Source organism: Phyllobacterium sophorae, from assembly GCF_003010965.1.
Taxonomy (GTDB): Bacteria; Pseudomonadota; Alphaproteobacteria; order Rhizobiales; family Rhizobiaceae; genus Phyllobacterium; species Phyllobacterium sophorae.
Genome location: NZ_PGGM01000011.1, coordinates 1 through 57,671 on the forward strand (window position 1 = coordinate 1; position 57,671 = coordinate 57,671).

50 protein-coding genes and 1 pseudogene (1 of these 51 running past the window's edge) are annotated in these 57,671 nt (G+C 54.2%); 27 read left to right on the top strand and 24 right to left on the bottom strand.

Annotation, left to right across the window (positions count from 1 at the left end; translation table 11 throughout):
• Positions 1-449, bottom strand: a 449-nt coding sequence (locus CU103_RS20645) for a helix-turn-helix domain-containing protein (RefSeq protein ID WP_106665928.1), incomplete at its 3' end; no start/stop codon positions are given.
• An 85-nt stretch (positions 450-534) separates the two neighbouring features.
• Between CU103_RS20645 and CU103_RS32840 the strand changes: the two genes are divergently transcribed.
• Complete coding sequence (locus CU103_RS32840) at positions 535-774, top strand: helix-turn-helix domain-containing protein (RefSeq protein ID WP_106666122.1); 240 nt, start codon at positions 535-537, stop codon at positions 772-774.
• A 262-nt stretch (positions 775-1,036) separates the two neighbouring features.
• Here the strand turns inward: CU103_RS32840 and CU103_RS31130 are convergent, their stop codons facing one another.
• Positions 1,037-1,297, bottom strand: coding sequence for a hypothetical protein (locus tag CU103_RS31130; RefSeq protein ID WP_146147827.1), 261 nt, complete (start codon positions 1,295-1,297; stop codon positions 1,037-1,039).
• 83 nt (positions 1,298-1,380) lie between these two features.
• Here CU103_RS31130 and CU103_RS20660 point away from each other — a divergent pair, with 83 nt between their 5' ends.
• Positions 1,381-1,575, top strand: coding sequence for a hypothetical protein (locus tag CU103_RS20660; protein ID WP_106665930.1), 195 nt, complete (start codon positions 1,381-1,383; stop codon positions 1,573-1,575).
• A 284-nt stretch (positions 1,576-1,859) separates the two neighbouring features.
• On the opposite strand, the gene CU103_RS20665 is transcribed toward CU103_RS20660, so the two are convergent.
• On the bottom strand, positions 1,860-2,174 hold the full coding sequence (locus CU103_RS20665) for a hypothetical protein (RefSeq protein ID WP_106665931.1): 315 nt from the start codon (positions 2,172-2,174) through the stop codon (positions 1,860-1,862).
• A gap of 551 nt (positions 2,175-2,725) precedes the next feature.
• Between CU103_RS20665 and CU103_RS20670 the strand changes: the two genes are divergently transcribed.
• Positions 2,726-3,418: a sulfite exporter TauE/SafE family protein gene (locus CU103_RS20670; protein WP_112761142.1), complete on the top strand. Its 693-nt coding sequence runs from the start codon at positions 2,726-2,728 to the stop codon at positions 3,416-3,418.
• 143 nt (positions 3,419-3,561) lie between these two features.
• Here CU103_RS20670 and CU103_RS20675 read toward each other — a convergent pair whose 3' ends face one another.
• The 3 genes from CU103_RS20675 to CU103_RS20685 all read right to left on the bottom strand — a co-directional run bounded on the left by CU103_RS20675 (position 3,562) and on the right by CU103_RS20685 (position 4,883).
• A complete protein-coding gene (locus tag CU103_RS20675; RefSeq protein ID WP_106665933.1) occupies positions 3,562-3,891 on the bottom strand; it encodes a hypothetical protein in 330 nt (109 codons plus the stop codon).
• Positions 3,892-4,043: 152 nt separating this feature from the next.
• The gene (locus CU103_RS20680; protein ID WP_106665934.1) at positions 4,044-4,244 is read right to left on the bottom strand and encodes a hypothetical protein; all 201 of its coding nucleotides are present in this window, start codon (positions 4,242-4,244) and stop codon (positions 4,044-4,046) included.
• A 225-nt stretch (positions 4,245-4,469) separates the two neighbouring features.
• Complete coding sequence (locus tag CU103_RS20685; protein ID WP_106665935.1) at positions 4,470-4,883, bottom strand: hypothetical protein; 414 nt, start codon at positions 4,881-4,883, stop codon at positions 4,470-4,472.
• Positions 4,884-5,576: 693 nt separating this feature from the next.
• On the opposite strand from CU103_RS20685, the gene CU103_RS20690 reads away from it, so the two are divergent.
• Positions 5,577-8,267: a M10 family metallopeptidase C-terminal domain-containing protein gene (locus CU103_RS20690; RefSeq protein WP_106665936.1), complete on the top strand. Its 2,691-nt coding sequence runs from the start codon at positions 5,577-5,579 to the stop codon at positions 8,265-8,267.
• Positions 8,268-8,334: 67 nt separating this feature from the next.
• On the opposite strand, the gene CU103_RS20695 is transcribed toward CU103_RS20690, so the two are convergent.
• The 4 genes from CU103_RS20695 to CU103_RS20710 all read right to left on the bottom strand — a co-directional run bounded on the left by CU103_RS20695 (position 8,335) and on the right by CU103_RS20710 (position 15,179).
• On the bottom strand, positions 8,335-9,669 hold the full coding sequence (locus CU103_RS20695; RefSeq protein ID WP_106665937.1) for an HlyD family type I secretion periplasmic adaptor subunit: 1,335 nt from the start codon (positions 9,667-9,669) through the stop codon (positions 8,335-8,337).
• A 57-nt stretch (positions 9,670-9,726) separates the two neighbouring features.
• Positions 9,727-11,511: a type I secretion system permease/ATPase gene (locus CU103_RS20700; RefSeq protein ID WP_106665938.1), complete on the bottom strand. Its 1,785-nt coding sequence runs from the start codon at positions 11,509-11,511 to the stop codon at positions 9,727-9,729.
• 23 nt (positions 11,512-11,534) lie between these two features.
• A complete protein-coding gene (locus tag CU103_RS20705; protein WP_146147828.1) occupies positions 11,535-13,808 on the bottom strand; it encodes a PQQ-dependent sugar dehydrogenase in 2,274 nt (757 codons plus the stop codon).
• A gap of 354 nt (positions 13,809-14,162) precedes the next feature.
• Positions 14,163-15,179 carry a class I SAM-dependent methyltransferase gene (locus CU103_RS20710; RefSeq protein ID WP_162707315.1) on the bottom strand — a complete coding sequence of 339 codons (1,017 nt, stop codon included), beginning with the start codon at positions 15,177-15,179 and terminating at the stop codon, positions 14,163-14,165.
• 300 nt (positions 15,180-15,479) lie between these two features.
• On the opposite strand from CU103_RS20710, the gene CU103_RS20715 reads away from it, so the two are divergent.
• Genes CU103_RS20715 through CU103_RS20725 form a run of 3 tightly spaced genes read left to right on the top strand, consistent with a single transcriptional unit; the run spans position 15,480 to position 20,948 of the window.
• Positions 15,480-17,957 carry a glycosyltransferase gene (locus tag CU103_RS20715; protein ID WP_170117088.1) on the top strand — a complete coding sequence of 826 codons (2,478 nt, stop codon included), beginning with the start codon at positions 15,480-15,482 and terminating at the stop codon, positions 17,955-17,957.
• A gap of 42 nt (positions 17,958-17,999) precedes the next feature.
• A complete protein-coding gene (locus CU103_RS20720; protein ID WP_106665942.1) occupies positions 18,000-19,829 on the top strand; it encodes a hypothetical protein in 1,830 nt (609 codons plus the stop codon).
• 57 nt (positions 19,830-19,886) lie between these two features.
• Positions 19,887-20,948: a class I SAM-dependent methyltransferase gene (locus CU103_RS20725; RefSeq protein ID WP_106665943.1), complete on the top strand. Its 1,062-nt coding sequence runs from the start codon at positions 19,887-19,889 to the stop codon at positions 20,946-20,948.
• Positions 20,949-21,016: 68 nt separating this feature from the next.
• Here CU103_RS20725 and CU103_RS20730 read toward each other — a convergent pair whose 3' ends face one another.
• Complete coding sequence (locus CU103_RS20730; protein ID WP_162707313.1) at positions 21,017-21,835, bottom strand: class I SAM-dependent methyltransferase; 819 nt, start codon at positions 21,833-21,835, stop codon at positions 21,017-21,019.
• Between the two features lie 187 nt (positions 21,836-22,022).
• Here CU103_RS20730 and CU103_RS20735 point away from each other — a divergent pair, with 187 nt between their 5' ends.
• A complete protein-coding gene (locus CU103_RS20735) occupies positions 22,023-22,760 on the top strand; it encodes a class I SAM-dependent methyltransferase (protein WP_245448918.1) in 738 nt (245 codons plus the stop codon).
• A gap of 24 nt (positions 22,761-22,784) precedes the next feature.
• Here CU103_RS20735 and CU103_RS20740 read toward each other — a convergent pair whose 3' ends face one another.
• The 5 genes from CU103_RS20740 to CU103_RS20760 all read right to left on the bottom strand — a co-directional run bounded on the left by CU103_RS20740 (position 22,785) and on the right by CU103_RS20760 (position 27,785).
• The gene (locus CU103_RS20740; protein WP_106665945.1) at positions 22,785-23,882 is read right to left on the bottom strand and encodes a class I SAM-dependent methyltransferase; all 1,098 of its coding nucleotides are present in this window, start codon (positions 23,880-23,882) and stop codon (positions 22,785-22,787) included.
• 160 nt (positions 23,883-24,042) lie between these two features.
• The gene (locus CU103_RS20745) at positions 24,043-24,951 is read right to left on the bottom strand and encodes a lysylphosphatidylglycerol synthase domain-containing protein (RefSeq protein WP_106665946.1); all 909 of its coding nucleotides are present in this window, start codon (positions 24,949-24,951) and stop codon (positions 24,043-24,045) included.
• Positions 24,952-24,964: 13 nt separating this feature from the next.
• The gene (locus CU103_RS20750; RefSeq protein WP_210203811.1) at positions 24,965-25,591 is read right to left on the bottom strand and encodes a class I SAM-dependent methyltransferase; all 627 of its coding nucleotides are present in this window, start codon (positions 25,589-25,591) and stop codon (positions 24,965-24,967) included.
• A 21-nt stretch (positions 25,592-25,612) separates the two neighbouring features.
• Positions 25,613-26,830 (bottom strand): glycosyltransferase family 2 protein, encoded by a 1,218-nt coding sequence (locus CU103_RS20755; RefSeq protein WP_245448919.1) that lies wholly within the window; start codon positions 26,828-26,830, stop codon positions 25,613-25,615.
• Entirely contained in the window at positions 26,805-27,785 is a 981-nt protein-coding gene (locus tag CU103_RS20760; RefSeq protein WP_106665947.1) for a methyltransferase domain-containing protein, read from the bottom strand. Before CU103_RS20760 ends, CU103_RS20755 begins: the two co-directional genes overlap by 26 nt.
• Positions 27,786-28,036: 251 nt before the next feature.
• Here CU103_RS20760 and CU103_RS20765 point away from each other — a divergent pair, with 251 nt between their 5' ends.
• From CU103_RS20765 to CU103_RS20775, 3 genes are all read left to right on the top strand, one after another.
• Positions 28,037-29,134 (top strand): glycosyltransferase family 2 protein, encoded by a 1,098-nt coding sequence (locus CU103_RS20765; RefSeq protein ID WP_210203812.1) that lies wholly within the window; start codon positions 28,037-28,039, stop codon positions 29,132-29,134.
• 14 nt (positions 29,135-29,148) lie between these two features.
• Positions 29,149-30,369 (top strand): glycosyltransferase family 4 protein, encoded by a 1,221-nt coding sequence (locus CU103_RS20770; protein ID WP_146147831.1) that lies wholly within the window; start codon positions 29,149-29,151, stop codon positions 30,367-30,369.
• A 174-nt stretch (positions 30,370-30,543) separates the two neighbouring features.
• Complete coding sequence (locus CU103_RS20775; protein ID WP_106665949.1) at positions 30,544-31,458, top strand: NAD-dependent epimerase/dehydratase family protein; 915 nt, start codon at positions 30,544-30,546, stop codon at positions 31,456-31,458.
• Between the two features lie 222 nt (positions 31,459-31,680).
• On the opposite strand, the gene CU103_RS20780 is transcribed toward CU103_RS20775, so the two are convergent.
• Both CU103_RS20780 and CU103_RS20785 read right to left on the bottom strand, forming a co-directional pair.
• Positions 31,681-32,430, bottom strand: coding sequence for an ABC transporter ATP-binding protein (locus CU103_RS20780; RefSeq protein ID WP_106666127.1), 750 nt, complete (start codon positions 32,428-32,430; stop codon positions 31,681-31,683).
• Positions 32,431-32,465: 35 nt separating this feature from the next.
• Positions 32,466-33,359, bottom strand: a complete 894-nt coding sequence (locus CU103_RS20785; RefSeq protein ID WP_245448920.1) for an ABC transporter permease — start codon at positions 33,357-33,359, stop codon at positions 32,466-32,468.
• Between the two features lie 351 nt (positions 33,360-33,710).
• Here CU103_RS20785 and rfbA point away from each other — a divergent pair, with 351 nt between their 5' ends.
• The 11 genes from rfbA to CU103_RS20840 all read left to right on the top strand — a co-directional run bounded on the left by rfbA (position 33,711) and on the right by CU103_RS20840 (position 43,720).
• Complete coding sequence (gene rfbA, locus CU103_RS20790) at positions 33,711-34,595, top strand: glucose-1-phosphate thymidylyltransferase RfbA (protein ID WP_106665951.1); 885 nt, start codon at positions 33,711-33,713, stop codon at positions 34,593-34,595.
• Positions 34,588-35,145: a dTDP-4-dehydrorhamnose 3,5-epimerase gene (gene rfbC, locus CU103_RS20795; RefSeq protein WP_106665952.1), complete on the top strand. Its 558-nt coding sequence runs from the start codon at positions 34,588-34,590 to the stop codon at positions 35,143-35,145. The genes rfbA and rfbC overlap by 8 nt, the downstream gene beginning before the upstream one ends.
• 15 nt (positions 35,146-35,160) lie before the next feature.
• Positions 35,161-36,231 (top strand): dTDP-glucose 4,6-dehydratase, encoded by a 1,071-nt coding sequence (gene rfbB / locus CU103_RS20800; protein WP_106665953.1) that lies wholly within the window; start codon positions 35,161-35,163, stop codon positions 36,229-36,231.
• Complete coding sequence (gene rfbD / locus CU103_RS20805) at positions 36,228-37,121, top strand: dTDP-4-dehydrorhamnose reductase (RefSeq protein WP_106665954.1); 894 nt, start codon at positions 36,228-36,230, stop codon at positions 37,119-37,121. Before rfbB ends, rfbD begins: the two co-directional genes overlap by 4 nt.
• Before the next feature lie 214 nt (positions 37,122-37,335).
• Positions 37,336-38,226, top strand: a complete 891-nt coding sequence (locus tag CU103_RS20810; protein WP_106665955.1) for a LysR family transcriptional regulator — start codon at positions 37,336-37,338, stop codon at positions 38,224-38,226.
• 110 nt (positions 38,227-38,336) lie between these two features.
• The gene (locus CU103_RS20815) at positions 38,337-39,140 is read left to right on the top strand and encodes a carbon-nitrogen hydrolase family protein (protein ID WP_106666128.1); all 804 of its coding nucleotides are present in this window, start codon (positions 38,337-38,339) and stop codon (positions 39,138-39,140) included.
• Positions 39,141-39,151: 11 nt separating this feature from the next.
• A complete protein-coding gene (locus CU103_RS20820) occupies positions 39,152-39,823 on the top strand; it encodes an RraA family protein (protein ID WP_106665956.1) in 672 nt (223 codons plus the stop codon).
• 38 nt (positions 39,824-39,861) lie between these two features.
• Positions 39,862-40,899 carry an ABC transporter substrate-binding protein gene (locus tag CU103_RS20825; protein WP_245448921.1) on the top strand — a complete coding sequence of 346 codons (1,038 nt, stop codon included), beginning with the start codon at positions 39,862-39,864 and terminating at the stop codon, positions 40,897-40,899.
• Between the two features lie 30 nt (positions 40,900-40,929).
• Positions 40,930-42,042 (top strand): ABC transporter ATP-binding protein, encoded by a 1,113-nt coding sequence (locus CU103_RS20830; protein WP_106665957.1) that lies wholly within the window; start codon positions 40,930-40,932, stop codon positions 42,040-42,042.
• Positions 42,039-42,920, top strand: a complete 882-nt coding sequence (locus CU103_RS20835) for an ABC transporter permease (protein ID WP_106665958.1) — start codon at positions 42,039-42,041, stop codon at positions 42,918-42,920. Before CU103_RS20830 ends, CU103_RS20835 begins: the two co-directional genes overlap by 4 nt.
• A gap of 5 nt (positions 42,921-42,925) precedes the next feature.
• On the top strand, positions 42,926-43,720 hold the full coding sequence (locus CU103_RS20840; protein ID WP_106665959.1) for an ABC transporter permease: 795 nt from the start codon (positions 42,926-42,928) through the stop codon (positions 43,718-43,720).
• 97 nt (positions 43,721-43,817) lie between these two features.
• Here the strand turns inward: CU103_RS20840 and CU103_RS20845 are convergent.
• Both CU103_RS20845 and CU103_RS20850 read right to left on the bottom strand, forming a co-directional pair.
• Positions 43,818-44,534 (bottom strand): annotated as a pseudogene (locus tag CU103_RS20845) (IS5 family transposase); the annotation flags it as partial.
• Positions 44,535-44,754: 220 nt separating this feature from the next.
• On the bottom strand, positions 44,755-45,624 hold the full coding sequence (locus CU103_RS20850) for a LysR family transcriptional regulator (protein WP_106665960.1): 870 nt from the start codon (positions 45,622-45,624) through the stop codon (positions 44,755-44,757).
• A 96-nt stretch (positions 45,625-45,720) separates the two neighbouring features.
• Here CU103_RS20850 and CU103_RS20855 point away from each other — a divergent pair, with 96 nt between their 5' ends.
• The 3 genes from CU103_RS20855 (at position 45,721) to CU103_RS20865 (ending at position 48,853) form a co-directional block, all read left to right on the top strand.
• Positions 45,721-46,782 (top strand): alkene reductase, encoded by a 1,062-nt coding sequence (locus tag CU103_RS20855; protein ID WP_106665961.1) that lies wholly within the window; start codon positions 45,721-45,723, stop codon positions 46,780-46,782.
• Between the two features lie 103 nt (positions 46,783-46,885).
• Complete coding sequence (locus CU103_RS20860; RefSeq protein WP_245448922.1) at positions 46,886-47,764, top strand: SDR family oxidoreductase; 879 nt, start codon at positions 46,886-46,888, stop codon at positions 47,762-47,764.
• Between the two features lie 111 nt (positions 47,765-47,875).
• Positions 47,876-48,853, top strand: a complete 978-nt coding sequence (locus CU103_RS20865; protein WP_106665963.1) for an NADP-dependent oxidoreductase — start codon at positions 47,876-47,878, stop codon at positions 48,851-48,853.
• A 103-nt stretch (positions 48,854-48,956) separates the two neighbouring features.
• Here CU103_RS20865 and CU103_RS20870 read toward each other — a convergent pair whose 3' ends face one another.
• Complete coding sequence (locus tag CU103_RS20870) at positions 48,957-50,108, bottom strand: LCP family protein (protein WP_245448923.1); 1,152 nt, start codon at positions 50,106-50,108, stop codon at positions 48,957-48,959.
• Between the two features lie 437 nt (positions 50,109-50,545).
• Here CU103_RS20870 and CU103_RS20875 point away from each other — a divergent pair, with 437 nt between their 5' ends.
• Positions 50,546-51,436: an alpha/beta hydrolase gene (locus CU103_RS20875; protein ID WP_106666131.1), complete on the top strand. Its 891-nt coding sequence runs from the start codon at positions 50,546-50,548 to the stop codon at positions 51,434-51,436.
• A gap of 26 nt (positions 51,437-51,462) precedes the next feature.
• On the top strand, positions 51,463-52,215 hold the full coding sequence (locus CU103_RS20880; protein ID WP_106665964.1) for a 4'-phosphopantetheinyl transferase family protein: 753 nt from the start codon (positions 51,463-51,465) through the stop codon (positions 52,213-52,215).
• A 3-nt stretch (positions 52,216-52,218) separates the two neighbouring features.
• Here CU103_RS20880 and CU103_RS20885 read toward each other — a convergent pair whose 3' ends face one another.
• The 3 genes in view from CU103_RS20885 to CU103_RS20895 are tightly spaced (at most 41 nt apart) and all read right to left on the bottom strand, a layout consistent with a single transcriptional unit that may run on beyond the window.
• The gene (locus tag CU103_RS20885; RefSeq protein WP_425350626.1) at positions 52,219-53,565 is read right to left on the bottom strand and encodes a lysine N(6)-hydroxylase/L-ornithine N(5)-oxygenase family protein; all 1,347 of its coding nucleotides are present in this window, start codon (positions 53,563-53,565) and stop codon (positions 52,219-52,221) included.
• A 41-nt stretch (positions 53,566-53,606) separates the two neighbouring features.
• Positions 53,607-57,599: a non-ribosomal peptide synthetase gene (locus CU103_RS20890; RefSeq protein WP_106665965.1), complete on the bottom strand. Its 3,993-nt coding sequence runs from the start codon at positions 57,597-57,599 to the stop codon at positions 53,607-53,609.
• A gap of 36 nt (positions 57,600-57,635) precedes the next feature.
• Positions 57,636-57,671: the end of an MbtH family NRPS accessory protein gene (locus tag CU103_RS20895; RefSeq protein WP_106665966.1), read on the bottom strand. The gene runs 168 nt beyond the window's last position; 36 of the gene's 204 nt are visible here — the last part of the coding sequence; the start codon falls outside the window, past its right edge; it ends in the stop codon at positions 57,636-57,638.

The following is a 57,671-nucleotide window of genomic DNA, read 5'->3' on the forward strand; positions in this document are numbered from 1 at the left end:
TCGCCCAAAGCCGCGATGAGGGCGGATACGCGGCGGCGCGTGCGAGGATGCAGCCGCATCACCCCTTCAATCAGCCGGCGCCCCTCACTGCTTGCCAGGAATGTGATCCGCTCGTCGACGGGGAGAGCCGCCAGCTCGCCCTTCTGCGTCGCATTTCCCGGCAGACCTTGGAAAAAGCGGCCGACGGGCACGCCGAGGAATGTCGCGATTTCAAAGAGCATGGATGCACTGATGCGGTTTTTGCCGTTCTCATATTTTTGCAATTGCTGGGGGCTTACCCCGACAGCGCGGGCCAGCTCGGCCTGGGTTACATCGGATTGAAGGCGGACGGCGGTAACCTGACGCCCGACATAAAGGTCAGCAGCATGGGGCCACTCGCCCGCGCCCGCTTGCAGGTGTAGCGGGCGGGGTTGCCATTCGGTCCGCGGGACTTTTCGGAAATTAGACATTATAATACGCATTTTATATTCTATCGTATATATTTCAAGCTCTTTAGGGCGTGGAAACTCGGGAAAACTCATGCTTTTTCAGGGCATGGCGACCGACCCTCACGCTTTGCGCAAGCTCGTGGCTCTCAACATTCGTATACGGCGAGTGGAGTTAGATATTACGCAAGAGGAGCTGGCACATCGTGCGGAACTGTCTCAAGCGTATCTGAGCGGAATTGAACGAAATAAACGCAGCCTATCTATCGATACAATTCAAAGGATAGCTGATGCGCTCGGTATTCCAGCGCATGACCTACTCAGGCCCCGTTCAAACCAGGCTTTGTAAATTGCGATCTGTGATTGCACCTTCAACGACGACTTCTCCCAGGATGGCGTCGCCTGAAGCAGGTGCTTGGTTCAACAAGCAATCTTAACACCGTTAGTAAAACGCCTCATTCGTCCAAAGTAGGCAAGAAAACGCTGCGCGCCAGGTACGAAGAGAGCCTGTTGGCCCTTCAGCTTTTTGTTCCAAATCGAAGAGGAAATGGTCAGGGCGAATGTGCCCGCAACAAGGACCCCTGCAAATATCAGAAACATTGGAGTGGGGCTTACCTCGATTGAAGCGTGACCTCAACGGCAACCCTGCCCAGCATCCATAGCTCGGCTTTGTTCGTGTCTCCGATGCGCCGTTGCGCGGGGCCGTTGAGAATCTCGGGCGAAACTGAACTTGGCACGCACAGCGCGGTGTTCAGTCTTGTTCGATTTGAAGACTTCTCATGTTCCTCGACCTGGGATTTGGGCCCATCACCTGTGAAAGAGGTGATTGCGGCAGTATCGAGCGCAGCTTTGATATCTTTCAGCAGGGTCAATTCGAGATCGAGGACACATTGAAGTCCCTACTTTTGGGAACAAATAGCGCTGCTAACCCTTTCCCTTCCTAGGAGGTTCGCTCATGAAGAATAAAGCTAGCCAATCGGGTCCGAAGAACGACGCAAAAGGGCAGTTTGTTAAAACGCGCCACGGCGCCGAGAATGATGGCGTCTTAAGCGCAAACCCTCGCGTGTTGTCCGGCAAAAAAGACGGTGACGCCACCTTTAAGGCGGACGCAAAGGAGAACGAAAAAGATCGACAGGCGCCAAAGCGCTAGTCATCAGCAAACGCCGCATACGACGTGGGAATTGGCTGTTACTCGCGAGTCCATTCGAGCACTTCTTGCCAGAATAGGGCGTGACGAGCGATGGTCATTGTGCGGCTGTTGTAGCCAGAACTGCCGGTGCAAATGGGACTTGCGGATCCTGCAATCGCCAGATTCGAACGACCGCGTCAAAATTGCGAGATGTGCCGACCCAAACGGACAAGGCCGTCAAGCTAAGAACGATGCCAGACAGAGTCTCGATCGGGCTGCAAAACTACTTGCTCACGCCAGCGGATCTACACTTTAAGGTCATTGTGCTCTTCCAGATAGGAAATAACCTTATCCAGCGCCGCAACTATATGGAGTTCATTGCTGCCGAACTTGTATCGACCCGTGATTTGAACTTCGGCAGGTAAATCGTCGTATGAGCCACTCCGTTTTATCGGGCCGTCGTCTTTGCAGCTAAAAGTAATTGGGTACCTGAATTCTCTGCCAGAACCATAAAATATGCCGTTTGGCCCCCAGTTCTGAATGTTCCCATTGTAGCACTCGTTGCCAATGATCGATTCCAATTTTCGCAACAGTGCCAAGCGTTTCTTCGATATTTTCATCTCGTCCCCTTATTCAAGGCAGTCAAATGCTCCTCAACAGAAGAAGAGCAACTGATCATGTCTTGCATTGCCAAGCGCAAGCAGCGCGACTCTTGATGCAATTTTGCAGCCCGATCAAAGTCGGCAACAACGCAAGCGATCGATTGGTACAATAACGTGGCCGCGATCAAAATCGATGCCGAAGCCATGCAAATCGATGAGTTGCGCGCTCGTACCTGCTGTCGAGGGATCCGGCAGCATCAGTGACAAAGAACGACGCAACCCAAGCATTTCAATCGCTGCTGCTTTCCGGAATAGGCATGTGCTGGCCGCTCTCAGGCCAGTACAGTCACGTTTCGGCAGCCGCGCCACCGAGCTCACCGGCGTTGTTAGCGTTACCCCCAATGCGGTTCCGATGTGCAACTACAAAGTGCTTTCATGCTGCTCATAATATGCTGGATTTGGCAGGGCGGCGAGACCGTCTTACGTGCTCGGCGACCTTCCTACCGCCGCCTACTTGTTGCGATTTGAGGCGTCGTCCATTACAGTCAGCTTATTTGGTTGGCTAATATTTGGATGGTGCGGTGAGTAGAATTGAATTCACGCCAAAATTTGCGTTGTTCCTCTTCTTTGCCCTAGCGATAAATGCTGCGTATTTTTGGCTGGCGATTGACCCTGTCGATGTGTCTGTATCGCTCGATGAGTCCGGAGCGATCGAGACGGTTCAGCTTGTTTACCTTGCAAGTGGCGCTGCGCTGTTCTTCGCAGCAGCCGCGATGCTGTCGAAGGCCGACCGCATGCTTTGCATCGGGGTATCCGTGCTTGGTCTCGTTTTTTTTCTGCGGGAACTGGAGATCGATAAGACGGGGCCAATTTCGACTTATCTGCAGAGCAAGTCATTCCGGGCTCATGAGGCACTTCTGGTCGCTGGTGTGGCCGTGGTTTATCTGGTTTTGCGCTGGAGATTGGTTAGCGACGTTGTGCGGTATGTCTTCAGCAAAACTGCTTGGCCGTTCTACATCGCTGGCGTTCTTCTGCTGGCCGGAGCGCTTTTCGACATGCTGCACGGGTCAGTCTCGAATCAAATCAAAGAGGAAATCTTTGAGTGCAGCAGCTATTTGTCGCTGGTGCTGGTTGCCGGGATGGTCTGCTATCAACAACCGGGTGCCATCCTGCGTAGGAAGTCCGCAGACTTTTTGATGGTGGTCGTGACGGTCTGTCTCTTCGCCGGTGCCTGCTGGCTGACCGAGCTGGTTAATCGATAATCGATGTTACCGGAGCGGGAGGTTACCTCCACATCGATGTGCCACCCGCAAGGGGTGTTTCCGCGCCCTTTCGGCAGAAGGGCAATTCGGCGCCGGCTATTGGCGTCCGAAAATTGAGACGTCTGCAACCGGCTCAGGCAATATCATTCTCGATTCGGTGTTGTGGAGGCGACGTCCTGCAAAATCTTCTCCTCCGCCCGATGGGCGTTGTGAAGTTTGACCACCAACTGTTCGCTCACCCAATTCATGACAGAGAGGCTGTTCGTCGCCATTGCCTCTATCTTGACTGGTCGGCACTGAGAGTCAGCGACGAAGACAGCGTATGAGAGGGTTCTCCCCGAAACGCCCCTGGCGTCTATCACCGTGGTTGACGCGTCCGCCCAGCATTTTCGATACTCATCCAGATTCTGGTCGGCGCGTGCCGTGCAGATCAGCGAACCAGCGGCGGCAATGGTGGCAATGTAAAGTTTCATCGCGTTCTCACAAAAGCGAGCTCAGTTTGCCCATTGAAAGTATGCCTGGAAAAGTATTTCAAATCAGTTGATATAGCCAAGCCGCATAATGTTAGGGACGGGGTCGCCGGTCAAATTGATTCCTATTTCAACAAAACAGCCCGTTTGTGTGGCTAATTTGTAAGCCCATGATCGGTACAATAGGCCATGAACTCTTCCGGTAACATCGTGCCTTCGCCTTCGATTTCCACCTGCAGCACGGGGTATTTGCGGACAGCGCGCATTGCATCCTTTGCACATGGAAACTTGACGGCGGTGATTGTCAATCTGCCCTCCACAATGAAAACACGAACGGCAGTGTCTGGGTGAGACATTGCGGCGCCCTCCGCTGGAATTATCTTGGTTTCAGCGAATACATAATCACGTCGTTCGCGTAAAAAAGAGGCGGCTTAAAAAAGCATCATGAAAAATGTTATCAGCGTCCCCCATGGGGACCTATCACCAAACGTCAGTTTCAATACGCAGAGGAGTAGTGCTCATCTCGTATGGTTCATACCCAGCAGATATTCGGTGGAACTCGACTTACCGCAATCAGATCGTCAATCGCGCGAAGCAAGGCATGGATCTAGAACGATATGCGTCTCGTCCAGAATTCGCATGCCACCACGAACCAGCACACGCTCGCCAAGCTTCATTGCGTTGTCTGAGTATGTGACACACATCACCCGAATTCCTGGATCAGAACAGATGGCGAGATACCAAAGCGCCTCGTCGGAATGAATGAGGGTAAGTGGCCCGGAAGCCCAAAGATCGATGCGGTCACCTGAAGGCACTTCAAGCCCCGCAAGCATTGCTGCAAGACCGTCACAGGTTACATTTTCTAATGGCATCTGCTCTGGTCCAGCCAAACCTCGCCGGCCAGCAAATAAATCGTCTTGTGCGCGTACCTGACTGTTCAGACCGCCGATGAATAGGCTGACTATGAAAAGTATGCGAACCAGACTGAAAATCATTACGCCTATTATCCGCCATTGCTGCGACTTACCTCCACAATCGATGACACAACCGAGCAACCTCGCAAAGCGACATCTTCTATGGTCAGTCATAAGTATAACTAGGCTCAGAAGACTGGTTGCCGGCTGAAAGCTTGCCGGCTACCAATCAAATTCGCGGAGTTATTGAATTTCGAAATTCAATAAAGATAAACTGTGTAATGCAAATTGTTGAAGTAAGAAATTGAAATTTCCTTGTCGTTTTAGTGGCGTCGCTAACAGCATTTTTCATTTGCAAATGCATTGTTCTTTAGTATTAGTGTCATGTCTCCTTCTTTGGGAAATGAGCGTATATAAATGAAGCACCTAGCAAGGGGCTGGCGAAGGTATTGGATGGCGATTGTCCTTGTATCCCCTACATTGGCAGTAACCCCGACGGCAGCAACGTCTCCCCCAAATCCGCAGCGTCCAATGAACGCTGCGACATGTCAGGAGGCGCTCGCGCGTGTGCAGGAAGCTGCAGAAGGCAGTCCGCTGATTTCATCTGAGGAAAATCAAAAGATTCTAGGTCAGGCGATTGAGAGGGCGAGGCAGGTGTGTCTCGCACGACCCTGCAAGTAAATTCAGACCAATCATTGTTCTGCACTCCTGTTTCATCACCATGGGCCTGGGAAGCCATAACAATAAACACCGAAATTTTCAGAAAGGTTGCGCATGCCAAGTGTTACGGAAACAGCCGATGCAGCTGCCAACACCGCCACGTCCTATTCGCTCTCTGTCGGACAGACCGCGGCAGGGCAGCTCGGCGTTCAAGGCGACGCCGACTGGTACCGGATCAATCTTGTAGCGGGGCAGACTTATACATTTGCAATGGTGGGAACGGGCGTTTCATCCGACCGCGTCGGCGATACATTTCTTGGGTTGCACAATAGTGCAGGTACTCAGATCGCTTTTGACGATTGGGGTGGGCCTGGCAGCAATTCGACCATAACCTTCACCGCAACTGCATCCGGAGTCTATTATATCAATGCCGGGTCCAATGGCGGCTTCTATACGGGCCAATACGGATTGTCGGCCGTCGCGGGGACCCGCGCAACTTATAACGAATTCATGGGTGCGGGCGCATTGCTCCGGGAGGATCTGTCTTGGAGCACGCCGGGTACGCCGGCGACAGTCACATGGGGCGTTCGGGCGACATCTGATTACACCACCGATGCCCAGGGTACTCCTGTCGCTTTTAACCAGCTTACGTCGGCTCAGATCTCAGCTGTACAGGCAAGTCTTGCGGCCTATTCGGGTGTCGCCAACATCACCTTCTCCCAGGTTAACCCCGGCGGTATGACCAACAATGCAACAATGTTGTTTGGGGGCTATACGTCATATTGGGATGGCGCTGGCGCTTTCGCATATATGCCGGGTTCGACCGCCAGTGCAAATGCCGCCGGGGATGTTTGGCTGAACAGTACCAGCGTATCGACCACTTCGTTGCCAAGCGGGAGCTACGATGCCTTTGCTATCTTGCACGAGATTGGTCATGCGCTTGGTTTGGCGCATCCCGGAGAGTACGACGCGGCATCCGGCGTGCCGATAACCTATGGCAATGATGCGCAATTCATTCAGGATAGTCATCAATATACGGTGATGAGCTATTTTGATGAATCAAACACCACGAGGTCCTACAATAGCTATCCCGACACGTTGATGCTGTACGACATATTTGCCCTGCAACAGCTATACGGGGCCAATATGACTGTTCGCGCCGGCAATACGACCTATGGATTCAATTCGAACGCCGGAGCGGTGTTTAATTTTGCAATCAATAGTGATCCGGTTATGAGTATATGGGACGCTGGCGGTACGGACACCCTCAACGTGTCTGGTTTCAGTCAACAGCAGGTAATAGACTTACGCGCCGGCGCGTTTTCCAGCATTGGCGGTCTGACCAGGAACGTTTCGATAGCTTTCGGGGCGGTCATCGAAAATGCTACAGGCGGAAGTGGTGCGGACTGGCTGATCGGCAATTCCGAAATTAATGTGCTCAATGGCAATGCCGGACCCGATACAATGCTCGGCGGCAATGGCGATGACACCTACATTGTCGACAATGCCGGTGACATGATCGATGAAACGGGTTCGAACGGTGTCGATCGAATCAATTCCCTGATCAGTTATAGCCTGGCGAGTACAAGGGGTGCCGTCGAATACCTGGTTCTGGCGGGTAGCGCCAACCTCACCGCCACCGGAAATGCGCTCGACAATCTGCTGATCGGCAATTCCGGGATCAATGTGCTCAATGGTAACGCCGGCGCCGATACAATGCGTGGCGGCAATGGCGATGACACCTATATTGTCGACAATGGCGGTGACATAGTCGACGAAACCGGTTCAACCGGTGTCGATCGGATCAATTCCCTCGTCAGTTTCAGCTTGGCAGACACGGTCCATGTAAAGGGCCCCGTCGAATACCTGGTTCTCGGCGGCGGTGCGAATATCAATGCCACCGGAAATGGGCTCAATAATCTCCTGGTCGGCAATCTAGGCGATAATGTGCTCGATGGCGGCATTGGAGCCGATACCATGCGCGGCGCAAATGGTCACGATACCTATATTGTCGACAATGCGGGTGACGTCGTCGACGAAACCGGTTCGTATGGCTTCGATCGTATCCATTCCGTATTCAGCTTCAGCCTGGCAGATACGGCCCATGTAAGAGGGGCTTTCGAATACCTGGCAGTGCAGGGCAGTGCAAATATCAATGCTTCGGGAAATGCGCTCAACAATGTACTGGTCGGCAACCTTGGAATTAACGTGCTGAATGGCAATACCGGAGCCGATCGAATGTTTGGTGGCAATGGCGATGATACTTATATTGTCGATAATGCCGGTGACACAGTCGACGAAACCGGTTCGGATGGTATTGATCGGATCAATTCACTGGTCAGCTTTAGCCTAGCCGATACGGCCCATGTAAAGGGCGACGTCGAATATCTGGTTCTGGCGGGTAGCGCCAACATCAACGCCACCGGAAATGCGCTCGACAATCTGCTCGTCGGCAATGCGGGCAGAAACATATTGACCGGCGGCGTCGGAGCCGACACCTTTTTCTTCAAGCAGCCACTGAACAGTGTCAGCAATCTCGACAGAATTACCGATTTCTCGGTGCTGGATGATACCATACGTCTGGACCATTTGGTTTTTAACGCGTTCATGGCAACGGGAGCTCTCGAGGCTGACGCCTTCCATATCGGAGCGACTGCCGCCGATGCTAATGACCACATACTCTACAATGATCTGACTGGCACAGTCTCATACGACGCCGATGGCGTGGGAGGGCGGGCTGCCGTCAACTTCGCCTCGGTCGCGAGCGGACTTTCGATGACCCACGATGACTTCTGGATCGTGTGACGAAACAGGTCCGCAGGATCACCAACAAAGAAGCCCGGTGCCGGATCGCCGGTAACTGCGCTCGGTTTTATTCCCTGAACGCCCTTGAGAATTGGTCCGACAGCGGCTTCATCACATAGGACCACACACTGCGTTCGCCCGTCTGGATGTGTACCTCTGCGGGCATACCCGGGACCAATCGTTTTGCGCCAAGCAAACAGGCCTTTTCGTCATCGATGGCGATCCGCGCGACGAAGTAGGCCAACTGTGCCTGAGCATCCTTGATGAGATCGGCCGACACCCTGTTGACGGTGCCTTTGCACTCCGGGGTCGTATTGGCGTCGAACGCCGAGAACCTGATCAATACCGGTTGGCCAGGTTCGACGTCATCTATGCTGGCAGGTGCTATCCGCGCGTCGACCACAAGTCCGTCAGCGGCGGGCACGATCAGCATGACAGTTTCGCCCGCACCTATGACACCTCCCACGGTGTGGACTGCGAGCTCCTGGACGATGCCCGATTGCGGTGCCCGGACATCGATCCGGGCAAGCTGGTTCTCGGCCATGATCTTGCGCTCGATTAACTCGGCCTCTTCGCCTTCGGCTTCACGCAAGCCAGTAGCCGCTTCCTTGCGCATCTCCTCTTCGAGCGCGAGGATTTGAAGCTCGGTCTCACTTATCTTGCCTCTGATTTCAGCGATGGAGGCAACCAATTTCCCCGCTTCACCACCAAACCGGGAAACTTCAAGCCGCAGATTGGTCAGGCGCTCCATTGAGACAATCTTCTTTTTGTGCAATCCCTCAATCGCTACCATATCCTCACTGACCAACAACAGCGACTCCGCGACTGACTGCTGCTGAGCTTTCAATCCTTCTATCTGCTGTTCAAATTGTTCGGCACGCGTCTTAAGTTGCGCCTTTGCGCCTGCCAGCGCCCTCACTCTGCTTTCGAACAGCGTGCGCTCTCCTGCCGCCAATACAGCGATTTCCGGTTCGCTGGTACGTCGTTCAAGGCTCTCAGGTAATTTCATGTCTGAAAGCCCCCGCCGCTCGGCATCAAGACGAGCCTGTCGTACGACGGTTCGGTCGAGTTGCTTGCTTACGATTTGCAGATTGGCCCGCGTCATGGTCTCGTCGAGACGAAGGAGCACGTCGCCTGCGTTGACGCGGTCACCCTCGCGTACCAGTAGTTCGCCGACGATACCACCTTCCTGGTGCTGCACCTTCTTGACATTACTTTCCACGACAACAGTCCCCCCAGCGATCACGGCTCCTGCGAGCGTGGCCCTGGCGGCCCAAAAGCCAACGCCTCCGACCAAAAACATTGTGACCGCCAGCCCAAACAGGAGGTTGGCGCCAATTCCGTCGCTCTCCCTAGGCGGCTTGCCGCGGAACGGTCGAGAGGGCGCAGAAAACTCAGCCATGATGAAGCCTCAGAGACGACAGACTGGAAGGTTGTTGCTGGACCACAGACATCGGGCTCACCGCCTGTCATGAAGTGGCACGATCGTCGACGTACCATGTTCTTGCTTGTCCGGCTTTTGGCGGGCCTGGGCACTCGCTTCGGCCGCCTGCCTGGTCACATGGGCGAGCACTTCATCCTTGGAGCCGAAGGCCTGTACGGTGCCTCCAGCCATTACAAGAAGCTGGTCGAGGTTGACAAGCGCCGAGGGACGGTGAGCAACGACCACAACGATCCCGCCACGCTGCCTGACCGCGTGGATCGCAGTTGCCAAGGAGCCATCTCCATCGGAATCGAGGTTCGAATTCGGCTCGTCGAGTACCACGAGAAACGGATCGCCATAGAGCGCGCGTGCGAGGCCGACCAGCTGCCGTTGCCCTGCCGAAAGAGCCGTGCCGTAGTCGCCCACTTTTGTCTGGAACCCGTCCGGCAACCGCAGGATCATGCTGTTCACACCTGCCGTTTCAGCAGCAGCAATTATCATCTTGGGATCGGCTCCTTCCTCGAAACGGCTGATGTTCTCCGCAACAGTACCTTCGAACAATTCGATGTCCTGCGGAAGGTAGCCGATGTCCCGCCCGAGCGCTTCCATATCCCATTGGTCGAGAGCGGCCTGATCGAGCCGGACCGTTCCGCGCAGCGGGATCCACGCACCGACGAGTGCGCGCACGAGCGTAGACTTGCCAGAGGCGCTCGGACCGACCACGCCGAGACCGGCTCCAGCCTCGAGTTGAAACGCGATGTTGTTGATGATGGGTGTGTGATTGCCCGGAGCGGCAACAGTCAGTCCTTCGACCTGGAGGCTGCGCCGCGGACGCGGCAGCGACATGGGCTCCCGTCCGGCATCGAACGTATGAAAGAGCTTGCTGAGCTGGACATAGCTTTGGCGGGCAGAAATGAAGCCTTTCCAATTGGCGATTGCGATGTCGACCGGGGCAAGTGAGCGGGCAAGCATGATAGAGGAAGCAATGATAACGCCCGCGGAGGTCTCACCGAGGATTGCAAGATAGGCTCCAAGGCCGAGCATCAGGGATTGCAGCATCATCCTGAGTGACCGCGACAGTGCCCCCGTGAAGCCGACGACGTCGGAAACCCTCAGCTGCTGTTTCAGGAAATGCCCACTCTGTTCGCCCCACAGGCTGGAAAACCTGCCAGAGAGGCCCATGGCCCGGATGACTTCGGCATTGCGGCGCCCCGCATCGGCAAAGTTCGAGCGCGCGATCACCGATTCCGACGCACGGCGCGTGGGACCGCGGCCGAAGAACTCGGCAAGCAAGGTCAGGAGTACGATGGCAGCCGCTCCAGCCGTCGCCAGCATGCCGAGCCAGGGATGAAGCATGTAGATGATCACCAAATAAGCCGGAATCCAGGGGAGATCGAAAAAAGCCGTCGGCCCGGTGCCGGAGATGAAGCTTCGGATATGATCGAGATCGCGGATCGGCTGGATGCGGTTACCCTCGTGCCCTGTTTTCAAAGGCAGCAGGAGCGATACGGCAAAGACTTGCTGGTGGAGGTTTCGGTCGAGTTTGTTGCCAATGCGGACGAGGAGCCGCAAGCGCACGAAATCGAGCAGGCCGTAGGTGGCATAGAGGCCGACCATGACGATCGTCAGCCCGATGAGCGTGGGTACGCTCTGGGACGGGAGGACACGATCGTAAACCTGCAACATGTAAAGCGAGCCAGTCAGCCCGAGGACGTTGATCACGCCCGAAAAGGCACCGACAGCCAGCAGGGCCCCGGCACACTGCCGGAACGCGGCCTTGAGATCGCCTGCCGCCGGATTCTTCGCCCCCGAACCAATCATGATACTCACCTGTTCCCCCCGCACTACACCACCACAAAGTCAGCGTTGGTGAGGGCCAATCCCGCATCCAGCGTTGCAAACCGAACCGAGCCGCCCGAGGTGCTTCCGTTCGAATCGTAAATCAGCGCACCCGTTACCGAGTTGTAGATGATACGATCGCTCGTATCGGCCGCTGCCGCACCAATGTGGAATGCGGCGGCCGCAAGCGTTCCGGTCGTGCCGAGAGCCGCAAAGATCGCATTTTCCAGCCGGATCGTGTCGGCAGGCACCGAGAAATCTGTGATCCGATCGACATTCGTCACTGCACTCAGTGCGGTATTGAATAAAAAGGTGTCACTCCCAGCCCCCCCCGTGAGCGTATCGTTGCCACCAAGACCGAGAAGGACATTTGCGCCCGAATTGCCAACAATCACGTTGGCAATGGAGTTGCCGATACCGCTAAGATTCGCGCCATCGCGAAGGGCAAGGTTCTCCAGGTGCTGGCCGCCCAGGCTGAAACTGATTGAGCTATGGACGGTGTCCGTCCCGGCCGCCCCATTGGCCTCGATGACACGGTCACCGGCGTTATCAACAAAATAGTGTTCTGAACCGGCGCCGCCTTCCATACGGTCGGCGCCTTGCATGCCGTCCAGTCGGTCGTTGCCGCCAAGTCCGAGAAGGATGTTTGCGCCGGAATTGCCAGCAATCACGTTGGCAATGGAGTTTCCGATGCCATTGACGTTGGCGGCACCGCTAAGGGCAAGGTTCTCCAGGTGCTGGCCGCCCAGGTTGAAGCTGATCGAGCTATGGACAGTGTCCGTCCCGGCAACCCCATTGGCCTCGATGACCCGGTCACCCGAGTTGTCAACAAAATAGTGGTCTGACCCGACGCCGCCGCGCATCGCGTCGGCACCCGTGCCGCCGATCAGAATGTCGTTGCCCTGGCCCCCGAAGAGGTTGTCATCGCCCGTGCCGCCGTCGATCGTATCGGGACCGTCACCCGCAGCAATGCCAGGATTGAGCCGATAGATCGCTCCCGGCAGGGTCACCACGTAGAGATTGCCGGCATTGTCCATACCGAAGGACGAGATTTGGCTCAAATTTGCGCCAACAATTTGAGCCGTGCGCAAGGCCGCATCCTCAGCTACCCCGTTCACCATGCGCAGCGTCACAACCCGCCCGGTGACGAAGTCAGCAAAGAAATAGGCACCCTGCAGACCTGCGGCCGGTCCACGATAAACATATCCGCCCGTAATGCTGTGGCCGATGTCGCGAGGGTAGTCGAAAACCGGTCCAGTGAAAGCGATCGGCGGATTTGGCGGCGCACTCGGGCCCTGGAGCGCGCCTTCACGATAGTCCCAGCCATAGTTGAGACCACCTGGCCCGCCAGCCGCTTCGAAATTCACCTCCTCGCGCGCGCTCTGACCAACATCGCCAATATAGAGATCGCCAGTCAGAGGGTCGAAGCTGATGCGCCAGGGATTGCGCAAGCCATAGGCCCAAATTTCGTCGGCGCCCGCCACGGCACCCGCAAACGGATTGTCGTCCGGAATTGCATAGTTGCGCAAGGAATCGGCCGGAAAATCATCGCCGTCCACGTCGACCCTGAGAATTTTGCCCAACAGGACATTGATGTTCTGGGCGTTGCCGTTGGGGTCGTTAGCACCGCCGCCGTCACCGGTCGAGATATAGAGATAGCCGTCCGGGCCGAACGCAAGAGAGCCGCCATTGTGATTGGCGAAGGTCGGATGCGGAATGGTGATGACCGTTTCAACGGGTGCTGGATTGGCTTGGGCGGGGTTGGCGGACCGGGCATACTCCCGCACTTCGATGTTGCCGGCCGGATTGGTAAGAAGGACGAAAAAGCGGCCGTTCGTCTCGTACTCGGGATGAAAAGCGAGGCCAAGAACACCGCGCTCGCCACCAATCGAGAATTGCGAACTGGGTATATCGAGGAAGGTCGACTGAGCGCCGGTAGTGGTATTGATCCGGACAATGTCGCCGACATCCTTCCTGAGCGCATAGACAATGCCGTCGTCGCCGGGCGCCCCGGTCACGAACACCGCGCCCGAGCCGACATTGGCCAGCAGCGTTGCAGTGATGTTCCCCGAATTCGGACTCAGATCGGCGACACTGTGACCGTAGATGGTGTCATTGCCGTCTCCTCCCTGTAACGTGTCCGCCCCGTCGCCGCCAGAGATCGTGTCAGCGCCACCTAGACCGTTGATTTGATCGCTTCCGCCCAAGCCCTGGATAGTGTCGAGAACGCCGGTTCCGTTCAGAGTCTCAGTCGCATTCGTACCGATGATGTCTGCCATGGCCGACCCTTTCAATGCCATATGCCCTTCACGCCGCCCACTGCAACATTAGCACAAAATGACAATCGCCTGCAGTCGGAGGTTCACTGTGCTATTTATAAGATTTCGTGCTGCTTGATCCGGGATTTTCAGGCAAGCGGACCTCCGAAAAGACATTTCAGCAGGTCTATACATGAATACTGGCTCGTCTATCCCTTGTACGCTCCAATGGCCTTCATCGTCGACCGTTTCATCTGTTCGGACCGACATGCAGCACCGTGTGCCACGAATCAGAGGCTCGAAGTCGTGACTGAATGATGTGGAGATGATCATGCTAGCTCTTCGTGCTGATGCAGCAGATATCGGCCGCCAATCCTATTTTCTCCGTAGCCATAGACCGCCACCGGGCCAACCTATCATTCTTGGACAACGCTCCTCAATCAAATGCATCTTGCGGCAGTAAAAGGCATGATTGAAGTAAACGATTTCGAATTCATGATTGTACATAAGGAATGAGCGGAGAAGATATATTTCGTTCCAAGACCGGTTCTGTTCGTAAACCCAATCATCGGGATATTCAAACCCCTCAAAAACATCATGAAAATGGACAAGAACTCCCGGCTTCAGTTTGGGCAGTACGTCAAACAGTTCGAAGTTGACATCACTTCCCGTTTTGGAAACATGGGTTGTGTCGAGGAACAATATATCGTCTCGGTCAAGATCCAAGAAAATCGATGGAGATACCTCCTGAACGCCACTGCGAATGACTCTGATTCGATCCCGGTCTTCGTCCCACAATAGATCGTCGAGTCGCTCGGGATAAGGTTCGATAAATGTAAGAGAAGCGTCGATGCCAACCGAGCGATCGAGTGTGTCCAGCATGACCGCACTGGAGAAACCGGAACCAACTTCGATAATTTTGCGAGGCTTGGCGAGACGTATCATGCCGGCCAGTATGATTGCGTCACCTGACGCATACATATCGTTCTCCGAATAGTAGCGGAAGCTGACATTTCGGGACCGAGGAAAGTCTAAGTCTGAAGTCTCATCCATCAGTATGTTGAACGTCTTCTCCATGACATCAAAATCAATTGAGATGCCGTCCAGGCTATCCGACTTACGGCGTTCTTCAAAAGAAGAGGACCTCAAGGCAACGGGATCAACGATTGGCGAATAGTAATGACCGGGTGGCACAAACACCCGAACGTCTGATTGAAGGTAAGGAGAAAGTTCCTGACGGCGCGTGATTGCCTCGGACGAATCATATGTCTCGAAAAAGAATTCTATTGGATTGCGCCCTTCTTCAAGCGCTCGGACCAGATGTGCCAACGCATTTTCGTCGGGGCGTCTCCCTAAAAGCGCATGCCAAACATCAACAACATATTTTTCCAAAGTTTCTACCGAGTGGGTGGGTGTTGTGCGTTTAGACCTGAAGAACATTTTTCGGTACTCAAGTGAGGGGCGATTTGGTTGTGTACCAAGGAATTGATCTCGCGCATAGATTGGCGGCAAAGAGTCTTTTTGCCGAAATCGCTTGGCAGATTGGGGTTTTTGGGGGCGGTCCACGCAGCTAAACCATTCTCTAGGTTTCTTTGTGTGGGTCGTGATACGAAACTTTCATTGGTATTCGCAACCAAGTCGAGTATTCCCCCCCACGGTATATATCTAACCAAGCCGAGGATGACGCTACAAATGATAATTCGAAAACTTGCTTCAGTATTGCCAACGCGTCTGCGCAAACTACTGACACGTCAGCTTGGTAGAAAGGATGCACATAGACGGGCTTTAGACGCTGAGATGGCAATCATTAGATCGTCCGGATATTTCGATGCTGCATTTTATCTCCGCCAGAATCTCGATGTAGCAGAAGCTGACGTCGACCCATTAGATCACTATCTCAGGCACGGCTGGCGCGAGAAACGGCATCCGTCCAGATTTGCCGGGGTGTTAGAAGAATTTCATTCGAATCCGGATTTAAGAACCGTACTGGACAAGTTTGGAGTTTGCGACGATTGGCTCCAGCCCGCTGACAGAAGAGCGCTGCCTAACGAGAATGCAGTCCGTGAACTCGTGCGGGGTACACAGTTCTCCAATAAATTTGACTTCAGTCTTGAACCCGATGGATCGACTCGGCGTCTCGGTGAAGCCATTATGCATATTGCAGCTAAGAAGCCGTCTATTACCGGCTCAAAAGGCGAGTCCCCGGATGTATCAATCATCATACCGGTTTACGGCCAAACTCACTTTGTTTTAAACTGCCTGGACTCTCTGGCTGAACATAGTAGTCGATACAACGCTGAGGTTATCGTCATCGATGACGCTTCGCCCAAGCAAACCGAGAGCCAGAGGCTCGGTGAGATTCCTTGGATAAGATACATCCGTCGCGCTCAAAACTCTGGATTCTTGGACACATGCAATGAAGCTGCCCAGCACGCAGTAGGAAAAACGTTGGTGCTGCTGAATAGCGATACTCGTGTGGTCGACAGCTGGCTTGATGAACTGATGGATTCGTTTGCCGTTTTTCCAGATGCCGGCTTGATCGGGTCGATGCTAATCAACGAAGACGGCACATTGCAGGAGGCCGGCGGGATTTATTGGGACGATGGCAGTGCTTGGAACTACGGCCGTAACGATGATCCGAACGATCCAAAATACTGTTTTGCTCGACGAGTGGATTACTGTTCGGCCGCTGCAATAGCTGTCCCAACGACTGTATGGCGGAGAGTTGGCGGGTTTGACCCTGAATTTCGCCCCGCCTATGCAGAAGACGCAGACCTTGCTTTTAGAATCCGGCAGGAGGGATTGGAAACTTGGTATCAGCCTTTGTCGAAAGTGATTCACTATGAGGGAATGACTCATGGCCGTGATCTATCCAAGGGCGGCAAAGCCTATCAAGTCGCTAACATGGCCAAATTCAAAAACCGGTGGGCGGCCATTCTTAAGACTCATGGAACTTCTGGCGTAAACGTAATCAACGCGGCCAACCGCTGCGCGAAAAAAAGATTGCTTGTTATTGATTCAATCACGCCAACACCGGATCAGGATTCGGGTTCGTTTATCACCGAGAAAATGATCAGAGCCTACCAGGAATTGGGCTACGCAATAACGTTCGTTCCCCAGAATGCTTATCGATGGGTCGAACGCTATTCGGCTGACCTACAAAGACTTGGTGTTGAGTGTCTCTATGATCCATTTTGCACCTCCATCGAGCAGGTGGTAACACTACACCCCGACTTTGATGCAATTCTGGCATACAGATTTGGGGTTTTATCTCAGGTCTACGATCTGCTCCGCCAACAGCTACCTCTGGCGAGATTGATTTTTCACAATGTGGATTTGCACTATCTCCGCGAACAACGCGAAGCGGAGCTTCACCAGGATCAAGCCCAGCTCTCTGCTGCCAAAATTACTCAATCCATGGAACTAGAAGTTATCGCGAAGTCCGACTGCAACATCGTGCATACAGCTGTCGAAGCAGCAATTATCAGAGAACAGGTGCCAATCGATAATATTATAGAGTTTCCCTACATTTCAGAGGTGCATCGAACTGGACGCCTGTTTGATGATCGTCGCGACATAATGTTTCTAGGCGGTTTTGCTCATGTGCCAAACATCGACGGCATCCTGGATTTCCACGAAAACGTTTGGCCAAAAATCATCTCAAAATTGCCTGATGATGCGCAGCTGTTGATCGTGGGCGCCGACCCGACAAAAGAAGTTTTGGCGCTTGCTGGCGCGCGAACAACTGTGACAGGATATGTCGAAGAACTAGAACCCTGGTTTGATCGCGCCAGGGTATTTGTTGCGCCCCTTCGATATGGCGCGGGCATTAAGGGCAAACTCATTCAGAGTTTGAGTTTTGGTGTGCCGTCAGTAGCCACTTCTGTGGCGGCGGAGGGTATAGGATTGACTTCGGATAGAGAGGCAATCATTGCAGATAATGCGGATGATTTTGCAAATGCTGTGGTCGAACTTTACGGTGATCGAGAAAAGTGGGGAGAACTTCGAAAGGCGGGCTTTGATCTTGTCGAGAAAAACTATTCTTGGAATCGATGCTTGGAGCTTTGTCAGCGAGCGCTTGACGTCGCTGACGCAACGTGGGTTAAGCGTATTGATCACCAGAGGAAGCGGAGATTGGAGACGATTCTGGCCGACGACGGTAGAATCTAGCACCAAGAGTCGGATGCGTACGAGAGAAAGGAAATCTTCATCTTGTCGATTACCTCCGGCTCGATTTTGAAACAATTTGATACACGCCAATTGCGCATGGTCGTTCCCGTGATCGGGCTGATGGTCATGGTCGCGATATTGGGTCCATTGTATGGTGTCATTCCTCTTGGGGGAGTGCAGTCGTTAGGAATCCTATACTGGGCGCTCGGCTTCATTGATTGCTTTACAAACAATGGGACTTGGCTCGTATGTCCCGACGCGTCCCTACCCGGCGGTCTCAACCTGGTTTTTGGACTGCCGATGGCAATGCTGGCCTCCGCTGTGCAGCGTCTTACAGGCGCGGAGCCACTGATTGCTTACAGTGTGGCTGGCCTGGTTTTCCTAGGTATCGGTATCGCGTCGTGCTTTAAACTGCTGTTGCATTTTGGTGTGGAGAGAATCTGGGCGGTTATAGGAACGCTTCTGTTCTATTCGTTGCCCATCGTTCACGGCAAAGCAAGTTATGTTTTCTTGATGTGGGGCTTTGTCATGTTCCCCGCGACGATATTTTCCATTGTGTTTTATTGGCGTTCAGAATCCCGATTGATCGCATTCACCGTTCTGGTTCTTTCCCTGTTGCTGGCGTTGTTTCAAGAGCCATACAGCTTCGTCATGGCGGTCGTGTTCGGATTTGTCTGGACAATGGTTCACGCACTTCATGCCCCCGCTGACCAGCGACTTACTGTCCTGATCCGAATCGGTGGCTGGCTGGTAGCATGCGCAATCGCAGTTGCCGCGTACAAGGTCTACGTCCCCAGTTCCGATGATTTTGCGGTAATGCCAGTCGATTTCTTCCGCGGCCAAGGTATCGACCTGATCGCTTTCAATGCTAGGTCGTCTGGGAACTACCTTTTTGACATGCCTTGGGCCGTTTCGGATCTGGTTCCACAGCATTATTTTTCGGATGGTGAATCTGTCGCGCATACATACTTGGGAATTGGTATTTCGATCTGTGTCATCGCGTTTCTGGCTGCGATACGATTCTGGAAAAAACCAACATATCTTGCGGTAACCGTAGTTGCTTTTGCTGCTCTGCTCCTATCGCTGGGGCCTTCCCTTAAGATCGACGACCATCGCGACATTAAGCCAAATTCTCAGTATACATTTCAGGACTATCTGATGCCGGAAGGGGCTGCGACGCTGGCCCTGCCTCATCGTTTTGTCTATGGCATCAACCCCATCAACAAGATGCGAGCAGTGAGCCGGTGGTATCTGTTGTTTTCGATGATGGCTGTCATCGTCGTTGCGATCATCCTGTCTCGCGCGGCGAGCCGGCCCACAACAAGAATTTTAGGAATTGGCCTGGTGGTATGGCTGGGTGTCGAATATGCCCCGAACTATGAATCCAAACTTCAAAGCAACGCCAATTTTGCGGCTCAATTCAATAAGTTTAACGAGGAGGCTGTAGTCGATCTTTCAAAGGGTGTGACTAAAGGAGAAACCGTCCTGTTCATGGGGGCCGGCGGCGCTGATAACGAATATCTGTCATTATATCTATGCGAGCAAGTCGGGTGCAAAACCTACAACGCCCCCGGTGACAAGGCTCTTGCTGACAGCTGGCGGAAATGGCCAGCTGTTGTCGGAAAAGCCGCAGCGACAAATACGCCAACGGAAGACCGACCTGATTTGATCCATGCTCTGCTGCAACAGGACCTTGCCGACGTCGTGGTCATACCAAATTTCGATCTACGCTGGGACAGCTATCAATGGCCACCTGCTTCGGAAAAACTCAAAGCAACGCACGACCAGGTGGTATCGCTTTACAGCAGCAGCGAACAGGTATGTGTCGAGAGCAACGAACTTTTCACATTCATCCGACGTTGCAAACCGTGAACAAGGATCTGCAACGGTTGTGAATGACTGTGTTCCGGAAGTTAGAGGAGAGCTTTAATGGATTATTCGGATAGGGTAGCGTCGCAAATCGCGCAGTACGCAGAGACGGTCAATATGCACGACCTTCCCGCAATCTTTCATTTCTGGTCTCACCGCTATCTTCTCCCCGCCATGCAGGCGGTCTTTGAATCGCCGAGGGTGATCGATGTTTACCTGAGCGCCTGTCTTTCTGCTTCCAGCAATGGGCCTCGGTCCGTTCTCAGCATTGGCTGCGGCGACGGCTCGATTGAAATCGAACTTGCGCAGGAGCTGATCAAAGCCGGTGTTACAGATTTCAAGATCGTGGGCGCTGACCTGTCTCCGATCTTGTTGGGACACTTTCGTACAAAGATTGCCGAACTGCAGCTTGATCAGTATTTTTCAATCGTAGAAGCCGACCTGAACGAGGGGCAGGTGAGAGGGCCGTTCGACGTCATCATGGCCAATCACTCGTTGCATCATATATTCGAGTTGGAAAAGCTGTTTGATTTCTCCTATCGCGAATTGAAAGATCACGGGGTATTCGCGACTTGCGACATGATCGGCCGGAACGGTCATATGCGCTGGCCGGAAACCAAGGCCGTGATCGACATGTTCTGGCCGCTTCTCAAACCGAAACAGCGCTATAACGTCCCGCTCAGCCGAATGGAAGAGACCTATATCAACCACGACTGCTCCACGGAGGGCTTTGAGGGCATCAGGGCGCAGGATATTCTCCCGCTCATGTTGGAGAGATTTCATCCATTAAGATTCGTTGGGGCGGGCGGGTTTGTTGATTTGATGATTGACCGGGGCTATGGCCACGGTTTTGACGTCAACGATCCCGATGACACGCGCCTCATCACCTGCATGGCTGACCTCAATGAAATAATGCTGGACGCTGGCACAGTGAAGCCAACGATCATGCTTGGGCACTTCGTGAAATATCCTTGCGAGGAACGCACATATCGAGGACGGACAGCGGCCAAGGCAGTAAGGGTTGTCGAATCAGAAGCAGTCGAACCTGAGATTCAGGTCGAGCTGCAGGTACCCCCGCAAGTTGGTTTGCTGGGGCGAATTGTGTCAAAGCTTAGGGCCTAGTCACAGGACATGCTAGCCGCGTGACATCCACCCGCATACGATTGCAGTTATCGCTGGCTTTACGAGACTCATTTCTGGCAACAGAGGACAAATATACCGGTTATGTCCGTTGATAAGCATCCGTACCGCGCTGAGACGATAAATCTCATCAATGCCTTGGAAAAACCGATTGAGCGTAATCGCTGAAGAATATTCCATCCCGGGATCTCGAACACCAGTGAGCCGTTCTCGCTCATCGGATTGCCATGATATTCGGGCTCCATCAAATGTTTTATCTGTCCGTTTGACATCTTTGCTCTTACGATGGACTCTTCTGACATAAATGCAAATGGACAGGTGCCGATGTGCCAGGCACCGGGTTTGAGGACCCGAAAAATTTCTGACATGGCGACATCGATCGAGGGCACATGCTCGAGCACCTCATTTGTCGAAACGAGATCGAAGATGTTTTCAGGGTATGAAAGGTTCTGCAGATCTTCAAATGGGATCGGAAACAACCACTCCCGCTTAGGCGCCTCTTCTGTATATTCGGAACCGATGAATCTCGGGAAGATGCCACGCATACGCAACGCGAAGGCCGTTAGACCTTCTGCCGCATATATTCTTGGATTGTACCGGTCTGTCGCATCGATCGCATCGGCGATCTCAAGCATGACGGCGCGCGTTCTGGAGTTTATGCCATGAAAAACGAGACCTTCGCGCCAGTTGCCATTGAGATCAATCAGATCGCTCGCGCCGGCCGCAAACCCTGTTAAAGGCTCTTCTGCGCCATTGGCAATTATTTGCTTTCCAAGGGCCTCTATGCTTTCTTGCGAGTAGAGGATCGAGTTTTTATCGAGGTAGTCGATCCATTCATTGCGGTTGGTAAATGTTTCTCGTATTTCCACAGCGTCCTCCCACATTCAGCCATGCAATATCGGACACATTGTGAGGCAGGCAGGCTTTCAACGAAAGTCTAATAACGACTGCAAATTTGTGGGCAATGGAGATTCTGGATATCCAGTTTCTTCAAGAGAATGCAACACTGTCTCAGGTTTGGCGGTGCCATACGAGAAACCCAAAAACGGATGTAAAATGAGCCAGATGTCGTGTGCTGTATGTGGTGGCAAATCCTTTACCCATAACAAAGTACTGTGGGATGGTCTGGTCGCTGAGTGGGACATAAGCGATAGCGAGAGAGAATACATAGACCGCCAACAGGGATCCATCTGCAATGGATGCGGATGCAATATCAGAAGCATCGCTTTGGCCAAAGCGATCATGAACCACTGGTCTTACCACGGTCGTTTCCAGGACTTCACCCGGAAGTTTGACAATCTCGCGGTGCTTGAAATCAATGAAGCCTCGGGTCTGACGAAACAGTTGGCGAGCATGTCAAACCGCCGTCTGGCAGAGTATCCGGAAATTGACATGCAGCGCATGCCTTACCCGGATGCATCCTTTGATCTGGTGGTGCACTCAGACACCCTGGAACATATCCAAAATCCCGTACGTGCCTTGTCCGAATGCAAACGGGTATTACGCCCGGGCGGGGTCCTTGCCTACACCATTCCCGTAATCGTGGGACGAATGACGCGCTCGAGGGAAGGTCTGGCGAAAAGCTATCATGGATTTCCCGGTAACGGATCCGATGATTATGTTGTGCACACGGAATATGGCGCTGACATGTGGCAGCAAGTCATTGCGGCGGGATTTAAGAGTGTGAAAATAGAAACATTCGACTATCCGGCAGGAATAGCCATCAGTGCATCAACGACAGGGCCGATAGCAGCCGGACTTGTGTCCAGGCTCGTCAGGGCAATCAGGAATTAGCCAGCTATTTCTTTCGCGCAAATATCATTTTCGGAACAAACGTACAATTCTGCGCAGAGGACCCGTTATCCGCCAGGAAGTGCTGGATAATAATGCGTCGACCTTCATCCGGTTTGACTCCAGCCTTTCTTGCTGGTTGTCGACGATCTTGCGCTGATCTTCAATTATCTTGCGCTGATTTTCAATTTCATGCTGACGCGTCGTTATTTCCTGCTGGAGCGCTGCAATTTCTGACGCTTGCAGTCGAACCGAAACCCGCAGACGGGAGATATCGTCATCTCGCTCTCGAATGCCGCCGAGTAGTGCGGACATAGGCTTCGGACCATAATCACCCGCATAGATGGAGGCCGTCAATGGAGCAATTACATCGTCACTGGCAATTGCCACAATGAACTCGCCCAAATCAGTGAACGCTGACTGATCAGACAAATCATTGTTTTTAGCACTCAGCCTTTGAATTCGTAAATCGTTTGCTCCGACGTTGTTCGCAACTGGAGCGGGGACCATGAGCGAACCAAAAACGATTTCCTGCTTGAAATAGCTTACGTTCCTGAAAAATCTCCGCAACAATGTGTCGAACTCTGTAAAGTTCAACTCCTTCTTATGGAATTCATTCTCTTCTTCTCCGTTCGCCCTGTAAACATCGCGGTCAGGGGTCGAGATCACCAACAAACCATCGGGACGAAGTACACGCTTAAACTCGCGAAGAGTTTTATCGTGGTCTTCAACATGTTCTATCGTTTCAAAGCTGACAATAGCATCGAATTGTTCTGGATTAGATGGAATAGAATAGACGTCTCCATTAGTAAACGTCAGATTTGATCGGTTATAGCCCGCCCTTGCTCGCTCGATCGAGCCAGAATCAATGTCAACCCCAAGTACAGATTTTGCCCGCTGTGCGAGCAAACAGGACCCGTAGCCCTCTCCGCACGCTATATCCAGGACCGTTCGTCCTTCAACCAACGGTAAAACAGCAAAGTACCTATGAATATGCTCCAATTCAATTGATCCGTCCTTGTATCCAGGAACGAACCTTTCTCCGGTGAAATCGGGGAGAACGCTACTTATTTCGAGTTTAACCGGCGAACGAATTGATTTATCAGGGGCGTTTTCTTCGACCATTTATTTGTTCCATTTGAATTCATATTGACGATGTGCAACTGGAAATGCTAACCGCTGAAGAATATTACCAATATTACATTAGAATTTTACATATTGGCAGCGTAGTTTAGTATGTATACTTTTATGTACTCGGTTTCGGGACTACAGGGAAATGTTGCATTCACTTATTAGTTCTGTGTGGAATAAGCAAGGTGATAACGGCTACCAAGCCATCCCCAAGGATAGACATGAGGCGATGACCAAGAGCGATCGCTGTGGCGGACGATGGAGGAACGCCGACGCTCGTGAGCCCCGCTATGAGAACGGCCTCTCGAACACCCAGGCCGCCTGGGGCGCCAGGAATTATAAAACCAAGAAGCCATCCTGCAGCGCCAATGCCGATTAAAATTCTCGGATCGGGTAGGTTAGTCGTTCCCGACAGGCTCGCAGCAAGTGCGACAACTATGAGGCCGTTCCCGATGAAAAACAGGAGATAACAAAAAAAGGCGATGAGAGCGTTCCGGATGGCCCTGATGCCGATTTTTTCCAGCCTTCGGCGCACGAACAAGATGATGCCAATCGCAAAAACCAGGATCGTGGTGATGAGGCCGATAAGAAGGAATGCTGGATCGATGCCGTGTTGAACCAGAGCCGCAGCAAAAAAATCAAAGGAAAGTACTGCGGCTACAGCAGCAGCGCTTAATACAAGCATGCCAATTTCGGCAACTTGAGCAAATGCAAGCGCCGCGTGGGATGCGCCAAACTTGCGTGCCAACGTGTACCGCCCGACCATGTGCAGTACATTGCTCGGCAGGTACTTATAAATCTGGGTTCGCCCGAATATAATGAGAGCAGACGAGAGTTCCATCGCCGTTCTATCCACCGCAAGAAGAAGGCGGTACCAGGAAAACCCGATAAGCTGCAGGATTAGAGCGTAAACGATACAACTCCCCGCAACTGCTATCACAAAGCTCGGCGACAACAATTCCAAGCGCAAAGTGACAAACGTGCGGTTCACTGACATTGCAACGAATCCGATCGCTGCAATGCTAATGATCAACCCTACGAAGCGCGCCAGTCGATTGAGCATTGATCTGTTTTACTTATTTGTCATTTCGACACAGGATCATTGTCCACGGAAGCGGCTTGCGGACCTCAACGATTGTGAAGGATGATTTTAGCATCGATACGAAAGATGCCGAAGACCAATGCTGAATATGGCCCGGAGTATTGCCCAGATCCTTTAAATATTTCCCGCGTGCAACGTTTAGAATGCGCCAGATAGGTTCTCTCGGAACGCTAACGAGCAGATAGGGCGATGCAAGGCTTTTCAGGACTGAAATGGCCTTTGCAGTATCGGGAACGTGCTCCAGCACTTCGCAGCAAATTACCAACTCCTCTGCAGCGTCTTGCGTGGTGAGATCAAACAGCGAGACGGTCTGAAACCTTGGGTCGATGTTACGCTGAACGCATTGCTCGTTCGCTTCGGCGACACTTACATCCTCAAGATCGCTACCTCGAACTTGCCAACCGCGATCGTGCAATCGCATCGACAGATGTCCTTCACCGCAACCGACTTCGTAGGACCTCTTGGCGCCGGTTCTCGCCGTCAATTCATCAAACGCCGTTAAGAAACCCTGCATGAGATACCGGGAAATTGGATTCTTGGTATTGTATTTATCGTAATAGTTTCCGGGAACATTTTCGTAGAGATTTGATTGATTTTGCAAGGTGCTTTTTCTCGCGACTTGTTACAATATTTCATGTGTATCGACGGCCTCAGGAGTATTCTGGCGCGGTCTATCGAGGTCATGCCTCTCAAGGCTATCTTTAAGCTGATTCAATTTGATATCCTCAAGGATTTGTCGATTTGTGGCTATCAGGTCGGCAAGAATCCCGCCGATTGCGAGGATTCCAGCGATGGCAAACAATGCGCCGGAAAGAATTAGCGATTGTATATTCCCTTCTCCACTTCCTCTGGAGAAGTGATAAAGGAACCGCAGGGTCATTAAAATTCCCGGAAGCGCGACAATGACAGCTATGCTCAAGAAAAAGCGCAATGGGCTATAGACAATGAATATCCTCACGACTGTGATGAGCGAACGGCGCACATAACTTGGGATGCTTTTCACAAGTCTCGATGGCCGAAGATCTCCGTTCACCTCGATGGGAACCGACGCAATCGGAATATTTTTTCGGCCAGCCTGGATAATGGTTTCAAGCGTATAAGTGTAGGGATTGAAGACGTTCAGCCGCATCGCTGCGTCGCGATGAATAGCTCTAAAACCGCTCGGCGCATCGGCCACTTGAGTACCGCTTGCAAATTTTACAACCCAACTACCGAACTTCTGCAGGAACTTTTTAATTGGCGAAAAGTGCTCGATTGTATCGATTGGGCGCGCGCCGATGACGATTAAAGCTTGCCGGTCAAGGATTGGTTGCACCAAGTCGGGAATCCCAGAGGCTCGGTATTGATTGTCCGCATCGGTGTTAACAATCACGTCAGCGCCAAGTCTTAGACTTGCTTCTATTCCAGCCATGAAGGCTTTCGCGAGCCCCTGATTATGTGGCAGAGATACGATGTGATCAACACCGTTCTCCTTGGCAACCTCGACGGTTCTATCGGTCGAACCATCGTCAATGACCATCCATTCAACTACGTCAAAACCCAAAACTTTTCGTGGAAGGTCTGCCAACGTGATCGGAAGCGTTACCTCTTCATTCAAGCAAGGAATCTGTATTATGAGCTTGCGCAATGCTCCTCCGCCTTCTTTCTGCTGTTTGATTGGCTTGTGACGTTTGTTTTTAGTTTGGATAATGGGACCGGTGGTTACAGGATAAACGCTTGCAACACAACCAATGGCGGGAGGGGCAACAAGGCGATCCGGATCAGATTCTTTGTGTGGCGGCAGAGGGATGATCGGTAGTTGCCCGCGAAGATAGTCAACTCGCGGATCCAAATCTGGCAATAAGATTTCGCTTTAAATCGACGTACGCATTAATCGACAAACTCCGGATAGTGGCCATGCACTTCTCCATCCAAGTGGGCCAACCGCGCAACCCACCACTTTGTCCTTTCTCCACAATTACAAGAAATTCAAAACCATCCTTGGATAGAAGGCCATTTACGAATTTCAGGCCAATTGAAGAAACGTCGCCGACCAACGAAAGGACATCCTTTACCGTTTGTTCGTCGTAAACGTGATAGTGGTGCCGGTCATCTGCACGTGTCCATTCCAGTGCTTGTTCTCTGACCCGCGGGTCTTCTTCTTCCCATTCATACAGGGTCTGAGCAAAATCCTCGTAATGTTTCAAATTTCGTTCTGCCCGCCCTAGGGGGTCGCGGTAGTCGACCGCCAAATGATCCCGACGCGCCGGAAATCGCCGAAAGTCGTAGCAATTGCTTCGGAAATTCGGCAGCGTTATGAACAGTCTGCCTCCGTCCCTCAAGACGCGAAGCCATTCAATGGTCCCACCAACCGGATCGTCGAAATGTTCAAGTACATGATTTGCAATCAGGAAATCCAGCTCGCCGTCCTTGTATACGCCGAGGTCGTTTCCATCGATAACATGCGTGAGTGGCACCAGGTCTGGGCCTGGCAATCCGTATCTAGTTACCAGTTGTTCATTGGATATTACATCAACGTATTCGACTTTGCAGTGATTCGAGACTTCTGTCGGCACTTGTTGCGCGCCAATCTCAATACCTCGACCCTTGAGATACTTCCTGGCATACCAATTTCGCGTCCTTAGTCTGTTTTTGATTGAACGATGGAGAATAATTTGGCTCAACTTGGATCGCGCCAAAACGTCTTGTATGAACCTGGAAACCCAAGCAGGCATGGACTCGTCGCTCGCGGGCCAAAATGCCTGTCTAATAAAATTCATTACGATCCCCTCCCAGAAATCAATCTTGCGAATCATATAATAATGCAAATACAAAGTGAATCACGCCTGTTGGAACCGGACTGAAATCTCGGGGCGGAAATTAGTTTCAATATTTGCCATTATCGCTTTGAATCCAGCACGCAGCCTAGTGTCAAATGGATTGGGTTCAAAGCCGATGCAGTCCGGCGCGTGTTAGCGTGGACTTGTGCAGCGCTTGACGTGCCGCACCGCTTGCACTACGAGCGGTTCCGGTAGTGCAAGTACCGTTTACTCGACGAGCGCAAAAATTGCACTCAGTTTCCAGCTATCGACGAACTGATTTCTCGGCATGTTGGGTTGATGTTACTAGATTGGCGCTCATGGAAGCGCAAATCACGGTGCGTGTCATTGGAGCCTGGGCGATGAAAAATTCGGTACATTCGGTCCCACTGGTCTCTATTATCATCCCGGTGAAGAACGGCCTACCAGCGTTCCGATCAGTCATTGAAATGGTTTCTCGCCAGGAGCTTGACGCTGACTTCGAAGTTATTGTGATCGATTCCGGGTCAAAGGACGGCTCGAAAGAAGTTGTTCCGCTTGACGATCCGCGATTCCGGCTGATCGAGATTTCGCCTTCCGAATTTGGCCACGGGAAGACGCGAAATCTTGGAGCGGCTGAAGCGCAAGGCGAGTTCTGCGCATTTCTTACGCATGACGCCACCCCTGTCGACGAGCGTTGGCTCGCTGAACTTGTTCGCCCATTGCGCGAGGATCCAGAAATTGCCGGCGTGTTCGGTCGTCATATTGCCTATAGTGGTGCATCGCCTTTTACCCGCTGGGAGCTTGAGACGCATTTCGAGGGACTGCGCCTATGGCCCAAGGTAAAGATCGAAGACGCACGCGAATACGCTCGCAATTTAGGCTTGAGGCAAATCTATCATTTTTACTCCGATAACTCATCCTGCTTGCGCAAGTCGGTGTGGCAACAAATTCCCTACCCGGATGTCGATTTTGCTGAAGACCAATTGTGGGCCAAGCAAATCGTCGAAGCAGGGTACGCCAAAGCATTTGCCTGGGACGCAGTTGTCGCTCACTCACATGACTATTCAATCTGGGAGCGACTCCAGCGCAGTTATGACGAATCAAGAGCCTTTCAAAGACTCTTTGGCTACAGATTGTGCGAGACCAAAAAGTTAGCCCTCGCGAGGGCATTGAAAACCACAATGCGTGATGCCCGCCTTGCGATTCGGCATCGTTGGGTTCTCAGCCATCCATTGGCGACGCTCAAAATGCCTTTTGACAATTTGGCTCGTCAGATTGGCCATTATTTGGGATCTACCAAACTGGACCTCGCGCCGGGTCACGTAAAGCTGCTTTCGCGCGACAAGCAAATCCAGGCGAAGTAGCCAATAGTGAGGATATGATGATTGCTGATAATGTTAGACATTTGAAAAGAATTATTAAGCGAGACGGATTTCGTGTTGCGGCGAAGAAAGTTGTTGCGCGCCTAGCTGCACAAGCGCCGGCCCGCATGACCTACAAGCACGATACGATCAAGCATTACGAATTTCTCCTCGGCGAAGAACAGGGGTTTGGACTGAAACTCACGTCAAGGAACCTGCCGGAGGGTTCAATGACCTGGTTGATCCCTGATTTTGAAGCGCAATCTGGCGGCCACATAAACATTTTCCGCATGATGCAACTGCTGAGAACACGCGGGTTTCGGCATCAACACGTGGTCATCATGGAGCCGCATCGCTGGTCCTCAGCCGCGGAGGCTCAAGAAGCAATAAGCCGGTCCTTCGGTGAACATGGTATTACAGTTTCACTGGGAGTGCGCTCGATCGAGCCTTGCTCCTTTCTCGTCGCTACCGGATGGCAAACCGCCTATTGGGTGTCCAAATATAAGGACACCTTGAATCGCCTTTATTTTGTGCAGGACTTCGAACCTAACTTCTATGCCCATGGCAGCGACTACTCGTTTGCAGAAAATACCTATCGCCTCGGCCTAACCGGCATCACAGCTGGGACTTGGCTCGCCGATAAGCTCGCGAGTGAGTATGGAATGAAGACATTTCCGTATTCTTTCGCCTGCGATACTGATCTCTACAAGCCGACAGTTAGACGTAACCAGACCACGAAACAGATATTCTTCTATGCTCGCCCGGTAACGCCGCGGCGTTGTTTCGAGATGGGATTGCTGGCCTTGAAGCAGGTCTGTGAGGCCATCCCTGAGGCATCCGTTGTCTTTGCGGGGTGGGACGTCAACGGTTATGACATTCCCTTCCCACATTTCAGTCGCGGTAGTGTCTCCGTGCAGGAATTGCCCGATCTTTACTCTCAATGTGATGTCGCGCTGATCTTGTCGTCAACCAATCTTTCGTTACTGCCGCTTGAAGTAGCGGCATGCGAATGTCCGGTGGTTCTCAATGACAGTCCGCAGTCGAACTGGCTGCTTTCCAAGAGTCAGGCGACCTATTGCGATATGAGCGTGGATTCCATTTCTGCTGCTGTCATTGACAATCTTCGTAATCCGGAAAAAGCAAAGAAATTGGCCAGGGCCGCGCTCGAACATGCACAACAAAATAGCTGGGAAGAAGAAGCAGATAAGGTGGCTGCTTTCTTGAAGTCGATAGAATAGCAGCGTTCGCAACATATGGACGAGTCGGTGTCGCATTAAAGGTGATGATCAATCGTCAAAAGATCATTCGTTTTTCAAATCACGCAGATGATAAACTGGCGTAGACAGTTCAGTGTCTGCGCCGTTCGCAATTCTATCGCATGCTGCGACGTTCGGTATATCTAGGATAAGTCAATGATTGGCATTTACGGAGCAAACGGATTTATCGGTCGCCACCTTGTCCGACGGCTAGCAGAAAGCGGCGTCGTGATTCGAGCGGTGTCGCGTAAATTTGACCAAAATTTCGCCAAATCCTTTGCGCAGCTAGTGGAGTTCGTGGAGGCTGATCTCAGACAGCCTCTGGACATGGCTTCAACACTCCAGGACGTAGATACGGTCGTACAACTGGTATCTACATCCAGTCCTGGAATGAAGAATGATCACGCAATTGCTGACATTGCCGAGAACGTGGTTCCACACGTGCAATTCCTGCAAAGTTGCATTCGCGCCGGCGTCAGGCGCTATATCTTCATTTCTTCAGGGGGTACCGTGTATGGTCCGGGCGCACCGGTGCCAACACCTGAGACCAGTCAGACCAATCCGATAAATTCACATGGCCTGACCAAGTTGGTTGTTGAAAAATATATTCAGATGCATGGTCATGTAGATGGCCTTGAGTACATTATACTTCGCGTTGCCAATCCTTTTGGGCCAGGTCAGGAATTCCGCAAAGGTCAAGGACTGATTCCTGCCATCCTCGATCATTGGCGCAAAGACCTTCCAGTGAAGATATTTGGCAACGGGATGGCGCTGCGCGACTATCTTTATATTGATGATCTGATCGACGCCATTGAGGCGGCGGTGATGCTATCTGGGCAGCCCCGATTGATTGTCAATGTCGGTAGCGGCGAGGTGCGTTCGGTGATCGAAGTCATCGAAGCGATCGAAACAGCCACACATCATAAATTCAAGCGCGAGTATATTGAGGCGCGAACAACCGATGTTGATGTAGCCAACCTTGATATTGCCTTTGCAAAGAAAATACTCAAATGGGCACCGAAGACGAAATTCGAAGACGGCGTTCGAATGACCGTAGATTTACGGTCTTGACCAATCGCACGCGATTCGCTCAACACCGACAGCATAACCAGTTTCGACCTATGCCGTTGCTCGTTCTTTGTTTGCAAATTCAGTTGACGGAAGTTTAGCTACTAGGCTCGACACACAGGCAGCAATCCTATGACTTTGGGCCGTTGGTCGCGCGAATGTGGCTGTCAACGGCTGCTCTCTCAAATTCCTATCTTCCTTCGATATCATCTGGCACCCCTCTGCTCACTGATGGTGACCAAAATAGGCATTGGCTACAGTCTCTGCATCGGCATCCATCCGGATTTTCCCGTGCTCAAGCCAAACGATCCGGGTGCAGTTCTTGAGCAGCAGCTCTCTGGAATGGCTCGCAATGATGAGGATTTTCGTCTTGTTGACGAGATCATGCAGACGCTCGTTCGCTTTGTGATGAAAGCCTTCATCTCCCGTTGCCAGCCACTCGTCCATGATGAGAATCTCAGGCTGGATCACAGTCGATATTGAGAATGCCAATCGCAGTTGCATACCTGTGGAATAGGTTCGCACCGGCATATCCAGAAAGCTTCCCAGCTCAGAAAAGTCCTCGATCTCCGCCTGCCGCTCTGCGAGTTCACGTTTTTTGAAGCCCAAGAGTGCGCCACGGATGCCTATATTCTCTCGCCCAGTGGCTTCGGGATCGATACCCAGGGAAATGTTGATCAGCGACGTGCATTTTCCATCGATGGAAATGTTACCCCCCGAGGGATAATAGACGCCACTCATGACCCGCAGGAGTGTTGTCTTGCCGGAACCATTGTGACCAATCAAGCCCAGCCGCTCCCCCTCCTTGAGACTCAAGTTGATGTTCTCAAGACCACGAATGATGACGTGACCCTCGGAATTGGCACCGATCGTGCCGCCTGTGGCCAGGCTGATGACCTGATTTTTAAGCGATCTGCTTTTTGCATTGTAGATCGGGAAATCTACGGTGACATTCTCGAGAAGCATTGACGTCATGTTTGCCTGCGCAAAAGTGCCTTGGGAAGGAATATTCATAGCCAATAGGTGATCCGTGAGCGGTACCGGTTTAAAAACAGCAGTGCGACGCTCCAGCCGACAATTGCCATGCCAATGACAACACACCAGTTAAGTGCTGTCCCGGTGCTACCGAGCAGAGGATCGCGGATCACACTGATCAGATGATAGAAGGGATTAAGATAAAGCATTAGGCTGGACTTTGTCCCACCAGGCAAACGATGGGGCTCCCACATGATCGGCGTAACATACATGCCAACTTGCATGATGTTTTGCACAATCTGCGTCAGATCGCGATAGCGCGTGCACAGCACAGCCAGAATGACCATCACCCAGAGAAAATTGATCGATACGAGAAAGAACCCCGGGATAACAAGCAATGCATTGAAGTTAACAAATTTGCCGAACATCAACAGAACAATCGGGAAAATAATTATATTGTGGCCTAGGATGATGGTATTTCTCCACCACGTCCTCAAAATGTAAGTGAAAAATGGGATCGGCAATTGCAGCATTGTGTCACTGTTGGACATAAAGCTTGTGCAGCCGTCATTGACGAGGTTTGAAAAGTATCCCCACATGATCAGGCCAACGCAAATGAACGGCAGAAACTCGGACATCGGCGAATTGAAGATCGTTCCGAAGACGAGTCCCAACGCGGCAATGAGCACGCCCATGTTGATGGTTAGCCAGAATGCACCGACGCTAGAACGCCGGTATCGCTGCGCCACATCTTGCCATCCGAGGAGTGCGGCCAGCCGGAAGTTGACGACTGAAGCGAAAATGTCCTCCCAGGCAGTGATCTTTTGCGAAGTCGCTCTGGACATGTAGATGCAGTCTCTCTTATTGGCCGTTTTCTGGATCGCGGTTAACACATTAGAATTGGACTTAATAGTGACTGGCTGTCGCATTTCATGTACCAGCGTGGGAAACCCCGACATTGGTCGTCACAGGAACTTGGGAACAAAGACTGACCCCCGCCGAGCCTGTCATCTGAACCAACGCCGGAGCGTCGAAGTCCATGATGTTGACCGGAACGTCCCGCATTTTCTGCGCCTACTATAGAATATCGCGTACGAAATCTCTGCGGCAGAATCCCGCCACCGCATTGCCGTCTTCAGCGTGTTCGAGAATGAAGCCGCTCAACGCTTCTGCTAGGTACGGGCGCTTCGCTTTAGCACATTCCCGGTTGGGTGGTTGTTCAAAGCATGCGGATAGGCTAACGGTTGCACGATATTCCATAGATTAGGATTTTCGTTGATATGAAGGGTATTATTCTTGCTGGTGGTAGCGGAACGCGGCTCTACCCCCTAACGATTGCAGTATCGAAACAGATATTGCCGATCTACGATAAGCCAATGATCTTCTATCCGCTCAGTGTCCTGATGCTGGCCGGTATCAGGGACATTTTGATTATTTCGACGCCGCGCGACTTGCCGGTGTTCCGGGACCTGTTTGGTGATGGCAGTGATTTTGGCCTCAATCTGTCCTTTGCGGAACAGCCGCAACCCAACGGACTGGCAGAAGCCTTCATTATCGGACGCGAGTTTATTGGCAACGACCATGTAGCCATGGTGCTCGGTGACAATATCTATTATGGCGATGGCTTGTCACGCCTGTGTAAAGAAGCCGCTGAGCGTAAGAATGGCGCATCGGTTTTTGCCTACCATGTCGAGGACCCCGAGCGCTATGGCGTTGTTGAGTTCGATCGGGCTACCAAGCGTGCGATTTCGATTGAGGAAAAACCGCAGAAACCTAAATCTAACTGGGCGGTCACCGGTCTGTACTTTTACGACAATGACGTGGTTGATATAGCCTCCAGGATCAAGCCGTCCGATCGGGGTGAACTCGAGATAACAGCGGTTAACAATATTTATCTTGAACGCGGGGATCTTCACGTCCAGAGGCTTGGCCGGGGCTATGCCTGGCTCGACACAGGCACGCATGACAGCCTGCACGAGGCATCGTCTTTCGTGCGAACCATTGAGCACCGGCAAGGTGTCATGATCGCCTGTCCCGAGGAAATCGCTTACCAAAACCATTGGATAACGGACGAACAGGTCCTGGATCGTGCTTCGCGGCTCGGAAAGACCGCATATGCCGCCTACCTGCGGCGCCGCATTGTGGAGCTGGCGATAGATGCTTGAAATACGCAAACTTGGCCTTCATGGGGTGTTGGAGATCGTACCCCAGCGATTTGGGGATGATCGGGGTTTCTTTTCCGAAACCTATAACGCTTCGAGCTTTTCCCAAGCGGGGCTGGACCTCGTTTTTGTTCAGGACAACCACTCCTTATCCGCGGCAAAGGGCGTCGTACGCGGCCTGCATTATCAGCTGGCGCCCAAGGCGCAGGACAAGCTTGTGCGCGTTATCCGCGGATCGATTATCGATGTTGCTGTCGATATTCGCAAAGGATCGCCGACATTCGGGAAATGGGTTTCATTGGAGCTGTCTGCTCAAAAGTGGAATCAGATTCTTGTGCCCAAGGGTTTTGCGCACGGGTTCATGACGCTTGAGGAAAATACAGAGGTTATCTACAAGGTAACCGACTACTATTCGCCTGAACACGACCGTGCCATTCGGTTTGATGATCCACAGATAGGGATCGAGTGGCCTTTGCCCTCTGACGAGATTCAGCTTTCGGACAAGGATCGGGCGGCGCCGAGTCTGGCTGATGCAGAAACATTCACTAATTAAAGACGGAGTTTGTTGATGAGAATTCTTGTCACCGGCGGCGCTGGTTTCATTGGTTCGGCTGTTTGCCGCTTGCTTGCAGCAAATCCGCAAAATCACGTGATCAACGTTGATAAACTGACCTATGCCGGCAATCTAACATCACTCCGGCAGATTGAGAATTATCCCAATTATCGCTTTGTTGAGGGTGATATCTGCGATGATATTGCGGTTCTCGGCCTTCTGCGAAGCGAGAAGATAGAAGCGATCATGCATCTTGCGGCAGAAAGCCATGTCGACCGCTCGATCGATGGGCCCGCCGCTTTCATCGAAACCAATATTGTCGGGACGTTTCGTTTGTTAAACGCTGCGCTCACATATTGGCGAGAGCTACCGTCGGACGCAAAAAATGCATTTCGCTTCCACCATATTTCTACCGACGAGGTTTTCGGTGATCTGCCGTTTGACAGCGGCATTTTTACCGAAGAGACACCTTACGCGCCCTCCTCGCCCTATTCTGCGTCCAAGGCGGCATCCGACCATCTTGTCCGCGCGTGGCATGAGACCTATGGGCTTCCGGTCGTGCTGTCGAACTGCTCCAATAATTACGGTCCCTTCCATTTCCCGGAAAAATTGATCCCATTGGTCATCCTGAACGCTTTGGATGGCAAGCCGCTTCCAGTATATGGCGCGGGAGCAAATGTACGCGATTGGCTCTATGTCGAGGATCATGCACGGGCGCTCGAAGTCGTCGTGACCAAAGGGGCTGTTGGTCAGAACTACAATATCGGTGGCCACAACGAAAAGACCAATCTCAATGTCGTCGAGACGATCTGCGATATTCTGGATCAGAAGCGCCCGCGCAAAGGTGGCCGTCGCTATCGTGATCTGATCACCTTCGTATCTGATCGCCCGGGCCACGACCGCCGGTATGCCATCGATGCGTCCAAGATCGAGCGGGATCTTGGGTGGAAACCGCTAGAAACGTTTGAGACCGGCCTTGCCAAGACCATTGACTGGTATCTTGCCAATGAATGGTGGTGGGAACCGATCCGCAGCGGTCGCTATGCGGGCGAACGTCTGGGCGCAGACGTTAAAGGAAACGCATGAAGATCGTCGTTACAGGCAAGGAGGGCCAGGTTGTTCGCAGCTTGATAGAAAGGGCTGCACATAATCCCCAGATCGATGTAATCGCACTGGGACGACCAGAGCTGGATTTGTCCGACACGTCCACAATTGCGCGTGCCATCTTGGCAGCCGCGCCGGATATCGTTGTTTCTGCGGCGGCCTATACGGCAGTTGATCAGGCCGAGGACGAGCCGGAGCTGGCCCATGCAATCAATGTGGTCGGTGCGGGCGCTGTCGCCAGGGCAGCTTCAGAACTCGGGATTCCGGTTATCCATCTTTCCACAGACTACGTTTTCGCTGGTGACGGGGTAAAGCCCTACGTGGAGACAGATGAAACCCGTCCGCAAGGGATATACGGCCAGACGAAACTTGACGGTGAGTTTGCTGTGATAAAGGCCAATCCACGGCACATTATTTTGCGTACAGCGTGGGTCTATAGCCCTTTTGGCAAGAATTTTGTCAAGACGATGCTACGGCTGGCCGAAAGCCGGGACTCCGTTTCCGTGGTGGACGACCAGTGGGGAAATCCGACCTCGGCCGTCGATATCGCAGATGCAATCATTGAAGTTGCCAAGCATCTCGGTGCCAATGGTTCATTTGCAGGTTATGGGATCTACCACGTTGTAGGAACGGGCAGCATAAACTGGAGTGGGTTTGCTCGCGCGATTTTTGCGTCAAGCCGGCAATATGGCGGACCGTTCGCCGATGTCGTCGACATCGCCAGCGCCGACTACCCGACCAAGGCCAGGCGCCCACTCAATTCGCGCCTCTCAACAGATGCGTTCTTCAATGCATTTGGTTGGCGCGCCCCCGATTGGCGCATTTCCACGGATACAACAGTCGCGCGACTGCTGTCGAAGGCCAAGGGATAATCCCGGCAGCGTCCAGCGATGCGGATGGTTTGATTTCGATAACTTCTTCGAAGTAATGTGTTTCGCCCGGAAAGGCGGACCCTCGCCCAAGCGCGCCCGACCGTCATGGAACAACAAATGGAGTCCACCGCGCGATTGGACAAATCATTCATATCAAGAACATTGGCAACACAAGGCTTTTGCATGATGATAAACCCCATAAGGGGCAACAAAAATGAATCTCCGTTTCATTGAAACGTTTCTTTGGATCGTTCGCCTGGGCAGTTTTAGCGCTGCTGCAGAGAAGCTCAACACGACGCAGGCGTCGATCTCCAATCGCATCGCCACGCTGGAACGTGAACTGGGCGTACAACTGTTCGACCGGGATATGCGCAGCGTAACACTGACACCGGTCGGTCAGCAGGCTGTCTCCAAGGCCGAGGAAATCGTCAGGGCAGTAAGCGAATTCCGTGAGGCCATTGCAGACCCCACCAGCCTGAAAGGTTCGGTCAGTATTGGAACAATCGATTCCATTGTGCATTCGTTTTTGCCGCGTCTCGTCGAGCGTGTGCAGGAGCGTTATCCGGGGATCGCCATTGATCTTAACGTGGATACCAGCCTCAACATGGCGCGGGAAATCATCGAGCGGAAGATCGATCTTGCCTTGATCATGGGACCGGCACTTGATCATGGATTGGTGAATATCGATCTTGGCACTTATCGTTGCGTATGGGTGGCAAGTCCAAAATATGGTTTGGCTGGCAAGCGATTGACGCTGGCTGACCTGGCAAGCTATCCGCTGTTGGCCTTTTCAAAAGGAAGCGTTCCCCACCATGGGCTGTTGCAGCAGTTTCGTGAAGCTGGGCTCGAAGCGCCGACGATCTCCAACTCCAATTCACTTGCCACGATCATGCGCCTTGCCAAGGATGGGCTTGGTGTGGCGCCCTTGCCGCGCGTTATCCTCGGAGAATATGTCGATGCGGGTTCTCTGGAGATTCTCGATGTGACGCCCGCTTTCCATCCGCTGACATTTCATGCTGTCTATGCAGATCATCCGGACAGTCTTCTCCCGTCGATCATTGCCCAGATGGCAGCGGAAGTGTCACTCTGTATGGCCGACGCCTGAGCCCCTTCAACGGCCCATAAGAAAATTCTATGGGACTCCTCAAGTATTTCGAGTTTGTCTGGGGCCGATATTTTACGCACGATCTATCCATTGAACATGGAGGAATGAGCGTGAAAGTCAGTCTGGTCCAAATGAATTCGCAGGATAGCAAGGCGGCCAATCTTGAAACGGCCGCACGCCTGATCAACGAAGCGGTTGAGAACGAGTCGCCCGATCTCATCGTATTGCCCGAATATTACGCCTTCCTCGGTGAGGGCCGCGACAATATCTATGCCAATGGCGAAACCTTTCCCGACGGTCACGGCTACCGGCTGATGTCGGGCCTTGCCGCACAACACAATGTCACCATCCATGCAGGCAGCGTTGTCGAGCAGGAGGGCAACAAATACTACAACACCACCATCGTTTTCGGTCCGGACGGCGCGGAACTGGCAAAATACCGCAAGATCCACCTGTTCGATGTGGATACGCCAGGCGGCACGATCTACCGGGAATCCGATACGATCAGTCGCGGCGAGGATGTCGTGACCTATCAGGTCGGCGAGACGAAAGTCGGCTGCGCTATCTGCTATGACGTGCGCTTCCCCGAGCTCTTCCGCAAACTGCGCGATGAAGGCGCTGAAGTCATCGTCCTTCCTGCCGCTTTTACTTTGATGACCGGCAAGGATCATTGGGAAGTGCTGGCCCGTGCGCGTGCAATTGAAACGCAGACCTATTTCCTCGCGGTTGGTCAGACGATGTCCCACGCGGAAGGGCGCAAATGGTGCTGGGGACACTCCATGGTCATCGATCCATGGGGCCATATCGTTGCACAATGTTCCGATGGTGTCGGCACTACCAGCTCCAAGCTTGACCTTGGTTACGTCACAAAAGTGCGCGGTGATGTCCCCGTCGCCCGCCACCACGTTCTTTGAGAGGCCGGATCATGTTCGAAGTCAATGAAATGCCGCGCCAGATTGATGCGGAGCTGATCAGGCTCATGGAACGGGTGGAGACTGCCACGATCGGACACTTCCTGCATTCAGGTTTTGTCGATCGCGAAATTCGCGCCGTCCTTGCCGAAAAGCGTGTTGCCGGAACCGCTGTCACAGTTCGCATTCCGCATGCGGACTCGACCATATTGCATTATCTCACCAAGATTGTCCGTCCGGGGGATTTCGTTGCCATCGAACGGTGCGGCGATGATCGCCACGCCTGCTGGGGCGGTGTGGTCACCCATGCCATGAAGCTCGCCGGCATTGTCGGCGCGGTCATCGATGGGCCTGCGACGGATTTCTCCGAAATCCGCAAGGTGGAAATGCCGATGTGGTGCCGCGGTCCTTCGCCGATCACGACGAAAATTCTTGGATTGGAAGGCGCGATTAACGTCCCGGTTACGGTCGGCGGTCAAGTTATCAACCCGGGTGACGCAATCATTGCGGACGAAAGTGGCGTTGTCGTCCTCGCACCGTCCCATGCACGAGCCGCTGCCGAGAAAGCTCTCGGCATGCAGGAAAACGAAATCGTCTTGCTTGAACGCTTGCGCAACGGCGAATTCCTTCCCGACATTTCGGGAGCAACAAAAATTGTGGAGGGTCAAAAGCGCCAGGTCGCTTGATCGAAACCAATCAACTCATAAAAACAGGGAACGAGATGATGTTTGCAAGACTTTCCATTGCTGTTTCAGCGCTCACAATCGCTGCGGTCTCCGGCGCCTCGGCGGAGACCGTCACACTGACTGCCTATAGCGGGATCTTTCAGGACCACTACACGAAGGCCGTGATCGAGCCTTTCATGAAGAAATATCCCGACATTACCGTGCAGTTCTACGGCATGCCGAATTCGGCACAGATGCTCGGCACTTTGCGTGCGCAAAAGAGCAGCCCGCAGATCGATGTTGCCATTCTTGATGTCAGTGTGGCCAAGGCAGGCACGGATGAAGGCCTGTTCGATAAGGTCGATGAAAGTGTTTCGCCAAACGTCAAGGACCTTTATCCCAACGCGCGTCCCGAGGGTGTGGCCGGGGTCGGCGTTACCTTCGACAATCTGGTGGTAATCTACAATACCGATCAGGTGAAGAACGCGCCGAAGTCCTGGAATGCGCTTTGGGACAAGCAGTATGAGGGTAAACTGATCATCCCCGCCGTGCCAGATATTCAGGGGACGACATTTACCATCATTTCCAACAAGCTTGCCGGCGGTACTGATTACAAGTCCGACGTTTCGGCAGGGATTGCCAAGATCGGCGAGCTCGCCCCCGGTGTGCAGACCTGGGAGCCGAAGCCCGACGTCTATGCGCCCATCGCCAATGGGCAGGCGGCAATGGCGATTGGCTGGAATGCCCGCGCGCAGATCTATTCCGGAACGTCAGGCGGAAAGCTCGGCGTAGCGTTGCCCGAAGAGGGACGCGGATTTCAGATCAACACGATCAACCTGGTAAAAAATGCTCCTGCGGGCGATGCCGCGAAAAAGTTCATCGACTACGCGCTCAGCCCCGAAGCGCAGGCGGCATTTACCAGCGAGATGTTCTATGCGCCGACAAATTCAAAGACGGTCGTTGCAGAGGACGCTTTGAAACGCACGGCCGCAGACGATATGGACAAGATGATTGATATCGACTGGCTGGCCGTGGCGAAAATCCGCGACAGCATCACCGATCAATGGCGCCGCCGTATCATCCCGCTCAGCCGCTAAACTTCGAACAGCGAAAATTTGGAGGCTATGATGATGCATCAGACCATCAAACGCGATGGCGTTGAAACCGTCGGCGACCCGTATCTCTGCCTGGAAGGGGTCAATAAGAAATATGGTCTTGTCGAGGTCATTTCCAACCTGAACCTGGAGGTGCGGAAGGGCGAACTCATTGCCCTGCTCGGCCCGTCCGGATGCGGCAAGACAACGACATTGCGGATGATCGCCGGTCTGATCGCACCCACGGCCGGCAGGATCGCTGTCGGTGGCCGCGATGTGACCCATATCGCGCCTCATGGGCGGGATATGGGTCTGGTCTTTCAAAGTTACGCCCTGTTTCCGCATATGACAGTAGCGAAGAACGTGGCGTTCGGTCTCGAGATGCGCGACCTGTCGCGTGCCGAGATTGCGCAGAAAGTTGCAAAGGCGCTCGCCATGGTCCAGCTCGAGCATCTTGCCGGGCGAAAGCCGCGGGAACTCTCTGGCGGCCAGCAGCAACGCGTCGCCCTGGCCCGTGCGCTGGTTATCGAGCCCTCGATACTCCTGCTTGATGAGCCGCTTTCAAATCTCGACGCAAAACTGCGCGACGAGATGCGGGCGCAGATCCGCGACATCCAGCAGCAGCTAGGGATCACAACGGTCTTCGTCACCCATGATCAGGTGGAAGCCCTGAGTATGTGCGATCGCATCGTCGTCATGAAGGGCGGGCTCATCGAACAGGTCGGAACGCCGCACGAAATCTACGAGCGACCCGCGACACCCTTCGTAGCGTCTTTTGTGGGACGCACGAACCGCGTCAAGGGCAAGTGCATGGTGGATGGCGGCATACAAATAGGGTCTTCGATCATCCGTGCGGCGAGTGTGGAAACGCCAGGCGATGTCACAGTGATGGTGCGCCCCCACCGGATCTTAATCGATTGGGATGCTACCTCAACTGGTCAGGGCGAAACAGCAAACCGGATTGCCGCATCGCTTTCACGCATCACTTTCGTTGGCGATGTCATCCAGTTTCATTTCGATGTCGATGGTTGCGAGTTCATCGTCGAAGAGTCGACGAAAAAGGCGCAGGCCACCCATCGTCCTGGTGAAAAGGCCATGCTGTCCTGGAACGTCGGAGACACGCTGGTATTCGGAGCGGATCAATGACGACCGCAACGTTCGATCTGCCTGTCGGGTCACAGAAATCGACCAGCGCTGCCGGCATTGCCATTGCCCTGTTGTTGCCGATCGCCCTGGTCAACGCCATCGGCTTTATTCTTCCCGTGCTCAATCTGGCAAGAATGTCGTTCAATGAAGCCCTGCCGGGCGGCGGAATCGCAGACGCGTTCACCGTCGCCAACTGGACCGGCTTGCTTCAGGATGGTTTCTACATCGAGCTCATCACCAATTCGATTGTGGTCAGCCTGGGAATTACCCTGGCAACCCTGCTGGTGAGCTATCCCATTGCCCTGTACCTTCATCGTGCATCCGGTGCCTGGCGGACATTCCTGACGGTCTTGGTTATTTCGCCGCTTTTGACTTCTGCCGTGGTGCGGACCTATGGCTGGATCGCGCTTCTTGCCGATCAAGGCCCGGTTGCCAATGCGATTGCCGCGATGGGATTTCAGCCGCCGCGGATGATGTTCAACACCACCGGCGTTGTCATCGGACTGACCGAGATTCTCATGCCCTATATGATCCTGTCGCTGATGGCCGGTTTTGGCCGCCTCGACCCCAAGGTGGAGGAGGCGGCTCGAACGCTTGGCGCCACGCCCTTCAGGACGTTCCGGCGCGTCATTCTACCCCTGACCGTCCCGGGTATCGCGCTTGGCTGCCTGCTTTGCTTCGTCCTTGCCATCTCCTCTTTCATTACGCCAAAGCTCATGGGCGGCGGACGGGTGTTCCTGCTGGCGACGGAAATCTACGATCAGGCAATCGTAACGCTGAATTGGCCACTGGCCGCCACGCTGTCGATGCTCGTCCTGATCATCTTCGGAGCCGCATTGGCTGTTTATTCGCGCATCCTGCGCATGATCGAAGGGTAAAGGTCATGGAAGAAACCCCTACCTCCTGGTTCATGCGGGTAACCGTGACCGTCCTGTTCCTGTTTCTTCTGGCTCCGGTCCTGCTCGTATTCCCGATATCCTTCAGCGGCGACCAGGTTCTGGCCTTTCCGCCAAGCTCATGGTCACTGCGCTGGTATGATTCCCTCCTTGAGAACAAGGTCATGATGTCGGCGTTCCTGACCAGTCTTGGCCTTGCAACCGTCGTCACGATCCTGTCGCTGATCATCGCGATCCCCGCATCCTATGCGATCGTCAGGCTGAAGGTCACGGGATCGGAATTCCTGTTCAACCTGTTCACGGCGCCATTGCTGTTGCCGACGATCGTTCTTGGCCTCGCCATCCTCATCATTTTCGCTTCGATCGGTTTCCTGGCAACATTTACAGGACTTGTTATTGGCCATCTCGTAATCACGCTTCCCTATGCATTGCGGGTACTGTCCGTTTCGCTCGGCAATCTCAATCTTGCCTGCGAAGAGGCGGCTTCATCGCTCGGCGCCAAGCCATTGGTGATCTTCCGGAGGGTCACCCTGCCAATGATGGCGCCAGGCATCGTTGCGGCGACGGCACTCTGTTTCCTCGTTTCCTTTGACGAAGTGGTGATCACGCTGTTCCTGACAGGTCCGAGAATGACCACGCTGCCCGTTGAACTATTCCATCATGTCGAGAGCCAGGCTGATCCGCTGGTAGCAAGTGTTTCGGTTCTCCTGATCTTGATGACGCTCGGTGTGGTCATGATTGTTGACCGCACGATGGGTCTGACAAAAGCATTTGTGAAATAAAAGCGCTTGCTGCCTTGAAGGGGTTGGACACATGCTCAGTTGGACTGCTGCAGTCCCGACCTTTTTCGGTTGAAGGAACTAGGCGGCTGTAGATTCATAAGCGCCAAGCCAAAGCCGCATTGAGGCGAGCTGAACCATAGCGAGGAAGTTGGCGGCAAGCTTGTCGTATCGTGTGGCGACGCGACGGAAGTGCTTCAGTTTGGAGAAGAAGCGTTCGACCTGGTTGCGCTCGCGGTAGAGGCGTTTGCTGAAGCGAGGCTTCCGGCATCGGTTACTCTTCGGTGGAATGTTGGGTGTGGCACCGTGCTGCGTGATCGGTTTATGGATGCGGTCGGCGTCGTAGGCTTTGTCAGCCAGCACGCGGTCCAAGATGGTCTAGCAACCGGTCGGCGATCTGCCTGTCATGTGTCTGGCCAGCGGTTAGACAGAGCAGGATCGGGAGTCCTTGCGCGTCAACGACGACGTGAGCACGCCGCGCGATCGACCGAGGCAATGATCTGCCCCCCTTTTTTACCGTCGCAGCCTGCTGGTGGGCGCGAACGGAGGTGCTGTCGATCATCTGAATCTCACCGTCGTGCGCAGCCGAGACAGCCGGCCCCCACACGCCGGCCGTCCGCCAGCGCACGAAGCGGTTGTAAGGTGGTTCGCGGGCCATAGCGCTCGGGAAGGTCGCGCCGGGCGCACCAGATCGCAGCACCCAGAAGATGCCGTTCAGCACGCGTCGATCATCGACACGGGGCACACCTCTTGGCTTGTTGGGTAGCAGCGGCTCGATCAGGCGCCATTCAAAGTCTGTCAGGTCATATCGGCTCATGGTGGCCCTGAATCAGAATCCTATGCGATGTGAAAGCAGTCAGTCAACAAATGACCCCCTTCTTTGCCATTAGAGGTACTCGGGACACGTTTTTGAAGGCTGCCGGTCAATTCATCGCGCTGAAACGACTATCTTGGCTGTTAGGAAGGCAATCTGCGGCAATCGAGCTAATGGCATTACGGCTCACCCCTGCGGCTGCTATCCATGACAGCGATCGAGGTCACATAAGTTTCGTAGACAGGAATTCTATGAAGCGCTGGGTCTTGGCCGGAATAAGTCGCGTTTCGGTGACGGCATAGATGCTGACCGCCGATCCCTGCCAGTCGGATAGGATGCGTCGGAGGCGGCCTGAGGCCAAGTCTTCGGCGACGATCTTCTCGGGAAGCAGGCCGATGCCCTGGTGGTTGACTGCGAGCGCGCTGATCATCCCGACGCTGTTGAGCGTGAAGCGGCCATTAATGCCGACGTCGACGGTCTCGGTGCCCCGGTGCAGGGTCCAGCTCACGCTTCGCGGCATGCAGATGCATTCATGCCTCGCCAGGTCCGCCGGTGTGGCGGGCTCGCCTGACGCTTCGATATAACCAGGGGACGCATAGAGGTAGCGCGAATGCCTCCCGATCTGGCGGGCAATCAGACCGGAATCTTCCAGTTTGCCGATGCGGATCGCCACATCGAACGGCTCCGTCACCAGATCGACGCGGCGCGGGGTCAGGTCGAACTCGAACGTGATACCGGGATAGTGCCGCGCGAAATCGGCGATGATCGGCGTGAGGTAAAGAGTGGCGAGATCGACCGGCAGCGAAACGCGGAGGACACCGCTCGGCTGCTCCAGCATCGCGCCGAGCTGTTCGTGCGCGAGCCGCGCCTCGTCAACGATACGCTTGCTTCGCGCATAGTACAGCTGGCCAGCCTCGGTGAGTTCGATCTTGCGCGTCGTGCGATGCAAGAGCCTCAAACCGATCGCCTTTTCTAACTCACTGATCCGGCGTGACAGCGTGGAGTTGGGAATGCCCGCAGCCTCCGCCGCCTTACGGAAACTTTTGGCTCTCGCTACCTCGACGAAGAGCGCCATGTCATTCAGATTGCTCATCCGATTGTCCCATTAATGGAATACTGATTTCAAATACACCTAATTTATCCTGAAATCGGAATAGTGGATAGTGGTTCAATCGAATGGAGAACCAAAATGAACCCACTATTCACACCGGTGCATGTCGGCCGCTACACGCTTTCCAGCCGTCTCGTCATGGCGCCGATGACCCGCAGCCGTGCCGCATTCGACGGCACGCCCGGCGAACTGGCCACCGAATATTATGAACGGCGCGCCAGCCTTGGCCTGATCGTCACCGAAGGGACCCAGCCCTCCGATGATGGGCAGGGCTACCTGATGACGCCGGGCATTTACGCGCCCGCCCATATCGGCGGCTGGCGGAAGATCACATCAGCTGTCCACGATAAAGGCGGCAGAATCTTCATCCAGCTTATGCATGCCGGGCGCATGTCCCACCCCGACAACACGCCGCATCATCGCCAGGGCGTAGCACCGTCCGCGATTGCGCCCGGGGCGGGCATGTTCACAACGACGGGGATGAAGGACATCCCCACGCCGCGCGCGTTGACGACTGATGAGGTGCGGCAGACCGTCAGCGATTTCCGCAATGCGGCGCGCTCAGCGATCGAGGCGGATGCTGACGGCATCGAGATTCACGGCGCAAACGCATATCTCGTCCAGCAGTTTTTCGCACCGAGCGCCAACACGCGCACGGACGAATATGGCGGCTCCATCGAGAACCGCGCCCGCTTTGCCATCGAGGTAGCTTCAGCGATTGCTGAGGAAATCGGTGCGGATCGCACCGCGATCCGCCTGTCCCCCGGCACGAAGATATGGGGCATCGATGAAGGAGCAGAAGCGCCGGATCTCTATCGCTACCTCGTTGCCGAACTCGACAAGCTCGGGCTTGCGTATTTGCACATCATGCACGAGGGCAATGAGACGCTGCTCGCTGACATCCGCCAGCTCTGGCACCAATCATTGATCCTCAACCGTCCAGGTCGTCCGCGTGACCAGATCGGCACCGACGTGACGTCAGGGCTGGCCGATCTGGAAGCCTATGGTCAGATGGTACTGGCAAATCCTGACTTCGTCGCGCGATTGAAGACCAGTGCTGCGATGAACGAGGCAGACCCCAAAACCTACTATGGTGGCGGAGCAGAGGGCTACACCGACTACCCTGTCCTGAACCTGTGAGAGGAGATTAGATATGGCTCAATCACAGCAACCACCGACCTCAGCAATTAACATAGTTTCTGGAGAGGCCGCAAAATCAGACAGTCCGTCTAGAAAGAAAGTCTTGGTCGTCGGCGCGACAGGCTTCCTCGGAGCGAAGATCCTGCGCAACCTGGCGCTCGACGAGAGCGCGGCCGTCGTCGCCATGTCGCGTAAAGCTGCCTCCCCAGCCGGAGTCGCTGGCGTCGAATGGGTACGCGGCGACATGATGGACCCTGCGTCGCTCGATCGTGCCTTGCAAGGCGTCGACGTCGTCGTCAGCTCGGCAAACAGCTACATGAAGGGAAGCCCCGACACCGACTTCCAAGGCAACAAGAACCTCATCGAGGCTGCGGCTAGGGCCAAAGTGAGCAGATTTGTCTTTCTCAGCATCGTGAGCTGTGAAGCGGCCTTCGCAGTGCCTCACTTCCATGCCAAGAAGGTAGCTGAGGATTTGATCAAGAAGTCCGGTGTACCCTATGTCTTTGTCCGCGCACCCTCATTTCTCGACCAGAGCACGGACTATATCGCAAAGGGCGCGAAAGCTGGAAAATTCCAGGGCATCGGCGACAAGACCACCAGGTGGTCCTATGTGCTGACGGATGACCTTGCCTTCTATCTTGCGAAGGCGGCGACGTATCCAGGCACTGAAATCACCAATCAAACGATCGATGTCGGCTGGCGTGACGGTCCGAAGAATCAGCAGGAGATCGCGGACATCGTCTCCGACGTCATCAAGCGACGCCTGAAGATCCAGATCATTCCGTGGTGGATCGTCAGGTTGCTCGTACGGCCCGTCAGGGTGTTTTCCGAGCTGGGGTACGATCTGATGCAGATGTTCCTGTTTTTCAGGAAGGGGCTCTATGTTTCGAACATCTCGAAACAAGAGCAATTCTTCGGACCCGCCCCGACATCCCGAGACGCGATCACGCAATGGGCGAAACGTCAGCAGCTCATTTCGTAAAGCATTGGGCCCGCGTTTCAATAGTAGCGAGATGGAGCGCTCGTTCTTCAGAACGCTGGCGTTAGATACCTTGTTCGCCCCACGCGAACGTCTCGTCAGAAGGAGAGGGATATGAACGATTCTGCAACCCCTGAGGGGGACAATACCTCCAAACCGCTGGCGCAGGGCCGGGCTTTGCGTCTGCACGCCTATGGCGGCACTGACAGCTTGAAAGTCGATATGGTTCATGCCCTTGAGCCGGGGCCGGATCAAGTCTTGGTCCAGGTCAAAGCCGCCGGCATCAACGGAATCGATTGGAAAGTTCGTGAAGGCTATCTGCGCGAAAGGTTCAATTTGGTGTTGCCCGCCACTCTTGGCATCGAAATGTCGGGTGTCGTGCTCAGGGTCGGCTCGAACGTCAAGGACGTGAGCGTGGGAGAAAGGGTCATGGCCGCGCTCGGTGGTCTCGGCGCCTATGCCGACCATTTGGTGATAAACGCCGAAAAGCTCATCAAGACACCTGCAGGCCTGTCGGACATTCACGCGGCAGCAGTGCCGGTGGCGGCGATGACGGCATGGCAAGTCCTTCAGGTCGCCGAATTCGACCTTCGGGGAAGACAGGTGCTCATCCACGGCGCGGCTGGTGGCGTAGGCAGCTTCGCTGTTCAATTCGCCAAGGCGGCAGGCGCGACCGCTTATGCCACAGCCTCGACAAAGAGCGTGGCCCATGTCCATGCCCTCGGTGCTGACGAGGTGATCGATTATCAAAAGCAGAAGTTTAAGTTTGTTGCGAGCAACATCGACCTCGTTGTCGATCTCGTCGGCGGTCCGGTCGTGGACAAGTCGTGGGCCATCCTGTCGCACAATGGTATCTTGGTGAGCATCGCTGCAACCGACGTGGTCGCTCGGGCACCGGAAGGCCGCCGGGGCGTTTGGTTCTCGGTCAAGCCTGACACGGCCCAGTTGGCCACCATCGCCCAACAAGTCGCCGATGGCTCCCTACGATCAGTGATCGCTGAAGTCGTTGCCTTCGAGGATCTGGCCAAGGCCATCGAGCGCAACCGTACCGGTCACGCGCCCGGAAAGACCGTTGCAGACTTCACCCGCTGATTTTTTGCCACACGGTATTTCCTGCGCCAAGACAGGCATCCTGGCCGCCGTGTTACCGTTCCTACATCTCGGCCTCCCGGGTTTATGGGTTCACAGCCCAGAATCACCGCCCGATCCAACCGGGTGCGCAGGGTCCAGATGAGTGAGGCGTTGTCGGCGGCTCGGAACGGTGGGGCACGGTTATCGAGGCCGCCATACCGGCGGCGCGGGCGCTCAACGTGGTGTCAGTCTTGGATCTGGGCGTGGTGTCGTTGACCGTTGAGCCGGGAAAAGGCTGGTCGGCGGCGATCAAGCGGAACAGTTTCTTTGCTGGACCTTGGCGCCATTCGACCCGGCCGGAATAGGCGGCGGAGTAGCGCCAGGGTGTGGTGACGAAGTGGATCTGGCCAGCCGACAGGCCACGGGCGGTGAGCGCCAGCTCTCTCATCACGCCGGGGGTTAGGCCGGAGTCAACGGTGACGGACTTGGTGGCGGCGTCCAGGAAGCGGAAGAGCCGGAAAGGGTTGGAGAGGGTCTCGGCGCTGATCGCCTTCTTCGCCATGGCTGCGATGAAGATCTGCTGGCGTTGGATGCGCCCGATGTCGGAGCCGTCGCCGAGACTGTAGCGTGCCCGAACGTATCCCAGCGCCTCTTCGCCCTGCAGCGTCTGCCACCCTGCGGGCAGATCAAGCTGGACGTACTTGTCGCGGATTGCCACGGGGATGCAAAGGTCCACCCCGCCGATTGCGTCGACCATTTCCGTGAAGCCGGTGAAGTCAACCTTGACAAAGTGGTCAATGTGGATGCCGGTGAGCGTTTCAATCGTCTTCCAGGTGCAGCCAATGCCGCCGAAGCTGAAAGACGCGTTGATCATGCCACGATGCCTTCGCTGGCCCGGCAGCCCTTCTTGCGAACGACAGGCGGGAAGCTGCACCAGCGAGTCGCGCGGAAAGCTGATGACCGCTGTATCGTTTCGCTTGGCGGAGAGGTGCACGAGCATGATCGTGTCCGTACGCCCCCCTGCACTGCCGTCTCGCTGATCCGACCCCACCACCAGGATGTTCAGCGCGGCGGTTGGTGCCTTGGATGGGCGAGCGTTGCCCAAATCCTCGCGGGTGACCTCGATGTGCCTGACATTTCCGGTCAATTTCGCGTAGACCCCGTACGCGGTGGCGGCCTCGGCCAGGAATATGATGGTGAGCGACCAGAACAGCCAACGGCGCCCCCGGAATCTGCTCTCGGTTGCCCGCAGCTTGTTGAACCATCCACTGCTCACGTGACGCTCCTGGTAGAGCCAAGATATGGCAGGATCTTGCCCAATCGCAATCAAACTACCAAAATAGGATTCTAATCATACGCATATAGAACGCAAGGGACAACGCTCCCAGTGGCGCACATCAGGGACGCTACTGCGCACGAGCAAAGCAGCGCCAGTCACCTGCTATTGCCCGCGGGGCAGCGACCAGCGGCACAGGACGGACATCTTAAGTGGCGATATCTTTGTCGTGGATGCGGGCCGCCGAAGTGGACGGGTTTGGTATTTCGCATGTTGCGGCAGTGTTGAAACTGCGCCCGGATCCAATGCGAGTTTGGACCATCGATGCGGGAGTGGCGCCGCCACAGAAAGTAATTCGCGCGCAAGTGCTTTAAATATTGACCATGTCGCTCATGTTTAATACCCGTTAACAGGATGCTCTCTACCAGATGGTTTTCATGACAGGATTTGCGAACTCGTCCCCAGCCTTGATTGGCAACACAACGTTCCACGATGTCACATCGGACAGGGATGGACAGGTCTACCGGGTTTTCATCTACCGCCCCGATGATGAGGCGCCGGAACAGGGATGGCCGGTGCTGTACATGACCGATGGTAATGCTGTCATTGGCACGGCCGTTGATGTTATGCGGGCGCAAGCTAACTACCCAAGCGGCACGAATATAGCCCCGGGCGTCATCGTAACCATAGGCTATCCCTTGAATGCTGCGTATGACCCTTTGCGCCGGTCCTGGGATTTGGGCCCGCCGCCCGGGAAAACCTATCCGCCCTTTTTTGAAAATAGCCCAGTTGTGAAGACCGGGGGAGCCGAAGAGTTTCTTTCGTTCCTGGAAGAACAGGTCAAACCCATGGTTGAGGCCGTGCTTCCGATTGACCCGGACCGCCAATCGCTGTTTGGACACTCCTTTGGCGGTCTTTTTGCACTCTACAGCCTGTTCACCCGGCCGTCTGCTTTCACGACCTGGATCGCGGCCAGCCCGTCAATCTATTGGGAAAATCGCACAATCGATCAGTATTATTTGCAGTTTGCCGCTGCGCCCAAGACAAGAGAAAACGCAAAGCTATTCCTCTCCTGCGGGGAATATGAGACCGATAAGCTCGCACCGTTTCAAATTGGTGCGGCCGACGAGGCAGAGCGGCTCGCGCAAAAGAAAGTCACATTAAATGATGCATATGCCATCGAGCTGATGGAACGGCTAAACAACCTGCCGGGCCGGCCGATCCATGCGCAATTTGAAATCCATCCGGGTGAAAACCACATGTCGCTGCTACCGGTTGCCGTCAATCGCGCGATTCAAAATGCCTTTGCAATCCGCAAATCTGTGTAAGTGCACAAGGCGAACGGGAGGTTTTTATGCTGCCATGCGAACCTCTAGCAGGCCTTCCCGACATTCCTGCTGCAAAATTCGATCCTCAAGTCTTGTATGTCGATATCTGGTGGTGGCCCTATAGTGCGAAGGTCGACTGGGAGAAAGTGCACTCGAAACTGACGCTCAACGAGCAAAGGCGAGCCACGGCCTTCCATTTCGACAAGGATGCAACTGCCTTCATGGCGGGCCGCTATCTGCAGCGTTTCGTCCTGTCGAAATATACATCCGTCCCACGGATGGATTTGGACATTGTCGCGGGCGTACACGGCAAACCACATCTCGCCAATGCAGGGATGGCCTTCAATTTGACCAACACCGAAGGGTTGGCTGCTATCGCAATTAGTTCCACCGCCAAGACGCTGGGTATTGATGCTGAGCCGATCGGGACAGCAATTGAGACGCAAGCGGCATTGTTGTTCTGCGCGCCGGCCGAATTGGAGATTATATCGGCGCTTCAGGGGAGCGAACGCCAGTTGCTGCTTCTAAGCTATTGGACCTTGAAGGAAAGCCATCTAAAAGCGATGGGCACCGGCCTAATAGGAGCACCAGACCAGCTGAACGTTCAGCTGGACCGGATGACCAATTCCATCCGTATCGATAACGCTTTGCCGAGCGATGACAGCCATTGGCATCACCGGCTGCTTCACGCGCCGTGCGGCCACCTCATCGCTCTATCAGTGCAGTCGGACCAGACAGAGTTGGTTGTGCGGCAGCAAAAACTGCCTGATCCGGTATGAGCCTTAGTAATCGACCGCCATGGACTGGCTCATAGCGTCGTGGCCGGTTGACAGCCAGTTGACCTGGGAGTCGTGCGGCTCCAGGTCAAAGTGATCCCCTCCCAGCAGCGCGTTGATGATGTGAGCACTGCGCCACGCCATGAGACTCAGCTGCGAGTCCGCAATTCCGTGGCTATGCCGCCCGGCGTTTTGAGCGAAAATACGGTTTTGCTTCGGGCCGCTCCAGCTGAGGCAATAGTCGTTGTTCAAGACCGCCCGGTTGTTGCGGTCGAACTGAATGCGCTCCTGCAGGCCGGCAAAAGCGTCGGGGAGCCTGAACTGATAGCCCGTTGCCAGTACAATTGCATCGGCATGGGCAACCTCTACCCCGCCATCGAAACGATTGCGCACGATCAGACGGTAGCCGTCCTTGTCCGCTTCCACCTGAATGACGTCGCGGTTGGGCGAAAGCTTCGCCTCGATGTTGCGATTTTCCAGATAGCGCAGGCTGTAGAGTCGGCGGTAGATGGCGTTGATCGTGGAGATGGATAGGCCATCGCTCGTCAGGATCGACGCTTTCAGCGCTTCCAACTTCTGATCGTTGTTGAGGTTGAGATAGGCGTAGACATACTCCGGTGAGAAGACCTGGTTGGAAAAGGCCGTGTCATTGATCGGTTCGAAATTGTGCCGGCGGCTGAACCAATTGAGTTCCTTCAGCGTCGATTTGGAATTGAGCAGCGCCTCGACCACCTCGCCGCCGCTTTGACCCCCGCCAATGACCGCAATGCGCGAGGCCTTGAGCCCCGGCAAGCGGTGTTTGGCTTGCGAGTTATGAAAGCATTTTTCACCAAGGAAAGGCGTTGCCCATGACGGGACGAACGGTGTCGTTCCAGTGCCGAGCACAAGGTTTCTGGCGGACACCGTCCCGCTATCCAGCCGCAGGAGAAACTGGTCCTTATCGAACGTGACCTCACGGACGGGCCGTTCAAAGGTCAAATTTTTGAGCTGGCCGGCAACCCATGCAAGGTACTGGGCAAATTCGCGTCGGGGAACAGCCTCGTAATGGGCATTGAGGAAGGCATAGAGGCGTTTGTGGGCGACGAGATAGGAAATAAAGGACCATGGGCTCGTCGGCATGACCGGGGTGACGAGATCTTTCAAATATGACGATTGCAGTTCAACATCCGGCAGCATCATGCCCGGGTGCCAATCGAAACTCGCCCGGCTTTCGTAGAAATGCGCCCTGACATTTCCAACGCCGTCGAGGAGCGACGCCAGACTCAGATTGGATGGCCCGATACCGATACCGGCGAGATCGAGAGCCTCGCTTGCAGGACTGGTTCGATCATTGTTTGCAACCATGGCAGTCATCAGAATTCCTTTCTGTGAACACATCTTTCCAGTCTCAAGCTTCAAAGTGCCTCTGTGAGCCTGTGCGCGAGCCGGCTGTGGAAGGCTTGTGAGCCGATGACGTGCAGATGGTTGGTGCCGGAGATGATTTCGGCCGGATTGGCGCGCGGTGAATAACGGCGCCAATCGATGAGATTGAGCCCGCGGTTGAGACTATCGTCAGCTGCCCACGAGTGAATAGCTACATCGTGTGGCTGCAGCTGATGACGCCGAAAGATGAGGGCGTTATCAATGAGGATCCAGAATGTATGTTCGCGGCTGCTGATATCCGGACCGTCGGTTGGCAGGTCGTCCTTCTCGTCACCGACAAAGCGCAGGAACTGATCATAGGTGTCCGCATCCATGACGCCGAGCAACCGATCCCACTCAGCGCGCATCGCGGTCCGTGACAGCCACTCCTGCACCATCTCATGCAATTGCTGGCGCTCACCGGGCTTGAAACGCGGTGTTGAGCCAATAGCGAATTCCGTGCCGAGATCACACACATCCGCCATCGTGATCAAACGCAGATCAATCTCGTTGCCGAGCCGGCGCGCCGCCTCATAGGCGAGCAATCCCCCCCACGACCAGCCGAGGAAGTAGCACGGCTGTCCCTTACTGTGGCTTCGGATGTAGTCGACATAACCCTCGATGATTTCGTCGACCGAAGCGCCGACCTGCTTTTGCTCGGAAAGCGAATAGCAGATAAAGCCGGTCGCTGGCTGGTCAACGCCCAGGTAGTCGACCAGTTTGACATATTCGCGTGTGCTGACCAGCAGGCCCGGGAAACAGTAAAGCATCGGTTTGGTGCCTGAAGCGCGCAACACGATGACCTCGCTTCCCGCCTGACCATCACCGGCCTCGATGATCTTGGCGAAAGAGCGGACCGTCGGATTGTTAAAGAGATCGGCGATTGTCGTGCGGTTTTGCGGTTTGCGCTGGCGCAGTGCCGAGAGAATACGGATGGCACCCAGCGAATTGCCGCCAATGGCAAAGAAATTGTCTTCAACGCTGATGGGGCCAATATTCAGGATCTGTTGCCAAAGTTCGAGAACGTCTTCCTCAGTGGCATTTTCCGGCTCGATGATGGTGCGTTTCACTGGCGTTGGCGCGGGAAGTGCGAACCGGTCGAGTTTGCTATTGGGATTGATGGGCATGCTCTTCAGCAGAACGATGGCGGAGGGGACCATGTAACCTGGCAAAGACCGTTCGAGGGCCGAATGAATTTCAGTAATATCCAGCGCGTAGCCTTGTTTCGGTACCACGTAGGCAACAAGTATCTTCTGCTTTGTCGCCTCGTCGTCGCGTAGGACGACGAGTGCTTCACCGACGCCATCGTGCTGCAGGAGGGCCGCTTCAATTTCCCCAAGCTCAATGCGATAGCCGCGCAGTTTCACTTGGTGATCGACGCGGCCGACAAATTCCACCGTACCATCCTCGCGCCAGCGCGTCAGATCTCCGGAACGGTAGAGGCGGCCCCCTTCTTTCGAGAACGGATCGGGAATAAAGCGATCGGCGGTTGTGTCTGGCTTGCCGATATAGCCGCGGGCCATGCCTTCCCCACCAATATAAAGCTCACCCGTTACGCCGATAGGGCAGGGGTTAAGATCAGGGTCAAGGACATAAACGCGGCGGTTGCCGACCGCCCGGCCGATGGGTGCATAGGTGCCCTCGAACTTTTGTCCGGCACGCACCTTCCAGACCATCGGCGTCATGATGGTTTCCGTCGGGCCATATCCATTGATGAGCCATCCCGACTTCAGTGCTTTCGACAGAAGGTCAAAAGTTGGTTGGGCGAGACCTTCGCCACCAAATGAGTAGAGCCGCATTGGCGGGGCGCTATCGGTCAGGTCAGCCCATTCAGCGAGCTGCTGCAGATAGGTTGTGGGAATGCTGGCATTGTTGGCACCGTGCTTGCGCATGGCTGTCAGCGTTTCTTCGGGTGTCCAAAGTGGCTGGTCGGGAAGAATGATGCTGCCGCCTTCCATGAGTGGATTCATCCAGCGTTCGTGTCCGCCATCCGAGCTGAACGGCAGGAAGGGCAATTCCCGGGAAGCGGCGCTCATGCCATAGACACGGGAGGTGTTTTGCATGTGGTGGGTCAACGGACCATGTTCGACCGCGACACCCTTCGGCAGTCCGGTTGAGCCCGACGTATACATGATATAGGCGAGCTGGTCCTTGTGCACGCGAACGTTAGGCGCGCTATCCGGCTCCTTGCTGAGGTCGAGTTTGTCCAACTGCAAAATGGTCGCGTCGAGCCCTTCCGGGATACGATCGAGGAGCCAGCTGTTGGTCATGATCACCTTCACGGCACCGTCGCGCAGGATATGGTGATTGCGTGTCGTTGGATGATCAGGTTCTACCGGAATATAAGCGCCGCCCGCTTTGAGCGTCGCGAGAATGCCGACAATGGCCTCCGGCGAGCGTTTCACGGCAATGGCAACACTTACGTCTGCCCCAACGCCGAGCTCGATCAGGCGATGCGCAAGTCTGTTGGCATTTTGGTCGAGCCGCGCATGGCTCCAGATTTCGTCGGCATAAATGATGGCGGTCTTATCCGGGGTCCGGGCGGCGTGGGCGGCGATATGTTCGTGCACGGGACGATCATCATTGACGCCCTCATCCTCATAGGGGGCTGAGAGGATATCGAGCTCGTCGCCAGCAATGAGCTCAATATCCTTGATGCGAACACCCGGTCCACTCACGGCCTGCGCCAGAATACGACCGAAATGGGTCGCGGCCCGCTCGATCAGCGCCGGTTCATAAAGGTCCTCGGCATAGTCAAATAGCCCATCAAGTCCACCATTCGCGTTGGGAGCGACCACCAGCGCAAGCTCAACGTCGGAGCGCGGAGCGAGGGGGGACAACGCGTCGGACACAAGGGCGGACTGAACGTGAGGTTCGCGATATTCGAACAGCGATTTGACGATCGCGTCCTGCTCACGTTCCTCATGCGTCTGGATTTCCTGTACCAGACGCTCGAAAGGAACGATATGGCGCGAGCCGGCGGCAATGTCGGCGGTGAGCACATGGCAGATATCGAGCACGCGGGCGCTGGATGTCAGCTGGAGTTTCAGCGGCAGGATCTGCTCGGCGCGGCAGATGGTCTGCCGGCTTTTATGCGTTTGGCGATTTGACAGAAGAATGCCCTGCAGCAGGTCATAAGTACCACTATAGCGGGCAAGCAAAACTGCATAGGCTGCAGACAGAACCATATCTGCGCTCAAATGATGCTGCTTGGCGTAAAGCTGGATGCGGTCCCATAGCGCCGCATCGATGTTGAATGAAGCATGGCGGCGCCTGGCACCCGCGTAACCACTGGCATTGAAACGCGTTGGCAGGGTTGTCGCGTTATACTCTTCGCCGATCAGATCGCGCCAATATGCAAGAGCCGTGCTGAAATCCTTTGTTTCCAGCCATTCCTCTTCGCAGAAACCGCGCTGCAGGCTGTCATCAACACTCGCGGTCAACGCTTCATCATGAATGAGGGCTATCAGATCGCGCTGCAAGATAGCCAAAGCGGCTTCATCGCAAACGATTGGATGCAAGACGATTGTCGTTATGAACTGGTCTTTTGACCTGATCAGCTGGCAGCGGGACGAAACGCCGTTGAGCAGATCGAAGGGTCGGGAAACAAACGCGCTGCGCTGTTGCTCCGCTTCAATCAGGCTGAGGGGGTTGCCGTCGCTTCCGAGCGTTTCAATGGGAGGAAGGTCGCCCGCATTCGAAAATTGCTCGATACGTCCGCCTGCAAAACGGCAAAAACGCGTCCGCAAAGCGCTGTGATGTTCGGTGAGCTTAACAAGAGCATTTTGCACCTGATCGAGTGCAACAGTTGGCTTCCAGTGGACGGACAGCACCTGCAAGGGGAAGACCGTATTATTGCCGATCTGTTCGAGCGACCAGATGCGCTTTTGCGCCAGCGTCAGCGGAAAGCTCTTAGAGGTGCCACGGTCGCGATCCTCAACGGCAACGGGATTATTCGCCTGGTCTGGCGCAAAAAACTTGTTCATGTCTTCACCGGTCTGCTCTGAATTATAGGGTGGGGCTCAGGCCATGGCTCGCCGCAAGCCAAGCGGCCGGGG

Excerpts from the sequence above, each read along its gene's own strand:
- CU103_RS32840 (WP_106666122.1), top strand. The coding sequence starts at position 535 with ATGGCGACCGACCCTCACGCTTTGCGCAAGCTCGTGGCTCTCAACATT.
- CU103_RS20660 (WP_106665930.1), top strand. The coding sequence starts at position 1,381 with ATGAAGAATAAAGCTAGCCAATCGGGTCCGAAGAACGACGCAAAAGGG.
- CU103_RS20665 (WP_106665931.1), bottom strand. The coding sequence starts at position 2,174 with ATGAAAATATCGAAGAAACGCTTGGCACTGTTGCGAAAATTGGAATCG.
- CU103_RS20675 (WP_106665933.1), bottom strand. The coding sequence starts at position 3,891 with ATGAAACTTTACATTGCCACCATTGCCGCCGCTGGTTCGCTGATCTGC.
- CU103_RS20680 (WP_106665934.1), bottom strand. The coding sequence starts at position 4,244 with ATGTCTCACCCAGACACTGCCGTTCGTGTTTTCATTGTGGAGGGCAGA.
- CU103_RS20685 (WP_106665935.1), bottom strand. The coding sequence starts at position 4,883 with ATGATTTTCAGTCTGGTTCGCATACTTTTCATAGTCAGCCTATTCATC.
- CU103_RS20690 (WP_106665936.1), top strand. The coding sequence starts at position 5,577 with ATGCCAAGTGTTACGGAAACAGCCGATGCAGCTGCCAACACCGCCACG.
- CU103_RS20695 (WP_106665937.1), bottom strand. The coding sequence starts at position 9,669 with ATGGCTGAGTTTTCTGCGCCCTCTCGACCGTTCCGCGGCAAGCCGCCT.
- CU103_RS20700 (WP_106665938.1), bottom strand. The coding sequence starts at position 11,511 with ATGATTGGTTCGGGGGCGAAGAATCCGGCGGCAGGCGATCTCAAGGCC.
- CU103_RS20705 (WP_146147828.1), bottom strand. The coding sequence starts at position 13,808 with ATGGCAGACATCATCGGTACGAATGCGACTGAGACTCTGAACGGAACC.
- CU103_RS20715 (WP_170117088.1), top strand. The coding sequence starts at position 15,480 with ATGATAATTCGAAAACTTGCTTCAGTATTGCCAACGCGTCTGCGCAAA.
- CU103_RS20725 (WP_106665943.1), top strand. The coding sequence starts at position 19,887 with ATGGATTATTCGGATAGGGTAGCGTCGCAAATCGCGCAGTACGCAGAG.
- CU103_RS20735 (WP_245448918.1), top strand. The coding sequence starts at position 22,023 with ATGAGCCAGATGTCGTGTGCTGTATGTGGTGGCAAATCCTTTACCCAT.
- CU103_RS20740 (WP_106665945.1), bottom strand. The coding sequence starts at position 23,882 with ATGGTCGAAGAAAACGCCCCTGATAAATCAATTCGTTCGCCGGTTAAA.
- CU103_RS20745 (WP_106665946.1), bottom strand. The coding sequence starts at position 24,951 with ATGCTCAATCGACTGGCGCGCTTCGTAGGGTTGATCATTAGCATTGCA.
- CU103_RS20760 (WP_106665947.1), bottom strand. The coding sequence starts at position 27,785 with ATGATTCGCAAGATTGATTTCTGGGAGGGGATCGTAATGAATTTTATT.
- CU103_RS20770 (WP_146147831.1), top strand. The coding sequence starts at position 29,149 with ATGATGATTGCTGATAATGTTAGACATTTGAAAAGAATTATTAAGCGA.
- CU103_RS20775 (WP_106665949.1), top strand. The coding sequence starts at position 30,544 with ATGATTGGCATTTACGGAGCAAACGGATTTATCGGTCGCCACCTTGTC.
- CU103_RS20780 (WP_106666127.1), bottom strand. The coding sequence starts at position 32,430 with ATGACGTCAATGCTTCTCGAGAATGTCACCGTAGATTTCCCGATCTAC.
- CU103_RS20785 (WP_245448920.1), bottom strand. The coding sequence starts at position 33,359 with ATGCGACAGCCAGTCACTATTAAGTCCAATTCTAATGTGTTAACCGCG.
- rfbA (WP_106665951.1), top strand. The coding sequence starts at position 33,711 with ATGAAGGGTATTATTCTTGCTGGTGGTAGCGGAACGCGGCTCTACCCC.
- rfbC (WP_106665952.1), top strand. The coding sequence starts at position 34,588 with ATGCTTGAAATACGCAAACTTGGCCTTCATGGGGTGTTGGAGATCGTA.
- rfbB (WP_106665953.1), top strand. The coding sequence starts at position 35,161 with ATGAGAATTCTTGTCACCGGCGGCGCTGGTTTCATTGGTTCGGCTGTT.
- rfbD (WP_106665954.1), top strand. The coding sequence starts at position 36,228 with ATGAAGATCGTCGTTACAGGCAAGGAGGGCCAGGTTGTTCGCAGCTTG.
- CU103_RS20810 (WP_106665955.1), top strand. The coding sequence starts at position 37,336 with ATGAATCTCCGTTTCATTGAAACGTTTCTTTGGATCGTTCGCCTGGGC.
- CU103_RS20820 (WP_106665956.1), top strand. The coding sequence starts at position 39,152 with ATGTTCGAAGTCAATGAAATGCCGCGCCAGATTGATGCGGAGCTGATC.
- CU103_RS20825 (WP_245448921.1), top strand. The coding sequence starts at position 39,862 with ATGTTTGCAAGACTTTCCATTGCTGTTTCAGCGCTCACAATCGCTGCG.
- CU103_RS20830 (WP_106665957.1), top strand. The coding sequence starts at position 40,930 with ATGATGCATCAGACCATCAAACGCGATGGCGTTGAAACCGTCGGCGAC.
- CU103_RS20835 (WP_106665958.1), top strand. The coding sequence starts at position 42,039 with ATGACGACCGCAACGTTCGATCTGCCTGTCGGGTCACAGAAATCGACC.
- CU103_RS20840 (WP_106665959.1), top strand. The coding sequence starts at position 42,926 with ATGGAAGAAACCCCTACCTCCTGGTTCATGCGGGTAACCGTGACCGTC.
- CU103_RS20850 (WP_106665960.1), bottom strand. The coding sequence starts at position 45,624 with ATGAGCAATCTGAATGACATGGCGCTCTTCGTCGAGGTAGCGAGAGCC.
- CU103_RS20855 (WP_106665961.1), top strand. The coding sequence starts at position 45,721 with ATGAACCCACTATTCACACCGGTGCATGTCGGCCGCTACACGCTTTCC.
- CU103_RS20865 (WP_106665963.1), top strand. The coding sequence starts at position 47,876 with ATGAACGATTCTGCAACCCCTGAGGGGGACAATACCTCCAAACCGCTG.
- CU103_RS20875 (WP_106666131.1), top strand. The coding sequence starts at position 50,546 with ATGACAGGATTTGCGAACTCGTCCCCAGCCTTGATTGGCAACACAACG.
- CU103_RS20880 (WP_106665964.1), top strand. The coding sequence starts at position 51,463 with ATGCTGCCATGCGAACCTCTAGCAGGCCTTCCCGACATTCCTGCTGCA.
- CU103_RS20885 (WP_425350626.1), bottom strand. The coding sequence starts at position 53,565 with ATGACTGCCATGGTTGCAAACAATGATCGAACCAGTCCTGCAAGCGAG.
- CU103_RS20890 (WP_106665965.1), bottom strand. The coding sequence starts at position 57,599 with ATGAACAAGTTTTTTGCGCCAGACCAGGCGAATAATCCCGTTGCCGTT.